Genomic DNA, 49,120 nt, shown 5'->3' on the forward strand with positions numbered 1-49,120 from the left:
GGCCCGCCGCATCACGGCGGTTCTTCCCTATTTCGGTTATGCCCGCCAGGACCGGAAGGCCGGCGGCCGCACGCCGATCTCGGCCAAGCTCGTCGCCAACCTCATCACCCGCGCCGGCGCCGACCGGGTGATGACGATGGATCTCCATGCCGGGCAGATCCAGGGGTTCTTCGACATCCCCACCGACAACCTTTTCGCCGTGCCGCTGCTCGCCCGCGACATCAAGGAGCATCTCGACACCGAGCACGTCATGGTGGTCTCGCCCGACGTCGGCGGCGTGGTGCGCGCCCGTTCGCTGGCCAAGCGTCTCGACGCCCCGCTTGCCATCGTCGACAAGCGCCGCGAGAAGCCGGGCGAGTCCGAGGTGATGAACATCATCGGCGAGGTCGAGGGCCGGCACTGCATCCTCATCGACGACATCATCGATTCCGGCGGCACGCTCTGCAACGCGGCCGATGCGCTGATGGCGGCGGGCGCCAAGGGCGTGCGCGCCTACATCACCCACGGCGTCCTCTCGGGCGGCGCCGTCGCCCGCATCGCCGCCTCGTCGATCGAGGAACTGGTGATCACCGATTCGATCGAGCCGACCAAAGCGATCCGCGACGCCCGCAACATCCGCGTCGTCACCACCGCGACGCTGCTCGGCGAGGCTATCGCCCGCACCACGACCGAACAGTCGGTCTCCTCCCTCTTCGACTGAACGCCTGTCTGCTTGCGCGCGCTTGAGGTCTGCACCCCGAGCGGCAAGGACATCGGACCGAGCCTCGGCTGATCGCCCATACGAGCCCGGGCCGTTCCGTGGAGGTCTTGTTCCGGTATCGGCTGACCGCCTCCAGCGGGTTGCGATCGGGCGACCCCCGCGCTATAGGCACCACGTCCGCGCGGACACCCTTGGAGGCAGCGCGGACGAAAAGCGGCTCATCCCAGCCGCTTTTCGTCGTTCCGGTCCTTTGCGGGATACCGACGCGACAACCTCTGATGAAACCAAAGGACTTCAAACCATGAGCGAGAGCTACACGGTCAAGGCTGAAGCGCGCGAGAAGGTCGGCAAGGGGGCCGCCAGACATCTTCGCCGCAGCAACATGGTGCCCGCCGTCATCTACGGTGACAAGCAGGCGCCCCTGTCGATCGCGGTCCCCTACAAGGAGACCTTCCTGAAGCTGCACGCCGGCGGCTTCCTGACGACAGTGATCAACATCGACCTCAACGGTCAGCAGATCCAGGTCCTCCCCAAGGACTACCAGCTCGACGTGATCAAGGACACTCTGGTTCACATCGACTACCTGCGCGTTTCCGCGCGGACGGTCGTGACCGTGCGCATCCCCGTCCACTTCGAGAACGAAGACGCGGCGCCGGGCATCAAGGCCCATGACGGCGTGCTCAACGTCGTTCACCACGACATCGAGGTCGAGTGCCCCGCGCAGTCGATCCCCGAGGGCTTCACGGTGGACCTCACCGGGCTCGAGATCGGCGACGCGGTCCACGCGTCCGCGCTCAAGCTGCCGAACGGCGTGTCGTTGACGACCGACGAGGATTTCGTCGTCGCCACGATCGTGCCGCCGATGGCCGAGGAAGTCGACGAGCTCGACGCCGAGACGCCGGTGACCGAAGTCATCGAGCAGACCGACGCGACCGCCGAGGACGAGCCGAAGACCGGCAACTGATGCGGCCTCGGGCGGGGTGCCAGATCCCCGCCCGACCCTCGCATGCCACACGCGTTCGCCTGAGGAGGCCGGGCACATGCTGCTGATCGCAGGATTGGGCAATCCCGGCCCGCAATATGCCGGTAACCGGCACAATATCGGCTTCATGGCCGTGGACGAGATCGCGCGCGATCCCGCCTTCGGGCCGTGGTCGAAGAAGTTTCAGGGCGAGATCTCCGAAGGGCAGGTCGCTGGCCGCAAGGTCTTCCTGCTGAAGCCCCTCACCTTCATGAACGACAGCGGGCGCTCGGTCGCCGCGGCCGCCGGCTTCTACAAGATCGAACCTGCCGACATCGTCGTCCTTCACGACGAACTCGACCTGCCGCCCGCCAAGGTCCGCGTGAAGACCGGAGGCGGCAACGGCGGCCACAACGGCCTGCGCTCGATCGACGCGCATCTGGGCAAGGACTACCGGCGGGTGCGGCTCGGCATAGGCCATCCCGGCTCGAAGGAACGGGTGAACCCGCATGTCCTCGGCGACTTCGCCAAGGCCGACCGTGACTGGCTGGCGCCGCTGCTCGAAGCGGTGGCGCGCAATGTCGACGCGCTGGCGAAGGGCGAGGACGCCGTGTTCATGAACCGCGTGGCGCTGGCCTTGAACTCGGAAGAGCCGAGCGGCGCCAAGGGCGGCGGCGCCAAGGTCGCGGCGCCCAAGCCCAAGGCCGAAAGCCACATCCGGCCGGCGCGATCGGCCTCGCCGCCGCCGATGCCCGACACCGGGCCGATGGCGGGCATGCTGCGCAAGCTGTTCGGCGCCAAGGACTGACATTCACAACCCGCCGGCCCTGGCACTCGGGGATCGGCGAGCGGGCGCGATGCGCCACACTCGATCAAGGACGACTAGGGCATGGGCTTTCGCTGCGGCATCGTGGGACTTCCGAACGTCGGCAAGTCCACCCTCTTCAACGCGCTGACGAAGACGGCCGCCGCGCAGGCCGCCAACTATCCGTTCTGCACGATCGAGCCGAACACCGGCGACGTCGGCGTTCCCGACAAGCGCATGCAGGCCATCGCCAAGATCGGCAAGTCGGCGCAGATCATTCCGACCCGCATCACCTTCGTCGACATTGCCGGCCTCGTGCGCGGCGCCTCGAAGGGCGAAGGGCTCGGCAACCAGTTCCTCGCCAACATCCGCGAAGTCGACGCGATCGTCCACGTGCTGCGCTGCTTCGAGGACGACGACATCACCCATGTCGAGAACCGCATCGATCCGGCCGCCGATGCCGAGACCGTCGAGACCGAGCTGATGCTCTCGGATCTCGACAGCCTCGAGCGCCGGATTCTGGCAACCCGCAAGAAGGCTGCTGGCAAGGACAAGGAAGCGCTGGCGCAGGTGCCGGTGATGGAAGCCGTGCTCGCCAAGCTTCAGGCCGGCGAGCCCGCACGCGTGCTGGTGGCCGGCTTCGATGCCGACGAGCGCCAGATCCTGCGCAACCTTAACCTCCTGACCTCCAAGCCCGTGCTTTACGTCTGCAACGTCGCCGAAGGCGACGCCGCGACGGGCAATACCTACTCGGCCGCCGTCGAAGAGATGGCCAGGCGCCAGGGCGCCCGCAGCGTCGTGATCTCCGCCGCGATCGAATCCGAGATCGCGCAGCTGCCCGAGGCCGAGGTCACCGAATATCTGGAGGCGATGGGCCTGCACGAGCCCGGCCTCGATCGCCTGATCAGCGAAGGCTACGGCCTTCTCGAACTCATCACCTACTTCACGGTCGGCCCGAAGGAGACCCGCGCCTGGACCGTCAAGCGGGGCTCGAAGGCGCCCGCGGCCGCCGGCGTCATCCACACCGACTTCGAGAAGGGCTTCATCCGCGCCCAGACCATCGCCTACGACGACTTCGTGTCGCTCGGCGGCGAAGTGGCAGCGAAGGAAGCCGGCAAGGCGCGCGACGAAGGCAAGGAATACGTCGTGCAGGACGGCGACATCCTGATGTTCAAGTTCAACGTCTGACGGCTCGAGGCGCGCGGGCGGGCTTTGGCGCGCCGCCCGCAAGCCTCTATGATGCGCGAACCGGACCGACCCGGCGGGAGACCTCCATGCGGACCTTCGAGGACTTTGCCGTCGGGACGACGCTGCCGCTCGGGCCTTATGCGGTCGAGCGAGACGCGGTCCTCGAATTTGCCGCCGAGTTCGACCCGCAGCCTTTCCATCTCGACGACGAGGCGGCCGACGCTTCGATGCTCGGCGGGCTGTCGGCCTCGGGCTGGCACACCTGCGCGATGATGATGCGGATGATGTGCGATGCCTTCGTCCTCGACTCGAGTTCGCAGGGCTCGCCCGGCGTCGAGTTCGTGAAATGGATGCGCCCGGTGCGCCCCGGCGATGTCCTTTCGGGCGAGGCCCGCGTGCTGGAGGCCCGGCCCTCGCGTTCTCGCCCGCATCTCGGCCTCTGCAAGATCCGCAACACGGTGCGCAACGAGCGCGACGAGACGGTGCTCGTCTGCGAGTACTCCGTCATGCTCCTGACCCGCGAAGGGTTCGTCCGATGAGGTACTGGGACGAGTTCGACATCGGCCATGTCGAGGATCTCGGCCACTACACGTTCACGCGCGAGAGCATCCTGCGCTTCGCCGGGCGGTTCGACCCACAGCCCTTCCATCTCGACGAGGAAGCGGCCGCGCGCAGCGTGCTCGGCGGCCTCTGCGCTTCCGGCTGGCAGACCGCCTCGATCTTCATGCGCCTCAACGTCCTTCATCAGCAGCGCGTCGCCGATGAGCGAGCGGCGGCGGGGCTGGTGCGCCCGGTCTTCGGCCCCTCCCCCGGCGTCGGCGAATTGCGCTGGCTGCTGCCCGTGCGGGCGGGCGAGACGCTGCACTACACGCAGACCGTCATCGGCAAGCGCATCTCGGCGTCGCGCCCGGATTGGGGGCTGATCTCGACGCGCGTCGAGGCCCGCAACGAGGCCGGCGCACTCGCCTTTTCGATGCTGGGAAAGGTCTTCGTTCAGGTCGAGGAACCGCCGAAGGCGGACTGACCTCAGGACGCCTTCAGGACGGCGTCGAGAGACGTGTCGGCGTCGGGCTCGACGGTCGTCTGCGCCGTCCACTGCGAGAGAATGGCGTTCGTCGCACGCACGCGGTTTCGCCCGGCCGCCTTGGCGGCGTAGAGCGCCGCGTCGGCCTGCACGATCAACTCGCCCCAATCCGCGTCGGGACACGATGCGACCGCCAGTCCGCAGCTGGCGGTGACCTGCAGCGGGGCCTCTGCCCCGTTGGGAATGCGGCAGCACTCGATCTCGCGGCGGATTTCCTCCGCCAGAGCCAGGACATCCGTCTGGCTCCAGTCCGCCACCGCCACGGCGAACTCCTCGCCGCCGTAGCGCGCCGCGACGACGCCGGGTGCCGAAGCCTGCGACAGGATCCGCGCCAGCGCCTGCAGGACGCGGTCGCCCATTCCGTGGCCGAAACTGTCGTTGATCGCCTTGAAGTAATCGATGTCGAACAGAAGGAAGGCCAGCGAAGCGGACGCTCCGCGATCGAGCTCCGCCAGCGCGACTTCGAGGCCGCGACGATTGAGGAGACCCGTCAGCTGGTCCGTCTCCGAGAGCACCCGCAGGCGCTCGGAGAGGATCTGCCGCTCGCGGTCGATGGCCTCGCGCTCGCGCTCCAGTTCCCACAGGGTCTGGAGCGCGCGGTAAAGCCCGCGAACCTGCGGCACGGTGCCGAAATAGGGCGTCTCGGCATGTGTCTTGCGCTCGCAGATGGCCACGATCTGCGAACGGAAGACGAGCAGCGGGCGCAGGACTTCGCGGTAGGCGATCCACCCGAGCCACGGCACCACCGCCAGCATGGTCAGCGTCAGGACAAGCGTGACGACGGTGTTGGTCAACGCCTCCTTCTGGCGCGCGCGCGCGCCATCCACCATCTCGGCGACGTAGAGGTCCCGCAGTTCGGCGATGGGTTGCGTCGTCTGCTCGTAGAGAGCGCTGATCCGGCGCGCGTTGAGGGATGGGTTCACGCGGATCGACTGACGCTCGACGATGCGTTGCAGGAAGGAGAAACCCTTGCCGAAATAGTCGCCGCGAATGGCGGCCAGCGCCTTGGCCAGACGCTCGTGCGTCGGCGCACTTTCCAGTTGCGACGCGCCGACATCCCACAGCGCGAGAATGCGCTGCTGGGTGCGCAGAACGGCGCTCTGCAGATCGATCGGAATGACGACCTTGGCCGCGATGGTCGGCATGACTTCGGAAGACAGGCGAACCGCCGCCTCGTGCATGGCGCCGAGCAGGCGTGCCATCGTCACCTGCCCACCGAGGTCGGTATCGGCGGCAATCACCGCTTTGGCCGCCACGTCGACGAACGGCTCGGCGGACTCGCTGAGCGAGATGAAACCACGAATGATCGACCCCTGCTCGCCGACGCGGCGCTCGTGCAGGGGCGTCGTCTTCATCAGGTCGACGCGCTGTCGCTCGGACCGCAGGCGAGCGCTGAGGAAGTTGAAGTTCGGCGGCTCGCGCCAGCCGAATTCGGTCAGGCTGGACTCCAGCCGCTTCAGCGCTTCGTCGGTGGTGCGACGCGCTTGCGTCATGCGGGCAAGTTCGTTGTCGTCGAAACCGGAGTCGGCGGCGAGCACCGCCTCGGTCGGCAGGCGTTCGGCCGTGACGGCCGACAGAGCGGTGAAGGCGATCTCGAAGCCCTTGAGCTGCTCGAGGCTCCGGTCGGCCGTGGAGCTCGACTCGAGCGCGACGCGCAGACCGAAGTAGCCGAGCAGGCCCGCACAGACGAGAAGAACGGCGGCGCCGGCCCGGAACAGGACAAGAGCGTTCGGTCTTCTCATGTCTCCCCGCTCCTCCCTTGTTCAACTGCAGATTACGCATGGGCAGATGAAGAAAGCGTTTGCTGCGGCGCCCCGCAACCAGAAATGGAAAAGGGGCCTTTCGGCCCCTTCTCAGCAATCGTCGAGCGGGTGTCGCCGCACTAGTGCGGCGTGTTCGCCCAGACGCGGTTCTTCACCAGATACAGCATGATGGCGAAGCCGATGAGGAAGATCATCACCACGAAACCGGTCGCCTTGCGCTCCACGAGGTGGGGCTCGGCGGCCCACATCAGGAAGGCCGACACGTCCCGCGAGTACTGCTCGACCGTCGTCGGCGCGCCGTCGTCGTAGCTGACGGCACCGGCGCTGAGCGGGTTCGGCATGGCCAGCGCAGGGCCGGCGATGAACGCAGGATTGTAATAGGTCCCCGGCTGGACGACGATGTGCTCCGGCACGTCCTGACCGTAACTTGTCAGCAGGGCATGGATATAGTCCGGCCCGCCTTCGGCATACTGCGTGGCGATGTCGAAGATGAAGGTCGGGAAGCCGCGCTCCACCGAACGGGCCTTCGCCAGAAGCGAAAGATCCGGCGGATGGGCACCGCCCAGCGCCGCGGCAGCCGCTTCCGGGTTCGGGTAGGGCGACGGCAGACGGTCGGACGGGATGCCCGGCCGCTGGAACATCTCGCCGGACGCGTTCGGGTTCGGGTCGGTGATCTGGTACTCGGCGGCGAGCGCGCGGACCTGCGCGTCCGAGTAGCCGAGAGCCTCGAGGTTCCGGAAGGACACGAGGTTCATCGAGTGACAGGTCGAGCAGACTTCCTTGTAGACCTTGAGGCCACGCTGAAGCTGGCCGAGATCCCAGTGACCGAACGGACCGGCGAAGGTCCAGTCGAGTTCGGCGGGACGCTTCAACGGGTAATGCGGGGTCGCATGCGCCTCGCCGGCCGAGCCGGAGGTCGAAGCCTCCGCGCCCTTGGCGGAGTCGGGCGCGGCGCCCGGTGCATCTCCGACGATCTGCCCTTCGGCCGCCGGGGCGGCCGGGTCCTGCGCGAGAGCGATCACCGGAGCGAGCACGACGCCCGCCGCCAGGAAAGCTGAAAGAAGCCGTTTCATTGCTAGGTCCTTCGAACGCTTCATCAGCCTTTGGTTTCCGGAGACGCGGCGGCACCGACCGGAACGCCGCGGGCACCGCCATGCTTGGCCAGGACGGCTTCGCTGATCGAGTTCGGCAGCTTGCGCGGGGTCTCGATGAGACCGAGCACCGGCAGGACGATGAGGAAATGAGCGAAGTAGTAGATCGTCCCGATCAGCGACAGGATCGGATAGATGCCTTCCGCCGGACGCGAGCCGAGCCAGCCGAGGATCACGGCGTTCACGGCGAAGACCCAGAAGAAGATCTTGTAGAGCGGCCGATACGTCGTCGACTTGACGCGGCTCGTATCGAGCCAGGGCAGGAAGAACAGGACGATGATCGAACCGAACATCACGAGCACGCCGCCGAGCTTGGAGTCGATCGGGCCGATGTTGAAGGTGATGGCGCGCAGCATCGCGTAGAACGGCAGGAAGTACCATTCCGGAACGATGTGCGCCGGGGTCTGCAGCGGGTTGGCCGGAATGTAGTTGTCGGGATGGCCGAGGTAGTTCGGGATGTAGAACAGGAAGTAGGCGAACACGGCCATGAAGACGACCATGGCGAAGCCGTCCTTGATCGTCGCATGCGGCGTGAAGGGCACGGTGTCCTTCGACGACTTGACCTCGACGCCCGTCGGGTTGGTCTGGCCGACCACGTGCAGCGCCCAGATGTGCAGGATCACGACGCCGGCGATCATGAAGGGCAGCAGGTAGTGCAGCGAGAAGAAGCGGTTGAGCGTGGCGTTGTCCACCGCGAAGCCGCCCAGCAGAAGCGTCTGAATGGCGGTGCCGACGCCCGGGAAGGCGGTGAAGAAGCCGGTGATGACGGTGGCGCCCCAGAAGGACATCTGGCCCCAGGGCAGCACGTAGCCCATGAAGGCCGTGGCCATCATCAGGAGGAAGATGATCACGCCGAGGATCCACAGCACTTCGCGGGGCGCCTTGTAGGAGCCGTAGTAGAGGCCGCGGAAGATGTGGAGGTAGACGGCGATGAAGAAGAACGAAGCGCCGTTGGCATGCATGTAGCGCAGCAGCCAGCCCCAGTTCACGTCGCGCACGATGTGCTCGACCGACTGGAAGGCGAGGCCGGAATTGGCCGCGTAATGCATCGCCAGCACGACGCCCGTGAGGATCTGCGAGGCGAGGAAGATCGCGAGAATGCCGCCGAACGTATAGGCGTAATTCAGGTTTCGCGGCACCGGGAAGGCGACGAAGCTGTCGTAGAGAAGCCGCGGAAGCGGCAGGCGCGCGTCGAGCCAGCGCATGACGCCGGCGGACGGCACGTAGGACGAATGACCGCTCATGGTGGGGTGCCTCTCCCTTAGCCGATGCGAATGGTGGTGGGGGTCGCGAATTCGAACAGCGGCACGGCCATGTTCTCGGGCGCGGGACCGCGTCGGATTCGGCCTGCCGTGTCGTAGGACGAGCCGTGGCACGGGCAGTACCAGCCGTCGTAGTCGCCGGACTGGCCGAGCGGAATGCAGCCGAGATGCGTGCAAACGCCGACCATCACCAGCCACTTCTCCTGGCCGGTCGCCGAGCGGTTGGCGTCGGTGGCCGGTGCGTCCGGCGGAAGGTTTGCGTTGCGGGCGATCGGATCCTTCAGTTCGCCGAGGTCGACGGCCTTGCCCTCTTCGATCTCCTTGGCGGTGCGCTGACGGATGAAGATCGGCTTGCCGCGCCACTTGGCGGTGATCGACTGCCCCTCGGCGATCTGGCTGATATCGACGTCGACCTGCGCCAGCGCCAAGGTCGCGGCATCCGGATTCATCTGGTCGATGAAGGGCCAGGCGAGAGAGGCGGCGCCGACGACACCCGCGGCGCCCGTGGCGATGTAGAGGAAGTCCCGGCGTGTGGGTTCGCTGCTGTGGTCGACGCTCACGGGAAATGACGCTCCTTCAGGGGTCGCGGACTGGGGAGGCCCACAAGCCAATTTCATGCAACGGCGGCCAGACGGGTCGCCGGAAAGGGGACGGCGCACACTGCCACGGAAAGCCACTTTCGGCGCGTTTTCTTACGCAGCCCCTTGGAACTTGTCCAGACTGGGGCAACGCTTCCGGGCACTATGTCGCTTATGAGGCAAGCGCGACACAACCTGGTCGCCGCCGGACTGCCGTGTCATCGTCACTCGGCAGCCGCCGAGGGCAGGAAGCCGCCAGACTGCCGGGCCCAGAGCGACGCATAGAGGCCGCCCCGTGCGGTGAGCTGGCGATGGGTTCCCTCCTCCACGATGCGCCCGTCGTCGATCACCACGAGCCGGTCGAGGCTGGCGATCGTCGACAGGCGGTGGGCGATGGCGATCACGGTCTTGCCCTCCATCATCGCCGCGAGATTCTCCTGGATCGCGGCCTCGACCTCGGTGTCGAGCGCCGAGGTCGCCTCGTCGAGGACGAGGATCGGGGCGTTCTTCAGGAACACCCGGGCGATCGCGATTCGCTGCCGCTGGCCGCCCGAGAGCTTCACGCCGCGCTCGCCGACATGCGCCTCGAACCCGGTGCGCCCGGCGGGATCACGCACGGTCTGGATGAAGTCGTAGGCGTTGGCGCGGCGCGCCGCGGCCACGATCTCCTCTTCGCTGGCGTCGGGACGCCCGTAGGCGATGTTGTCGCGAATCGAACGATGGAAGAGCGAGGTGTCCTGCGTGACGACGCCGATGGCGCCGCGCAGCGAGCCCTGCGTGACGCCCGCGATGTTCTGCCCGTCCACCAGGATCGCCCCGCCCTCGACGTCGTAGAGCCGGAGGAGGAGATTCACGAGCGTCGTCTTGCCGACGCCCGACCGCCCGACGAGGCCGATCTTCTCGCCCGGCGCGATCGCGAGCTGGAAGTTCTGCACCACGCCCCCGCCCCGCCCGTAATGGAACGTCACGTCGCGAAATTCGACGGCGCCGCGACCAGGGCGCAGGTCCGGCGCATCGGGCCGGTCGAGGAGCTTGGGCGCGACGGTGACGGTTGCGACGGCGTCCTGGATCGTCCCGTAGTTGCGCACGAGGCCGTTGATGTTGAACATCATCCAGCCGCTCATCTGGTTGAGCCGCAAGACGAGGCCGAGCGCGACCGCGACCGCGCCGGTGGACAGTCGCCCGTCCTGCCAGCCGGCGATGGCGAGCGCGCCGATGCCGGCCATCATCAGGCCGTTGAGCACCGCGACGGCGGTGCGCACCGTGGTCAACGCGCGGGTCATGCGCCTGACAGCCTCGACGAAGCGGCGGAAGCCGTCCTCGACGAAGACGTCCTGCCGGCGATGCGAATCGAAGAGCTTCACCGACAGGATGTTGGTGAAGCTGTCGACGACGCGGCCCGAGACCACGGAGCGCGCGTCGGCAGTGGCGCGGCCATACTTTCGGATGCGCGGCAGGAGATCCCGCACGATCCAGGCATAGCCGAGCGACCAGACCCCGAGGACGAGCGCCATCCAAGGATCGAGCGCGCCGAGAATCGTGGCAGCCAGCACCACGAAGGTGACGAAGCTCCAGAAGGTCTGCAGCGTCGTGACGATGAAGTCGCCGGTGGCCTCGCCCACCTGCTGCACCTTCTGCGCGATGCGGCCGGCAAAGTCGTTCTGGAAGAACGTGTAACTCTGGTCCATCAGCCGCCGGTAGGCCTGCCAGCGGATGCGGTTGTAGAAGGACGGGATGACGATCTGCTCTTCGAGGATCGACGCCGCGAAGAGAACGAGCGTGCGCACGACGAGCGTCAGCGCGGCCAGAGCGACTAGCATCGCGCCGTGCTCGGCCCAGAGCGTCGCGGGGGTCGAGGTGCTCAGCGCATCGACGATCCAGCCGACGCCGGTGTAGAGCGCCGCCTCGACCGCGCCGGTCAGCCCGCCGGTGACGAGAAGGCCGATCAGCGGCCAGCGCGCCTGCCGGGCGAAGTGCCAGATGAAGCGGTTGGTCTCGGCCGGCAGCGGTGGCAACTCGCCGACGCGCCGGGGCCGTCCGTCGGTGGTCGACTCCTCGCCGAACGGATCGATCACACCTTCGAAGCGCGCGAGGAAACGCTCCATCATTCGGCGGCTCGAAGGTCGTCGGTGCGCGTCGCCGGGGTCTTGGTATCCACCTCGCTCTCCATGGCGGCGGTCTCGTCGCCGGCATCGAGGAAGCCCCCGGCCTGCCGACGCCAGAGCGAGGCATAGAGCCCTTCGCGGGCGATCAGCTCGGCGTGGCTGCCCTCCTCGATGATCCGGCCGCGGTCGATCACGATCAGCCGGTCGAGCGCGGCGATCGTCGAGAGGCGATGGGCCACGGCGATCACCGTCTTGCCCTCCATCAATCGGTAGAGGTTCTCAGCAATCGCCGCCTCGACCTCCGAATCCAGCGCCGAGGTCGCCTCGTCGAGGAGGAGGATCGGCGCGTCCTTCAACATGACGCGGGCGATGGCGATGCGCTGGCGCTGGCCGCCCGAGAGCTTGACGCCGCGCTCGCCGACCTCGGCGTCGAGCCCGCGCCGTCCGGCGCTGTCCGCGAGGCCCGCGATGAAGCCGGCCGCTTCGGCGCGCTCCACCGCGTGGTCGAGATCGGCCGGGGTGGCGTCGGGGCGTCCGTAGAGGATGTTCTCGCCGATCGTGCGGTGGAGGAGCGAGGTGTCCTGCGTGACGACGCCGATCGCGCCGCGCAGCGAGTTCTGCGTCACCCCGGCGATGTCCTGGCCGTCGATCAGAATGCGACCGCTCTCGACATCGTAGAAGCGCAGCAGCAGGTTGAGCAGCGTCGACTTGCCGGCCCCCGAACGGCCGACGAGACCGATCTTCTCGCCGGGGCGGATGCGCAGCGTGAACTCCTCCACCACCGGCCCGGCGGCCCGGTGCGGCGCCGCGCGCCCATAGGAAAAGCCCACCCTGTCAAAGACGACCTCACCCGCTGGCACCGCCAGCGGGCGCGCGTCCGGGGCGTCGGTCAGCGCCACCGGCAGGGTGAACGTGGCGATGCCGTCGCGGATCGTGCCGATGTTCTCGAACAGCTCGGAGACCTCCCACATGATCCACTGGCTCATGCCGTTGAGGCGCAGCACCAGACCGATCGCCACGGCGATGGCGCCGACGGACAGCAGTTCGTTCGTCCACAGGCCGATGCCGATGGCGCCGACCGAGAAGAGCAGCGCCGAATTGAGCGCGTAGAGCGAAGAGAAGAACAGGTTGATCAGCCGCGCCTGCCCACGCACCGTGACGAGGAACTCCTCCATGCTGTGCCGGGCGTGCACGGCCTCGCGCTCGGTATGGGCGAAGAGCTTCACCGTGCCGATGTTGGAATAGGCGTCGACGATGCGCCCGTTCATCATCGCCCGCGCATCGGCCTGGTCCGAGGCGACCCGCATCAGCTTCGGAATGAAGTGCCGGAGCATGAGGATGTAGATCGCGAGCCAGGCGACGAAGGGCAGCACCAGCCGCCAGTCGGCCGCAGCGATCATCACAAGGATGCCGGTGAAGTAGACGGCGACGTAGAGCATCACGCCGATCGTCTTCATCACGGTCTCGCGGATCGCGAGCGCCGTCTGCATCAGCTTCGTCGAGATCCGCCCGGCGAACTCGTCCTGGAAGAAGCCGAGCGACTGGCCAAGGAGCCAGTTGTGGACGCTCCAGCGGAAGCGCATCGGAAAGTTGCCGAAGATCGCCTGGAAGGAAATGAGCGAGGAGGCGAAGGTCAGCGCCGGCAGGGCCAGCAGCACGACGCCGGCGATGCCCGCCAGCCGCCAGCCCTCGTCGCGAAGGAAGGTCTCGCGCGAGGTCGTCGAGAGCCAGTCGACGATGCTGCCGAGGAAGCCGAAGAGCGAGACTTCAGCCACCGAGATGAGCGTCGTGCCGATGGCATAGAGGAGAAGCAACGGCCAGATCGGCTTGGCGTAGTACCAGACGAAGCCGAACAGCGTGCGCGGCGGGTGCTTGGGGTCGGCGTCCGGAAACGCGTCGACGAGCCGCTCGAAGTAAGAAAACATCGGTCCATCCGGTCGGTCAGTGCGATCGCCGCCTCAGAAGGCAGCGAGTGCCGTCCCGAAGGCGGCCATGCGATTGCGTTTCATATAGGCGGGGCGCCCGCGCTTTCACGCGGTGCCGATGCCGCGGAGAACCCAACGCGAGCCCGGGAAGGGTTTTCGCCGCGTGCGGCGCGCGATAGGCAGGGTGCCATGATGCTCCCCTCGATCGCCCTCTATCAACCCGACATTGCCGGCAACACCGGCACGATCCTGCGACTCGGCGCCTGCCTCGGCCTATCCGTCGAGATCATCGAGCCCGCCGGCTTCGACCTGTCGGACCGCAATCTCAAGCGTGCCGGCATGGACTATCTCGAACTCGCGACGCTCACGCGACATGTCGATTTCGCCGCCTTCGACGCGGCCCGCCGCGCGAGCGGTCGCCGCCTCGTGCTGCTGACGACGAAGGCCGAGACTGGCTATTGCGACCTCGCCTACCAACCCGGCGACATCCTCCTGTTCGGCCGCGAGAGCGCGGGCGTGCCGCCGGCCGTCCATGACCTCGCCGACGAGACCGCGACGATCCCGATGCGCCCCGGCGCGCGTTCGCTCAACCTCGCCGTCAGCGTCGCGATGGTGGCCGGCGAAGTGATGCGGCAACGGGCCTGGCCCCCTGCATCAGCCAACGCCCATCCAAGATCGGGGTCGGCGCCGTTCAGTCGGCCGAGGGCAGACGGCGCATCGTGAACTCGACCTCGTCGTCCGGCAGCAGGCGCCAGCTTTCGACCTGCGTCCAGTAGGCGGCCTTGGGATAGCGGGCGAACCATTCGCGCGCCATCAAGCGCGCCTCGGGGCGCGGCAGCTTGAAGGTCTCGCGCACGAAACTGTCGGCGGGCGTCGCGGGCTTGGTGCGCCGGGCCCGAAGGTGACGCCGGAGCCCATCAAGCGGGGGTCTGGTGTTCGATGGCATCGAAGGCGTCGCTCGAGATCCGGGTGGCGGTCAGGTTGATCAGCTCAAGATAGCGCCGCACCGGTGAACTTTCGAGTCGATCCGGCGCAGCTCCGGTCGCGTCTTTAAGAATCGTCGTGAATCGCTGCGCTCTCGAAGCCGTGACCGCTTTCGAAACTGCGACGTTGCTGGTACGCGGGAAAGGAAGGACCGCTGAACGCACCGGCGACGGGGCGAGAAAGACTTGAAGATGGAACGTCCCGAACTGCCACAGGGCTTGCCGGAGAACATCGACGAGAAGAAAGAGCTTGCGCGCGTCTGGTTCGAGGCCCTGCGCGACCGGCTCTGCCAGAGCTTCGAGCAGATCGAGGACGAGTTCGGCGACGAGGACGGCATGGCCGCCGGCCGCTTCGAGCGCACGCCCTGGAGCCGTGAAAACGAGGGCGGCGGCGGCGTCATGTCGATGATGCATGGCCGCGTCTTCGAGAAGGTGGGCGTCCACACCTCCACCGTCCACGGCGAACTCAGCGAGGACTTCGCCAAGCAGATCCCCGGCGCCGGCGCCGACCGCTCCTTCTGGGCCTCCGGCATCTCGCTCATCGCCCACATGCGCAACCCGCACGTGCCGGCCGTTCACATGAACACGCGAATGGTCGTGACCACCGGCCAGTGGTTCGGCGGCGGCGCCGACCTGACGCCGACCCTCGACCGCCGGCGCACGGCGGAGGATCCGGACACGCAGGCCTTCCACCGGGCGCTGAAATTCGTCTGCGACCGCCACGGCGCGGTGGCCGACTTCGCCAAGTACAAGGAATGGTGCGACGAGTACTTCTTCCTGCCCCATCGCAACGAGGCGCGGGGCGTCGGCGGCATCTTCTACGACTGGCTGCACTCGCCCGAGGAGAAGGGCGGCTGGGACGCCGACTTCGCCTTCACCAAGGATGTCGGCAAGGCCTTCCTCGTGGTCTATCCGCACCTCGTTCGCCAGAACGCCGCGACCCACTGGACGCAGGAGGACCGCGAGGAGCAGCTGGTGCGGCGCGGGCGCTATGTCGAGTACAACCTGCTCTACGATCGCGGGACGCTTTTCGGCCTGAAGACGGGCGGCAACGTCAACTCGATTCTGTCTTCCATGCCGCCCGTGGTGAAGTGGCCATGACCGATCCTCTGCCCATCGAATAATCAGGCGGTAGGACATTTCTCCCAGCCGCCGGAAACGCAATATTCATCCCTCCGCGGCGACGGCGCCGATGCTACGGTCCCTCGACCGCGACGCGTCAGGCGTCACGGTCGGCATCGCGCGGATGGACGGCGATCGGCAGATTGTTTGGTGGACTGACGAATCCGTCGTGCGTCCTTCTTGAAACCTTCCACGAACGGGAAATTTCCTGTGGTGGGAGAAGGTAACTCGGGAGGTCTCGCATGTACGAACTCAACTGTTCCGGTGTCATTCCCGGCTGTCAGCGGGTCATTCGCGCGGAGTCCACGGCGGAAGTGATCCGCCGCGCGGTTTCGCAGGCCAAGCAGCTCGGCGTCGAAACCATCACGCCGCGGATGATGGATGCATTCCGCGACCAGGTGCAGGAAACCGCGCACTAGACGAAAAGCCGCCTTCGGGCCGGCAGGACAAGGCGGGCCGCACAGCCCGCCTTTTTTTAATGCGTAAGATCGCGGGTCAGATCATCGCCAGCAGCGCGTCGCGACCGAGCGTGAAGCCGCTTTCCGCCCAAGCGCGCTTCAGCACCGTCAGCTTGGCGCCGAGGTCGGGACCGGCCGCCACGCCGCGCTCGCCGAGATCATGCCCTGAGACCGGGAAGGCCGGCGGCTCGAAGGCCAGCGCCTGCGCCAGGCGCCGCGCCGCGATCGCGATCACCGGCAGCAGGTCGGGATCGCCGGCTGCCTTGGGCTTGAGCGCGGCCATCGCGATGCGCAGCCGGTCGGCGATGGCGATACGGTCGCCGAAATAGAGCCGAACCGCAAAGCCACCGTCGCTCTCGTCAAGCTTGGGCGCGTCAGCCCTGGCCCAGGCCACCAGCCGGCCCCGGTCGGCATTGGACAGCCGGAGCCGCTTGGCGAGTTCGTCCATGCGCGCGGCATCGGGCGGCACGATGGCCTCGAGGCGCAGGATCGGATCGGGCGCGATGCCATGGGCGCGCTCGGCCTCCATCAGCCCATGGACGGCGTCGATCCCCCATTTCTCGCTTTCGGGCAGCACGAGGCTGAGGACGCCGGTCTGGCGCATCCAGAGGAGGCTGCGCGAGGGATCGGGTGTTGCCAGAAGCTTGCGCAACTCGGCCCAGACCCGCTCGGGCGAGAGCTTGCCCATGCCGCCCTTCAAGCGCGTCGCGGCCCGCAGGCCCTCCCCGTCCGGCCGCCCGCCGCCGTACCAGGCGAAGAAGCGGAAGAAGCGCAGGATGCGCAGGTAATCCTCCTCGATACGGCCGGCGGCATCGCCGATGAAACGCAGCACGCCGTTTTCGATGTCCTCGATGCCGCCGACGAGATCGTGGACGGTGCCTTCGGCATCGCAGGTCAGCGCATTCATCGTGAAGTCGCGCCGCTCGGCATCGGCCTGCCAGTCGCGCCCGAAGGCGACCACGGCATGGCGCCCATCCGTGTCGACGTCGCGCCGCAGCGTCGTGACCTCGAAGGGCCGCCCGTCGCGCACCGCCGTCACGGTGCCGTGCTCAATCCCGGTGGGAATGGCCCGGAAGCCCGCCGCCTCGACACGGCGCACGGTCTCTGCCGGAAGGGTCGTGGTGGCGATGTCGACATCGGTGATCGGCCGGCCCATCAGCGTATTGCGTATGGCGCCGCCGACGACGCGCGCCTCCTCGCCCTCGCCGGACAGCGCGGCGAGAAGATCCTGCAGGGCGGGGTCGCGGAGCCAGTCCGCCTCGATGCGTGTCATGTCGCGTAGAGCCTTTCGTAGAGCGTGCGCAGGATCCCCGCGGTGACGCCCCAGATGTAACGTTCGCCGAACGGCATCGTGTAGAAGTGCCGGATATGGCCCTGCCAGACGCGGCTGTCACGGGTGTGGTTGGTGCCGTCCATGAGGAAGGCCAGCGGCACCTCGAAGATATCGGCGACCTCCGCCGGGTCGGGCCGCAGGCTGAAGCCGGGCGAGACGATGCCGAGCACCGGCGTGATGCGGAACCCCGTCGTGGTGCGATAGCGCGGCAGCCGGCCGACGAGCTCGACATGGGCGCTGTCCAGCCCGATCTCCTCACGCGCCTCGCGCAGCGCCGCCACCTCGATCGACGCATCGCCGGGATCGACCGACCCGCCGGGAAACGCGATCTGGCCGGAATGCTGGCGAAGGCTCGCTGCGCGGGTGGTCAGGATGACGCTGGCCCCCGCCGGCCGGTCCACCACCGGCACGAGAACCGCCGCCTCGCGCACCGACGGCCCCTCGGTCAACTGCTCTATGTCGGGGTTCAGCACATGGTCGCCGCTCTCGGCCTCGAGTGCGCCGAGCCCTCGCGCGGCCAGCCGCCGGCGCAGGTCCTCGACGTCGATCGAACCGGCGGCGTCACGCATCGCCGGCCTCGCCCTCGGCCTGCGGGGGAACCGGGAAGATCGACCCGGCCGAACGCAGCACGAGGCCGGCTTCGCTCTCTTCCAGAAGCCCGGCGAGATCGATCGCCAGCGCGCGGGTCAGCCGCGCCTCCAACCCGCCGCGCACGAGGACGTAGGGGCGAAAGCCATTCCCGCCGCCGGCAAAACGCAGCGGATGCGCGGCATCGATGGTCACGAGATCGCCGACATTGGTGCGAAGGCGCAGGGTCTGGTTCGCGCCCTCGCCCTCCACCGCCATCTCCACGCCGAGAAACGGCACGTCGGCGACGCGGATCGCCATCTTCTCGGCCGGCGTCACCAGCACGAAGCTGCCGTCCGCCTCGCGCCGCAGGATCGTGGAGAACAGGCGCACCAGCGCCTCGCGCTCGATTTGTGCGCCCTCGTGGTGCCAGCGCCCTTCCTCGTCGATGGCGATGTCGAGCGTGCCGCAATGGGCGGGGTTCCAGAGTTCCACCGGGGGCGCATCGCGACCGGCGCGTTCGGCGCGCGAGGCCAGCGCCTCCAGGGTGACGCTCCCCGTCGCGGTGTCCGGCGCTTGCGGCATGATGTCCTCCATCCTTCGACGCGGTCTCGGCATGACGAGGTCCGGCGGCTCGGGAGCCGGGGGCCGCCATGCTGCAGGTGCGGTCTTATTTTGGCCGGCCTTGCTCGTCACGAAATAGTTGCGCGCCCCGTGCTTGCCAGACGATGGCCCGGCCGATTCAATGAGCGCACCGGACGACTTTCCTCTAGTCGCCACCGCGATCCCAACAGGAAGGCCGCAGGATGACGCTTCTCGCACCCACCGAGCCGACATTCGACGCCGCGGCGATGGTGGCGCAGGCCGAGACCGCGCTGGCCGACATCGCCGCCGCCCGCGCCTCGGTCGGGCGCGTGATCTTCGGCCAGGAGAGCGTCGTCGAGCAGGTGCTCGTGGCGATCCTCGCCGGCGGCCATGCATTGCTCGTCGGCGTGCCCGGTCTGGCCAAGACCAAGCTCGTGGAAACGCTCGGCGTGGTGCTCGGGCTCGATGCCCGCCGTGTCCAGTTCACGCCGGACCTTATGCCCTCCGACATCGTCGGCACCGAGGTGATGGACCAGAATGCCGACGGGCGGCGCTCCTTCCGCTTCGTGCGCGGGCCGGTCTTCGCGCAGCTCCTGATGGCCGACGAGATCAACCGGGCCTCGCCGCGCACCCAGTCCGCGCTGCTCCAGTCGATGCAGGAGTATCACGTGACGGTGGCCGGCGAGCGGCACGACCTGCCGGCACCCTTCCATGTCCTCGCCACGCAGAACCCGCTGGAGCAGGAGGGCACCTACCCGCTGCCCGAGGCGCAGCTCGATCGGTTCCTGTGTCAGGTCGACGTGCCCTACCCGACGATCGATGCCGAGCGGCGCATCCTCATGGCGACGACCGGCGTCTCGGAAGAGCGCGCTGCGGCAGTGATGACCGCCGAGCGCCTACGCGAGATCCAGATGCTGGTGCGCCGCATGCCGGTGCCCGAAACGGTGGTCGAGGCGATCCTGTCGCTCGTGCGCTCGGCCCGCCCCGGCCACGGCTCGAAGGAGGCCGACGCACATGTGGCCTGGGGTCCCGGCCCGCGCGCCAGCCAGGCGCTGATGACCTGCGTGCGCGCCCGCGCGCTCTACGAGGGGCGCCTGGCGCCCTCGATCGACGACGTTCGCGCCCTGGCCGAGCCGATCCTGCAGCACCGCATGGCGCTGAATTTCGCCGCACGCGCCGATGGTACGGGCGTGCGCGACGTCATCGCCACGCTGTCGCGCGCGATCGGCTGAGCCGGATGGGACAAGTCGGACGCATCGTCGAGGCGACCACCGGCCACGAAGCTCTGCTGCGCGCCCGCCAACGCGCGGCGCTCCTGCCCGACCTCCTCGTCGAGGCCCGGCGCGTCGTCGCGACCGTCACGACCGGTTGGCACGGCCGGCGGCGGCGCGGCGCGGGCGAGAACTTCTGGCAGTTCCGCCCCTTCGTCGACGGAGAGCCGGTGTCGCGCATCGACTGGCGGCGCTCGGCGCGCGACGACAGCGTGTACTTGCGCGATCGCGAATGGGAAGCGGCGCAAACCGTCTGGCTTTGGGCCGACCCCTCGCCCTCCATGCTGTTCCAGTCGGCCGACAAGCTCGTTTCGAAGGAGAGCCGCGCGCTCGTCCTCGTGCTGGCGCTGGCCGAACTCCTGTCGCGCTCGGGCGAGCGCATCGGCTATCCCGGCGTCCTCGACCCGATCTCGGCCCGCAACACCGCCGAGCGCATCGCCGCAGCCCTGATGAGCAATCGGCCCGGCGCCGGCTTTCCCGATGTCGACCGGTTCCGCCGCTTCTCCGAAGTCGTGCTCGTCGGCGACTTCCTCGACCCGATGGACGAGATCCTGGAGCGCATCGACGCGGCCGCCCAGCGCGGCGTTCGCGGGCATGTCGTCCAGATCGCCGACCCCGCCGAAGTCGCCTTCCCCTATCACGGCCGCACCGAGTTCCGCGATCCCGAGACCGGGGCGAAGATCACCGCCGGACGCGCCGAGACGATCCGCGAGGACTACCGCACTCTATTCGACGCGCGCCGCGCCACCCTCGCCGACCATTGCCGCCATGTCGGCTGGAGCCACGTCTTCCACGTCACGGACCGGCGCGCCTCCGAGCCGCTGATCGCCGTGCACGGCCGGCTCAGCGGCATGCCGCAGGCCGCGGGAGCCCGGGCCTGATGGGCGGTCTCGCGCTGTCCTTCGGTGCGCCGCTGGTTCTGGCGGGCCTCGCGGTCCTGCCGGCGATCTGGTGGCTTCTGCGCCTGACGCCGCCCCGGCCGCAGACCGAGACCTTCCCGCCGCTGCGCATCCTGCAGCAGGTCGTCAGGCGCGAGGAGACGCCGGCCAAGAGCCCATGGTGGCTGACGCTGCTGCGCCTGCTGCTGGCCGCGCTCGTGATCCTCGCCCTGGCCACCCCGATCCTCAACCCGCGCCAGGGCGCGCTCTCTGGCGACGGCCCGGTCGTGGTGATGCTCGACAATGGCTGGGCCAGCGCGCGCGACTGGGATGCGCGCCGTTCCGCCGCCGAGGGGCTGATCCGCGAGGCCGGCGAGGCCGGCCGCCCGGTGTCGCTGCTCCTCACGGCCGACGACGCCGCGAACGATCCGGCGCCCGTCGAGGCGGCCACCGCTCTCGAACATCTGGCCGCGGCGGAGCCACACCCGATTCCCACCAACCGCCTCGCGGCCGCGACACGCCTCGCCGGTGTTCTGGCCAACCAGCCGGGCGCCAGCGTCGCCTTCCTGTCGGACGGCCTCGAGTCGGCGGGAACGGCGGAGGCCGCGACGGCCCTTCGCGCGCTGCAGCCGGCACAGGCGATCCTCTACGCGCCCCCCGTCGCCGGGCTCATCGGCCTGACCGGTGCCGACAACGCGACCGACGCGCTCATCGTGCGGGGGGTTCGTCCCGAGGGCGAGACCGCCGCGTCCAGCGTCGCGCTGCGCGCCCTCGATGCGCAGGACCGCGAGATCGGCCGCGCGCCGCTCGCCTTCGCCGCCGGAGCCTCGGCGGGCGAGGCGCGCTTCGCCGTGCCCGTGGAGCTGCGCAACGATATCGCCCGCATCGAGCGCGACGGCGCGGCGGATGCCGCCGCCGTGCGGCTCGTCGACGACAGCTTCCAGCGCCGCAAGGTCGGCCTCGTCTCGGGCGAGGCCGCCGACATCGCGCAGCCGCTGCTCTCGCCGCTCTACTACATCACCCGCGCGCTCGAACCGTTCGCCGATCTCGTGCGCGCCGCAAGCGCCGATCTCGCCACCGCGATCCCCGCGCTGGTGGTGCAGCGCCCCTCCGTCATCGTGCTGGCCGATATCGGCGTCATGCCGCCGGCTGCGACCGAGGCGCTTACCGGCTTCGTCGAAAACGGCGGCACGCTGCTGCGCTTCGCCGGCCCGCGCCTGGCCGCTTCCACCGCCGAGGATATGCTCGTGCCGGTGCGCCTTCGCGGCGGCGAACGCCAGCTCGGCGGTGCGCTCTCCTGGTCAGAGCCGCAGACGCTGGCGCCGGTCGCCCCCACCAGTCCGTTCGCCGGCATCGACATTCCCGCCGACGTCACCGTCGCCCGCCAGATCCTCGCCGAGCCCTCGGCCGAGCTTTCGGAGCGCACCTGGGCAAGCCTTCGCGACGGCACCCCGATCGTCACCGCCGCGACGCGGGGCGCCGGCTCGATCATCCTCTTTCACACCACGGCCGAGGCCACGTGGTCGAACCTGCCGATCTCCGGCGCCTTCGTCGACATGCTGCGCCGCGTGGTGACGCTGTCGCGCGGCTCGATCGGCTCGGCTGACGCCACCGGCCCGGAGATCCTGCCGCCCTACCGGATCATGGACGGCGCGGGGCGCCTTGCGCAGCCAGGCGCGGCGGTGAAGCCGCTGACGGTCGCGGTGGGATCGACGCCCGTGGTCAGTTCCGAGAACCCGCCCGGCCTCTACGGCACCGCCGAAGGATACCGCGCCTTGAACCTCCTTGCCGCCGACGCCGCGCTTCGCCCGCTCGGGCCCTTCGACATCGGCGTCGCGCCACTCGCGCGCTCCTACGGCACGCAGGATGCAACCGACCTCACGCCCTGGCTCTTCGCCGGCGCGATCATTCTCTTCGCGCTCGATGCGCTCGCCCTCCTCTGGCTCAACGGAGTCTTCGGCCGCGCGGCGCGGAGCCTGCGCCGCGCGAGCCCGGCATCGGCGCTTTCCGTGGCGCTTCTCGCCGCCGCCTTGGCATCGGGGCTGCCGGCCGGCCGTGCCGAGGCGCAAACGCCACCGTCAGCGGCCTCTTCGCCCTCTGCGGCGACAGCCGGTCTCGAAGGCATTGATGCCACGAAGGCGATCGCGGCCACCGAGACGACGCATCTGGCCTATGTCGAGACTGGCGATGCGGCAACAGACGCCATCTCCCGGCAGGGCCTCGCCGGCCTGTCGCAGTTCATCGCGTCGAAGACCGCGCTCGAACCCGGCGACCCCATGGCGGTCGACATCGCGTCGGACGAGCTGTCCTTCTTCCCCATCCTCTACTGGCCGGTCCACGCCTCGGCACCGATGCCGACGGCGGCGGCGATCAGCCGGGTCGACGCCTACATGAAGCAGGGCGGCACCGTGCTCTTCGACGTCGAGGGCGATGCGATCGGCGGCGACATCACGAACGGCACCGTCTCGCCCGGCCAGCGGCGGCTGCGCGACATCCTCGCCGATCTCGACATTCCCCCGCTGGAGCCCGTGCCGGCCGACCATGTGCTGACCAAGGCCTTCTACATCATGGACGGCTTTCCCGGCCGCCACACTGGATCCGACCTCTGGGTGGAATCGCTGGTGCGCTCGACCGATGCCGAGGCCCGGCCGGCGAGCGCGGGCGACGGCGTGTCCTCTATCATGATCAGCTCGAACGACTTCGCCTCGGCCTGGGCGGTGGACGAGAGCGGGCTCTTCGTCTTCCCGACCGATTCCGCCGACCCGTCGCAGCGCGAATACGCCTACCGCGCGGGCGTCAACATCGTGATGTACGTGCTGACCGGCAACTACAAGGCCGATCAGGTCCACGTTCCCGCGCTTCTCGAACGACTGGGGCAGTGACGCCGTGACCTGGTCCCTCGAGCTCTCGCCCTTCTTCACCTGGACAGTGATCGCGATCCTCGCGGTGCCCGCCGTTCTCTTGGCCGCGGCCCTCCTCTTCGCCCGGCTGCGCGGCTCCATCGTGCGGGTGCTGGCGATCGCCGCGCTGCTGCTCGCCATCCTCAATCCCGTCGTGCTGCGCGAGGAGCGCGATCCGCTCAAGAGCGTCGTCGCCCTCGTCGTCGACCGCTCGCAAAGCCAGACGATCGGCGAGCGCACCGCGCAGACCGACGCGGCGGTGGAGGCACTGCAGGCCAGTCTCGCCCGCTTCCCGGATTTCGAGGTCCGCACCGTCGAGGCGCGCTCGGGCGGCGACGGCGACGCCACGACGGCGCTGTTCGGCGCGATGGGACAGACGCTGCAGGATGTCGCGCCGGCCCGCGTCGGCGGCGCCATCATGGTGACGGACGGCCAGATCCACGACATTCCCGCCAACGCCGCCGCGCTCGGTTTCGACGCGCCGGTCCACGGTCTCGTCACCGGACGGCCGGACGAGTTCGACCGGCGACTGGAGGTCGTCACTTCGCCGCGCTTCGGTCTCGTCGACCAGCCCCAGACCCTCACCTACCGCGTGATCGAGGAAGGCCCCAAGGCCTCGCGCAACCCGGTCGACGTGCAGATCTTCCTCAACGGCGACCTCGTCGAACGCCAGAGCGCCTTGCCCGGCAGCGATGTCAGCGTCGAGCTGACCTTGCCCCGCGCCGGCAAGAACATCGTCGAGCTGTCGGCGGCACGCGACCCCACCGAGATCACCCCGGTCAACAACCGGGCGATCGCGGTGATCGACGGCATTCGCGAGAACCTGCGCGTGCTTCTCGTCTCGGGCGAGCCGCATGCCGGCGAGCGCACGTGGCGCAATCTCCTGAAATCCGACGCGGCGGTGGATCTCGTCCACTTCACCATCCTGCGCCCGCCGGAAAAGCAGGACGGCACGCCAATCAACGAGTTGTCGCTGATCGCTTTCCCGACACGTGAACTCTTCGTCGAGAAGATCGACGATTTCGACCTCATCATCTTCGACCGCTACCAGCGTCGCGGCGTGCTGCCGACGCTCTATTACGACTACATCGCGCAATACGTTCAGAACGGCGGTGCGATGCTCATCGCCTCCGGTCCCGAATATGCCGGGCCGGACTCGGTCGCCAACTCGCCGCTCAGCGCGATCCTGCCGGCCCTGCCGACGGGCCAAGTGGACGAGCGTGCCTTCCGCCCCGTTCTCTCCGATCTCGGCCGCAAGCACCCTGTGACGCGCGGCCTGCCCGGCTCAGAGGCGAGCCCGCCGAACTGGAGCCCCTGGTTCCGCACGATCGATGTCGGCCCGACGCAGGGCGAAACCGTGATGAACGGGCCTGACGGCAAGCCACTTCTCGTTCTCAATCGCGCCGGCGAAGGCCGCGTCGCGCTGCTCTTGTCGGATCAGGGCTGGCTCTGGTCGCGCGGCTTCGAGGGCGGTGGACCGCATGTCGCCCTCTTCCGCCGTCTCGCGCACTGGCTGATGAAGGAGCCGGAGCTGGAAGAAGAGGCGCTCGACGCCGAGGGCACCGGGTCCGAGCTGGTCATCACCCGCCACACGATCGGCGACGATCCCGGCCCGGCGACTCTGGTGACGCCCTCGGGTCAGGCCAGCCAGGTGACGATGGTGGATCAGGGCGCCGGCGAATGGCGGAGCACCGTCGAGACCACCGAACTCGGTCTCTATCAGGTGGCCAATGGCGACCTTCGCGCGCTTGCCAATATCGGACCAGTGAACCCGCGCGAATATCGCGAGGCGATCTCGACGCAGGACAAGCTCGGCCCTCTGGCCGAGGCGACCGGCGGCAGCGTGCGGCGGCTGGCCGAGGCGACTGGCGGCATCGAGGTGCCCCGCATCGTCCCGGTTTCGGGCCGGGCCGATGCGGAAGGGCGCGACTGGATCGGGCTCAAGACCACGGACGAGACCGTGCTGCGCGGCGTCGAGCGCACGCCACTCTTCGCGGGCTTCCTCGGCCTCGCCGTTCTGCTCTTCGCACTCTCCGCGACCTGGTATCGCGAAGGCCGCTGAAGCGAACGGGCGGATCGGCGGGAACGATCGGCCGCGCGGTGCGCTATCACGGTGGCGCCCGGAGGAGCGCCATCAACCTGACGCGGGAGGCGGAACGGAGACGGACCTGACATGCCTCGCATCTGCCTCGCCCTTCAGGGCGGCGGCGCCCACGGCGCCTTCACTTGGGGCGTTCTCGATCGCCTTCTCGAGGAACCCGATTTCGAGATCGCCGCGGTCAGCGGCACGAGTGCCGGAGCCCTGAATGCTGCCAGTCTCGCGGCTGGCCATGCCGCTGGCGGCAACGATGCAGCCCGAGCCGCCTTGACCCGCCTCTGGCGCACGGTTTCGGAACGCTCGCCGCTCGGGGCGGCAACGAACGCCCTCCCCTTCTTTCCGCTCCCGCGCGCCCTGATCCACAAGGCGCTGGAGCGACTTCAGCTCTTCGGCCAGCTCGTCTCGCCCTATAGCCCCGGTCTGCCGCGGGCGAACGCGCTGCGCAGCGTCGTCGAGAGCTCGATCGACCTGCCGCTTCTCCAAAGTCAGACGACGTTGCCGACCTTCGTTTCAGCCACCGACGTCGAAGCCGGTGCGGCGCGCGTCTTCACCGGTGCGGAACTGACGGCGGACGCGCTTCTCGCCTCGGCCTGTCTGCCCGATCTCTTCCGCGCGGTGGAAATCGACGGCCGCTCCTACTGGGACGGCGGCTATCTCGGCAATCCCGTGCTGACGCCGTTCTTCGCCGAGGATCGCGGAACGAGCGACATCCTGATCGTGCAGGTGACTCCCTTCGTGCGCGATGGCGTCCCCGAAGAGCCCGTCGAAATCATGGGCCGCGTCAACGAGATCACCTTCAACGCCTCGCTTCGGCGCGACCTTCGCATGCTCACGGAAATCGCCCGGCTGGCGCGGGCCGAGGATCTCGAGAACCCGGTCCTTCGCCGGATCGCATCGCTGCGCCTGCACATGATCACGGCCGGCGACGCGCTGACGCGGCGCGGGTCGATCAGCAAGCTCGACACGCGCTGGTCGGAATTGACGGACCTGCGCGACATGGGCCGCACCGCTACCGATGCCTGGCTGGCCGAGCACCGAAAGGATCTCGGCCAGCGCAGCAGCCTGAAGGGCGACTACGGCCTGTTGTCGTAACAGCGGATCAGCGCGGGCCCACCGCACCACAGACGCCCGCGAAGGCACCCGGCACGAGTTCGAGACCGAGGATCCGGCTCTCGTCCACCGGGGCGGGCATGCGCACGGACCCGACCGGCAGCGGCCGGTAGCCGAGCGGCATGTAGTAGGCGCGGTCGCCGACGAGGAAGATCGCACGCTCGCCAGCCGTCGCCGCGACTTCCGCCGCAAGGCCGAGGAGGGTGCGGCCGATGCCGCGCTTCTTGAAAGCCGGACGCACGGCGAGCGGACCGAGCATCAGCGCCGGCGTTCCGCCAATCGCGATCCGGGTCTGGCGCACCGAGCCGACGACCTCGCCGCGCAGGATCGCGACGACGGACAGAGCGGGATCGTGCGGTGCGGTCTCGCGAACGCGCTCGGCGGCCCGCACGAAACGGCCGGGGCCGAAGGCTTCCGCCGAGATCGCTTCGATCGCGGGTCCATGATCGGGGGTTTCCGCGTCGAAACGCAGGTCGAGGTCTTGGAGAAGCGAGAGCATGGGAGAGGTCCTGACGGCACGGGTCGCGTCGATCCGCACGCCCGGCCCGTCTCGGGTCAGGCGGCGAAGATGGGATGCGGGGCGGCATGGGCCGCCGTCTCGCGTCGTCGTCGCAGCAGGATCATGGGGTCTCCGGACCGGTTCGTGCGCGGCTCTCGTCGATCCGGCGGGTGCTCTTAGCATCGCACGACGGCGGCGTCCATGGCGGGCATTGCCGGAAGACGCCCAGATCGCCGTGACGCTCCGTTGCCGCATGACGGGGGAACGCGGCGCCGCCGATGAGCTTATGGTCGCGACGACACGCGAAGCGGGAGCGGACGATGGGCCTTCTGGTCGACGGGACATGGCAGGACAAGTGGTACGACACGAAGTCGACCGGCGGATCCTTCAAGCGAACCACCACGAGCTTCCGCAGCTGGGTGACGGCCGACGGATCTCCCGGCCCGGACGGGCAGGACGGGGTGCCGGCCGAGGGCGGGCGCTATCATCTCTACGTCTCGCTCGCCTGCCCGTGGGCCCACAGGGCGCTGATCCTGCGCAAGCTCAAGGCGCTCGACGATGTGATCTCGATCTCGGTCGTCGACTGGTTCATGGGTGAGAACGGTTGGGAGTTTTCCGACCGGCAGGGCACGGTTCCCGATACGATCAACGGCGCCTCGAAGCTCTACGAGGTCTATCTGCGAGCCGATCCGCACTACACCGGCCGCGTCACCGTGCCGGTGCTGTGGGACAAGAAGGAGGGGACGATCGTCAACAACGAGTCGTCCGAGATCCTGCGGATGCTCAACTCGTCCTTCGATGCCTTCACGGACGTGACCGACGATTTCTGCCCGGCCGAACTGAGGGATGAAATCGATGCCGTGAACGCGCTCGTCTACGAGAGCGTCAACAACGGCGTCTACAAGTGCGGTTTCGCCACCACGCAGGAGGCCTACGAAGAGCCGTTCCATGTCCTGTTCGCGACGCTGGACCGGTTGGAAGATCGACTGTCTCGCCAGCGCTACCTGACGGGTTCGCGCATCACCGAAGCTGACTGGCGCCTGTTCACCACGCTGATCCGCTTCGATCCCGTCTATGTCGGCCACTTCAAGTGCAACCGCCGGCGGATCGCCGACTATCCCAACCTCTACGGCTACATGCTGGAGCTCTACCAGTGGCCCGGCGTCGCCGAGACCACCGATTTCCACCACATCAAGCACCACTATTACGAGAGCCACGGCACGATCAATCCGACAGGGATCGTGCCGCTCGGCCCCGAGCAGGATCTCGCCCGGCCGCATGGGCGCGACCATCTCGCGAAGGCTTGATCGCTACCAGTCGGGCGTCACGGTAACCCGCCCGGCCATCTCATCGAGCCGGCGGCGGGTCGCCGGGGTGACGCTTTCGGGCAGGGCGTCGAGCGCGAAGAAGCCGCTCTCGGCGATCTCGCGGTCGGGCTCGCGCGGCGCGGTCTGCCGGGCGCCGTCGCAGCGATAGACGACGATGTGGTCGCGCCCCTGCCGGCGATTGTAGAAGACGCCGTGCAAGGCCAGCGGCGCTTCGAGCAGGAGATTGCCCTCCTCGCGCGCCTCGCGATGCGCGGCATCCTCGACGGTCTCGCCGGGGTCGACGCCGCCGCCCGGCATGTACCAGCCCGGCAGGTAGGTGTGGCGCACGAGGAAGAGCCTCCCCGCCTCGTCGAAGGCGGCGACGCGCACGCCGAGCGTCATCGAGCGTTGCGCGAAGGCGGCGAGGCGCAGAGGCCCGCCGATCAGCCGGGCGGCAATGCGGTTCATGCCCGGGCCTTCCCATCGACCGACAGGAACCGGTAGGCCATCGCCCTTCCCAAGGTCGGCGGCGCGGCTAGTTCAGTCCCCATGTTTCGCCTCGCACATCTCTCCGACATCCATCTGGGTCCCCTTCCCGAGCTTTCCTATCGCGAGCTCGCCTCCAAGCGGATCACCGGCTACATCAACTGGCAGCGCAACCGGAAGCGCGCCATGTTCGGCGACACGCTCCTGCGCCTCGTGGCCGACATGAAGGCGCAGCGCCCCGATCATGTCGCGGTCACCGGCGACCTCGTCAACCTCGCGACGCGCACCGAGATCGCGGGCGCGCGGATCTGGCTGGACGATCTCGGCGACGCCAAATGGGTGTCGGTCGTTCCCGGCAATCACGACGCCTACGTGCCGGGCGCGCTTGCCCGCGCCTTCCGCGAATGGCATCCCTATCTCGTCGGCGACAATGCCCGCAGCGGGCCGGGTCGCCATTTCCCCTATATGCGGGTGCGCGGGCCCGTCGCCATCGTCGGCACGTCGAGCGCCGAGGCCACCGTCCCCTTCTTCGCCACCGGCACGTTCAAACGCGGACAGGCGCTCGCCACCGCGCGCCTGCTGTCCGAGGCGAAAGCCAAGGGTCTCTTCCGCGTCGTGATGATCCATCATCCTCCCATCGCCGGCGCCGCCGCCTGGTCGAAACGGCTGATCGGCAAGCAGTTCTTCTCGAAGGTGATCCACGATGTCGGCGCCGACCTCGTTCTGCACGGCCACACGCATCTTGATACGCTCTACTGGCTGAACGGGCCGGACGGCACGAAGGTGCCGGTGGTGGGCGTGCCGTCGGCCAGCCAGAATGCCGGGGGTGACAAGCCGGCCTCGCGCTACAACATCTTCGAAATCGAGGGCGGTCCCGGCGCTTGGTCGCTGACGCAGCGCGAGCGGGGCCTGCGGGCCGATGGATCGGGGATCGACTGGATCCGCGAGCGCCAGCTTCTTTCGAACGGCCGGGCGGTGGACGCGCGCCCGCGCGAGGACGCAGAGACGGCAGACCCGTTTCGGGCAGAGGTTGCTGGCGACGCCTGAGGCGACGCGTATCGACGGGACGAGCAAGGCCCCGTCGTGAGTGAGCGGTATCGGCAGTTGGTCCCCGCGCAATTCCGGTCTTGCCCCGGCGAGGTGCACGGTCGTAAGCCCGCGGGATCGTTCCCGTCGATGCCGAAAGCCGCCCGATGCGCATGCCGCCCCTTGCCGCCGTTTCCGCCGGCGTCCTGTCGTCGTTCGTCGCCTTCACCAGTTCCTTCACCGTCATCCTGCAGGGGCTGACGGGCGCCGGGGCGAGCCAGGCGCAGGCGGCTTCGGGCCTGATGGCGCTGACTGTGGTGATGGGCACCTGCGGCATCATTCTGTCGCTGCACACGCGCATGCCCATCCCCGTCGCGTGGTCGACGCCGGGCGCGGCGCTGCTGGCGGCGAGCGGTGCGCCGCAGGGCGGGTTTTCCGTCGCCGTCGGCGCCTTTCTCGTGGCCGGCCTGCTCGTGGTCGCCAGCGGCCTGTTTCGCCCGCTCGGACGGCTGATCTCGGCGATCCCCACCTCGCTCGCCAATGCCATGCTGGCCGGCATCCTCCTGGCGCTCTGCCTCGCGCCGGTGCGCGCCGTGGTCGAAAGCCCCGCGGCGGGTCTGGCCATCGCGGGAACCTGGCTCCTCGTCGGCCGCTGGAAACGCCTCTACGCCGTGCCGGCTGCGGCCGTGGTGACGGTCGCGATCATTCTCTGGCGCGGCAGCGGCGTCGATCTTATGGCAGGACCGATCGTTCCGACCCCGGTCTTCGTCTGGCCCGAGTTCACGCTCGCCGCCATCGTCGGCACCTCGCTACCGCTCTTCGTCGTGACGATGGCCTCGCAGAACATCCCAGGACTGGCGGTGCTGAAGGTCAACGGCTTCGTGCCGCCGCCGCGACCGCTCTTCACACTCACCGGCCTCGCGACCCTTGTCACGGCGCCCTTCGGCGGCCACTCGGTCAATCTCGCGGCGATGACGGCGGCGATCTGCGCGGGCGACGAGGCAGGGCCGGATCGCTCGAAGCGCTGGTGGGCCGGCGTCGTCGCCGGCGCGGTCTATATCGCCTTCGGGCTCGGGGCGGGCATCGTCACCGCCTTTGCCGGCGAAGCGCCGCTGCTCGTGCAGGCGATGGCGGGACTGGCGCTGGTCGGCGCATTCTCGGCCTCGCTGACCGGCGCGATGGCCGATGCCGGCGACCGGGAAGCGGCGACGATCTGCTTTCTCGTGACCGCATCCGGCACGAGCATCTTCGGCATCAGCGCGCCGTTCTGGGGGCTGATCGCAGGCGCAGCCGTGCTGGCGCTCGATCGGCGTCGGCGAACGGGATCGCGCAGAACGGTGCCGGTGCAGGAAAACGCCTGACGCGCCTGTCGCCTCAGACGACGGGCGTGCCGCGCAGGGCCGCGAGGAACATCAGGAAGCCGACGCCGACGACGATGCCGATCATCAGCCAGGACAGGGCGATGACGAAATCGGTCGAGCGCGGCCGCGCGGGCATGCGCAGCGGATCGTCGTTTGTAGGCGGCGACGCGTGGGCGATCGGCAGCGCGAGACGCTCGCTTGCCCGGTAGCCGTGGCCGTCATGGACGGCCAGCGCCTTGTCGCGCTCGACGATGCGTTCGGCGACGTAGTCGGTGACGCGGTCGACGATCGCGCGGCTTTCGGTGGATTCGGCGAGCGTGACCCGGCCGAGCCGCGTCTCGCGCACGAAGCGGTAGGTGCGCCGGTCGCGTGCCATCATCACCTGCGCAGTGCCGTCGATCCAGAACCGCGGCTGCGGACCGCCAGACAGCATGAAGTCGAAGAGATCGTCGCCCGGCGGAATGGCGTCGATGATCGGCTGGAGCTCGTCGGCGAAAATCTCGAGGCGCGCCCGGTCGGCCTCGCGGATGTCGACGACGATGTCGGTGCGCTGCGCTGCGGCGATCTTGGCCGCGCGCACGGCGTCCGCCAGCCGCTTCGTTCCGTTCGGCACCGCTAGCGCGGTTCTCGCCTCGGCCATCTCGTCACCTCGACCTCGATCCCGTCGCTCCGACCCTCATGGTCGTCGCGCGGACCGTCCTTCGATCCCTAGCCTCGCGAGCTTTCGCGAAACCGGACCGGAGCATTCGCCCCGGTCCGGATGCTAGGCGAGTCTATAGCGAGCTCGCGACGAATCGAGCTTAATTCGTCGCGAATTGATTGATGGCGGCGACGATCGCCCGGAGCGACGCCGTGGTGGCGTTCTGGTCGATGCCCGCGCCGAACAGCCGCCCGCCGGCATGCTCCAGTTCCATGTAGGCGATCGCCGAAGCGTTGGAGCCGCGCTGCAGCGAGTGTTCCGAATAGTCGGCAACACTCATCTCGGTGCCGAGATGGCGCGTCAGCGCGTCCATGAACCCGTCGATCGCTCCGGTGCCGCGTCCGGTGATGTGCACCTCGACGCCGTTGTCGAGGATCGTCGCCTCGACCACGCGGTTGGTCTTCTGCCCTTCGGTCCGCGTGGTGTGATCGACATAGACGAAGCGGGCGCCGGGCTGCTCGACATAGCGCTCGATGAATCGGTCGTAGATCCGCTTCACCGGCAATTCCTTGCCCTCTTCGTCGGTGATCCGCTGGATGTCCTCGCGGAACTCGACCTGCAGGCTGCGCGGCAGGTTCAGGCCGTAGTCGGCCTGCAGCACATAGGCGATGCCCCCCTTCCCCGACTGCGAGTTGATCCGGATGATTGCCTCGTAGGACCGCCCGACATCCTTCGGATCGATCGGCAGGTAGGGCACCTCCCAAAGGGGCGAATTGGCGATCTTCGAGGCCTTGAGGCCCTTGTTGATCGCGTCCTGGTGCGAGCCCGAAAAGGCGGTGTAGACGAGCTCGCCGACATAGGGATGCCGCTCGCCGATCGCGAGCTGGTTGCAATGCTCGAAGACGTCCTTGATGCGGTTGATGTCGGAGACGTCGAGTTCGGGGTCCACCCCTTGCGTGAACATGTTGAGCGCCAGCGTCACCAGATCGACGTTGCCGGTGCGCTCGCCATTGCCGAACAAGGTGCCCTCGACGCGGTCGGCGCCGGCCATGAGGCCGAGTTCGGTCGCCGCGATGGCCGTGCCACGGTCGTTATGCGGATGCAGCGAGACGATGAGCGTCTCGCGATTGTCGAGGTTGCGGCTCATCCACTCAATCTGGTCGGCATGAATGTTCGGCGTCGACATCTCGACGGTTGCCGGCAGATTGAGGATCAATCGGTTCTCGACGCTCGGCTGCACCACCTCGGCGATGGCGTTGCAGATCTCCAGCGAGAATTCGAGCTCGGTGCCGGTGAAGCTTTCCGGCGAATATTCGAAGCGGAAGCCGCCGCCGGCCTTCGCCGCCATGTCGGTGATCATCTTGGCGGCGTCCACCGCGATCTGCCGGATGCCGGCGCGGTCCTTGCCGAAGACGACGCGGCGCTGCAACTCGCTCGTCGAGTTGTAGAAGTGCACGATCGGCCGGTGCGCGCCCTCCAGGCTCTCGAAGGTGCGGGTGATGAGTTCGGGCCGGCACTGGACGAGCACCTGCAGCGACATGTCTTTGGTGACGCCGCCCTCCTCGATGCACCAGCGCACGAAGTCGAAGTCGGTCTGCGAGGCCGACGGGAAACCGATCTCGATCTCCTTGAACTTCATCGCCTTGAGCAGCGCGAACATGCGGGCCTTGCGCTCCTGCCCCATCGGGTCGACGAGCGCCTGATTGCCGTCGCGCAGGTCCACCGAACACCAGATCGGCGCGGTCTCGATGCGGCGGGACGGCCACTGGCGATCAGGCAAGTCGACGGCCGGATAGGGCTGATACTTGGTGGAGGCCGTGGCCATGACGGGGGCCTTGGCGGCCGTCATCGGGGCGGATGAGGACATGGGACTACCTTGCTCGTTCGGCAAAGACGGCGGCGCGGGCGCTGCGCGCGGGTCAGACCGCGTCTTTCAGGATTTGCGGAGGGATGTAAAGCCGAAGAGACTGGAAGGCGTCATGCGCCGGCTCGACCGCCGGGCGCCCCTTCGATCAATGGGCCCGACGATCGCCGATAAGCGCGAGAAGCAGCCCGAGATGAAGACGCGAAGAACCCGCGGCCGGGAAGGCCGTGTTCGAGGCCGGACGGCCGAACTGGGTTGCGAATGCGTTCATGGCGGCATGATTGCCCTCGAACGGGCGCGAAGGCAAGCGCCTCGGCCGATGCTCGCCGCCAAAACGCGAAAAAGCCCGGTTCTCGCGAACCGGGCTTTTTATCGAATGCCTTGACCGGGCGGACGAAGCGTCTTGACTTAGAAGGCGCTCGAACCGGGGACGAAGGCGCCGCGTGCGACCGGGGTCGCGACGTTGCCCTGGTTGAACACGCCGCGTGCGACGTTGTTCAGGTCACGGGTCTCTTCGGCGTGCGTCGTTGTGCGCGAGCCCGGGATGATGCCGTCCTCCGAACCGGTCACGACCGGATAACCGTAGGTGCGGGTCGTGTTGGTCTCGGCAAGCGGCGCACGGCCATTGGCGGTGCCGACGATCACCGTGTTGGCCTCGTAGTCCGCACGGGCTTCGGTAAAGTGATCCGAACCCGGGACGATGCCGGCGGCGGAGGCGGCACCGGTCAGGGCGGCGAGGGAGACGAAGGCGGCGGAGGCGAGAGCGATGATCTTCATTTTGTTGTTCCTTGAAGCGGTTTTCTTTCGCAGCGCCTTGGGGATCAGGAAGGAGTTGATCCGCGCTCGGCGTTGCTCGATGAACCCGATGTAAGCATCGCCTTCGCAGTTGCGAGATCCATTCGTTGAACAGTCCGTCAGCGATGAAATCGGAACTTTTCCAATTGCTTACAGTCACGTGATCAGAGCCTGCACAAGCGTCACGATTCCGTCACGCACAAAAAAGGGGCGTCCGCTGCACAAGCGAACGCCCCTCTTCATCCATCGCTTCAAGTCCGGCTCAGATCACTGGCACGCCGATCTGCTTGGCCTCCGCTTCCGGCTCGACATGGATCAGCACCCTCGCCCCTTCGAAGGCGTCCTGCAGAGCCTCCTCCAGCCGGTCGCAGATCACGTGCGCCTCCCCCACCGTCATCACGCTGGTGACCACCATGTGGAACTCGATGAAGATGGCCCGACCGGCGATCCGGGTCTTGACGTCGTGGACCTCGAGCGCGCCCGAACCGGACGCCGAGATGATCTCGCGGACCTTGGCCTCCTCGCCGGGCTCCAGCGCCCGGTCCATCAGGCCTGAAAGCGAATTGGCGACGACCTTCCAGCCTTCGCGCAGGATGTTGAGCGCCACGAGCGCGGCGAGCGCCGGGTCGAGAAAGGCCCAGCCCGTGGCCGTCGCGACGGCGAGGCCGCCGAGCACGCCGACCGACGTGACGACGTCGGCCATGATGTGGCGTCCGTCGGCGTCGAGTGCGGGCGAGCGATGCTCCCGCCCCTTGCGGATGAGGACCAGAGCCCAGCCGAGATTGATGGCGGTGGCGACCGAGTTGATGGCGATGCCGAGCATCGGCGCCTCGATCGCGCGCGGCTGCAGATAGGCACCCCAGGCCTCGCGCAAGATAAGCAGCGAGGCGAGGACGATCAGCACGCCCTCCACCACGGCCGAGAAATACTCGGCCTTGGTGTGCCCGAACGGATGATCGCTGTCGGCCGGCTTGTAGCTGAGGCTCACCGCCCAGAGGGCAATGAGGCCCGCGACCACGTTGACGATCGATTCCAGAGCATCGGAGAACAACGCCACCGAACCGGTGACGGCATAGGCCAGATACTTGATCGCCAGCACGAGGATGGCGACGCCGATCGTCATCATCGCCGTGCGCTTGACGACGCGCCCCGGCTCGTCGGCCATGGCGAAGCCTGCGGCAGCTGTCATCGATCAGGCAGCCTTGACGCGCGAGCGACGCGGCAGATGCGTGACGATGTTCTCGATCATCCGCATCCCGGCGTCACCGCCGAGGCTCATGATGCTCTCGGGATGGAACTGTACCGCCGCCACCGGCTCCGACTTGTGCTCGAAGGCCATGACGATGCCGTCGTCGGTCTCGGCCGTGACGATGAAATCCTTCGACAGGCGCACCGGATCGGCGAAGATCGAATGGTAGCGCCCCACCGTCACCTCGCTCGGTAGACCCGCAAAGATGATGCCGCTTTTGTCGACGCGCACCCGCGAGGGCTTGCCGTGAACGGGAACGTGCAGCGTGCGCAGCGTCCCGCCGTAGCTTTCCGCCAGCGCCTGGAGGCCGAGGCAGACGCCGAAGATCGGCGCGCCGCGCTTGCGGGCAAGCGCGATCGTGCCGCGACAGTCGAAGTCGTCGGGCTTGCCGGGCCCGGGCGAGAGCACCACGAGGTCGGGCGAGACCCGGTCGAAGATCTCCTCCGGCACGGGCGTGCGCACCGTCACCACCTCGGCGCCGGTCTGGCGGAAGTAGTTGGCCAGCGTGTGGACGAAGCTGTCCTCGTGATCGACGAGGAGGATCTTGACGCCGACGCCCACCTTGGCGCGCTCGGCGGCGCCCGGCGCCGCATTCGAGGCACCGGCCTCACGGATCGCCGAGATCATCGCGGACGCCTTCAGCTCGGTCTCGGCCTCCTCCTCTTCGGGGTTGGAATCGTAGAGCAGCGTCGCCCCGGCGCGCACCTCGGCAATGCCGTCCTTCAGGCGGATCGTGCGCAGCGTCAGGCCGGTGTTCATGTCGCCATTGAAGTGCATCATGCCCACCGCGCCGCCATACCAGGCGCGGGCGCTTTTCTCGTTCTCCTCGATGAACCGCATGGCCCAGAGCTTGGGCGCACCCGTAACGGTCACCGCCCAGGCGTGGGACAGGAACGCGTCCATCGCATCCATGCCCTCGCGCAGCCGGCCCTCGATGTGATCGACCGTATGGATCAGGCGCGAATACATCTCGATCTGCCGCCGACCGATGACGCGAACCGAGCCGGGCTCGCAGACGCGGCTCTTGTCGTTGCGATCGACATCCGAGCACATGGTGAGCTCGGACTCGTCCTTCTTCGAGTTCAAGAGCTTGAGGATCTGCTCGGAATCCGAGATCGCATCCTCGCCGCGGCGGATCGTGCCGGAGATCGGGCAGGTCTCGACCCGCCGGCCGGAGACGCGGATGAACATCTCCGGCGAGGCGCCGACGAGGAACTCGTTGCCGCCGAGATTGATGAAGAACGAGTAGGGCGAGGGATTGATGCCCTTCAGCCGGCGCGAGATCTCGGAGGGCTTGTGCTCGGCCCGTTCGTAGAAGGTCTGCCCCGGCACGACCTCGAAGAGGTCGCCGCGCATGAACTTCTCCTTGGCGCGACGCACGAGAGCGGCATACTCGCCGGGCTTGTGGTCGCCGCGCGGCGGGATCCGGTCGGCCGGCGCGAAGGGCGCGTCCGCGCCGCCGCCGGCACGCCCGATGGTCGAGTGGCCGTCCTTCGCGAACTCGTAGGCCTCGACATAGGCCTTGGCCGCGTAGTGATCCACCATCAGGATCTCGTCGGGGAGATAGAGCACGAGATCGCGCTGCGTGCCGTCGCGCGGCTGCGTCTCCTTCACCGGATCGAACTGGAACGCCAGATCGTAGCCGAAGGCGCCGTAGAGGCCGAGATCGCTGTCCTCATCGGATTTGAACAGCGCCACGATCGCGCGCAGGACCGAGAAGACGGTCGGCATGCGCGAGCGCTCCTCCTCGGTGAAGGCCCGCGACGGCAGCGCCACCGTCAGGTCGATGCGGGCCTCCGTGACCTCGCAGTCCGCGATGTCCTCATGGCCGTCCAGCGTGGCGGCGACGAAGCCGAGCAGAACCTTGCCGCGCTCGTTCAGCGCCTCGACCCAGACCTTGCGGCCCGAGGAGGTGACGGACAGCGGCGGATCGACGATCGCGGTGTCCCAGCGCGTGTAGCGGCCGGGATACTCGTAGTTCGACGAAAAGACCGCGCCGCGGCGAGTGTCGAGGCGGTCGACATAGGGCTCGATCGCGCCGGCATAGGCGACGTCGCGTCGGCGCCGGGTGATCTCGACCCCGCCTTCGGTGACGTAGTGGAACGCGCCGTCGGCGCCGGTTTCGAGGGTCATGGCAGTCACTTTCCTCAGAAGGCACCGGCCCTCGCGGCCGCATAACGCAAAAAAGGCCGCCGGATGATCCGGTGCGGCCTTTGTTCGTCGAACGCATGCAAGGGTTCGCAAAGCCGCTTTAGGAGCGGGTCTGCCACCAATTCATGATGCAGCGTGCGTTCGTCATGCGCCAAGGGTTAGCTCAAGGCCGGCCGATCCGCAATCGGGAAAACGGCGCAAACCCTTATATGCCAGTGCTTCGCAAGTGCGCAGGGTGCCTTCAGCCGCCCCTTTCCTGCATCTCCCGCATTAGGTCGTCGTCGATCTGCTGCGCCCGCAGCAGGGCCGGCCGCGCGGCCAGCCGGTCGTGATAGGCGACGAAGGCCGGGCGGCGCTCGATCGAGCCGAAGCGCAGGCCGAACCCGATGGCCGCGCCGACATAGACGTCGGCGGCGGTGAACCGGTCTCCGGCGATGTAGGGATGGCGCGAGACGGCGTAGTCGAGGGTCGCCATCGTCTGCTCATAGGAGCCGTAGCCGACCATGCGGCTCTGGTCTTCCGCCACCGACACGCCGATGGCGCGGTTGGTGATCGCTGCTTCCAGCGGGCCCGCCCCGAAGAACAGCCATCGATAGTAGTCGGCGCGATCGCGCCCGCGCTCGGGCGCCAGCCCCGCCTCCGGGAACGCATCGGCGAGATAGCAGCAGATCGCCGCCGCCTCGGTCACGACGGCGTCGCCGTGCCGGATCGCCGGCACCTTCCCCATCGGATTGATCGCCCGGTAGTCCCCCGCCTTCATCGTGGTGCCGTATTCCAGCAACTCGGTCCGGTAGGGCGCGCCCACCTCCTCCAGCATCCACCGCACGATGCGACCGCGCGACATGGGGTTGGTATAGAAAACCAGATCTTCGCTCATGCCCGTTTCCTCCCGTTCGTCCGGGCAGGATCGCGGGGTCGAGGCGCGAGAACAAGGGCAACGCGCGGGCCGAACGGGAAAAAGGGCCGCGCCCGATGCGGCACGGCCCTTGGATCGGTACGGCGGGCGTTCAGAAGTTCAGAAGTTCGGCAGGCCGTGCGTGCGGGCGTCGTTCGTGGCGGGGTCGTAGATCACCCCATCGGAGGCGGCCAGCACGGCCGACAGGCCGGGCGACTTGTTCTCCTTCTCGCTCATCACGCGGCTGGTCTGTGCGGGATGAACGGGATGACGAACGGCGACGTCGTACCGGGTCGCGGTCGCCGCGAACGCCCCGGTCGAGAGCGCACCAAGGATGAAGAGGGTTGCGGCAGCGGTGAAGGAACGGGTCATGTCCATAACTCCTCGGTCGGCGCGGCTCCAAGCTCGTCGCGATCGATCGGCGGAATTGCCGACGCGTCCGTCTTGCTGCGCCCGACGGGAATGCTGCGCCCGATCTCGCGTCTTCGACAGTTAAAAGCCTGTCATGACGCGGTTTTAATCCAGGACCCGGGCCCGGTGCCGTTCCCCCTGCCAAACCGTTGCGAAGGTTGCGATCGCGATGCGCTGACGTGCGGCTAGAACAGGCCCTCGACCAGCCCCTCCTCGTTCAGGCGGATCGCCTCGGCCGCGGGGTGACGCGGCAGGCCGGGCATGGTGAGGATGTCGCCGCAGATCGCCACGACATAGCCCGCCCCCGCCGCCAGCCGCACCTGCCGCACGTGCACGACATGGTCGCTCGGCGCCCCCAGGCGGCCGGGGTCGGTGGAGAAGGAATATTGCGTCTTGGCCATGCAGACCGGCAGCGCGCCGTAGCCGTCGCGCTCGAAGCTCTCGAGTTCGCGCAGCACCGCCGGCTCGGCGGTGACGGCGGCGCCGTGATAGATGTCCTTCACCACCGTCTCGATCTTGCCGAGAAGGCTCATCGCGTCGGGATAGATCGGCCTGAACCGCGCCGTGCCGCCGTCGGCGAGCGCCGCGACCCGGTGGGCGAGGTCGAGAATGCCCGCCGACCCCTGCGCCCAATGCCGGCAGAGCACCGCCTCGACACCGGCGGCCTCGGCCGCCAAGCGCACGGCGTCGATCTCGTCGTCCGTATCGGTGCCGAAATGGTTGATCGCGACGATCACCGGCACGCCGAAGCTCTGGCAATTGCCGATATGGCGCTGGAGGTTGACCGCGCCGCGCCGCACGGCCGCGACGTCCTCGCGCCCGAGATCGGCCTTGGCGACGCCGCCGTTCATCTTCAGCGCGCGCACCGTCGCGACGATCACGGTGGCATCCGGCGTCAGGCCCGCCTGCCGGCACTTGATGTCGAAGAACTTCTCGGCGCCGAGATCGGCCCCGAAGCCGGCCTCGGTCACGACGTAGTCGGCCAGCCGCAGCGCCGCGCGCGTCGCCACCACCGAGTTGCAGCCATGGGCGATGTTGGCGAAGGGCCCGCCATGAACGAAGGCCGGATTGTTCTCCAGCGTCTGCACGAGGTTGGGCAGCATCGCGTCTTTCAGGAGCACCGCCATCGCGCCGTCGGCCTTCAGATCGCGCGCATAGACGCGGCTCTTGTCGGGCCGGTAGCCGACGACGATGCGCCCGAGGCGGGCCTCCAGGTCTTCCAGATCGGCCGCGAGGCAGACGATCGCCATGATCTCGGAGGCGACCGTGATGTCGAAGCCGCTCTCGCGCGGCAGGCCGTTGGCAGGGCCACCGAGCGACTGGACGATGTCGCGCAGCGCCCGGTCGTTCATGTCGACCACGCGGCGCCAGACGATGCGGCGGGGGTCGAGCCCCAGCGCGTTGCCCCAGTGCATGTGGTTGTCGATCATCGCGGCGAGGAGATTGTGCGCCGTGGTGATGGCGTGGAAGTCGCCGGTGAAGTGGAGGTTGATGTCCTCCATCGGAACGACCTGCGCCCGTCCGCCGCCGGCAGCTCCCCCCTTCTGGCCGAAGCAGGGGCCGAGCGAGGGCTCTCGCAGGCAGATCGCCGCCCGCCTGCCGATGGCGTTCAACCCATCTCCGAGGCCCACCGTCGTCGTGGTCTTGCCCTCGCCCGCCGGTGTCGGATTGATCGCGGTGACGAGGATGAGCTTGCCCACGGGCCGCCCCTCCAGCGCGCGCAGGAACTCCGCGTCGATCTTGGCCTTGTCGCGGCCATAGGGGATCACCGCCTCGGCGGGAATGGCGAGCCGCGCGGCGATGTCGGCGATCGGCAGCTTGCGGGCGCGGCGCGCGATCGCGATGTCGGAGGTCGGCTCGCTCATGTCTCGGGGTCCCTCGTCCGGTTCGGTTCGCCGGGATCAGGGAGGTGCCCCATCCCGGCGCCGAAGGAAACACCCCGGCGCCGCATATTCACAGCCGGCCTCGCGGCGAAGGTCAGTCGAACAGCGCCAGATCGATCGAGTCGGCCATCGCGCGGTAGCCGGCATCGTTGGGATGGAGGTGGTCGCCCTCGTCGAACTCGGCCTTCATCCGCGCGGGGTTGGCGGGATCGCGCAGCACCGCGTCGAAGTCGATCACCGCGTCGTAGGCGCCACCCGTCCGGATCCAGACATTGACCGCCTGCCGCTTGGTCTCGCCCTCCGGCGTGAAGTAGCCAGGGAAGATCGTGCCCTCGAAGGGTGTCAGCGTCGCGCCGTAGACCTTGATTCCCTTCGCCTTGGCACGGGCGATGATCTGCCGGTGCCCGGCGATGATCTGGTCGGCGCTGACGGCCTGCTCGGTGAGGCCCGCCGAGGTCGGATGGCCGATATCGTTGATCCCCTCCATCACCACCAGCCAGCGAAGGCCGGGCTGGGCCAGCGCGTCGCGGTCGAGCCGGGCGAGCGCGCTCGGACCGAACATCTCTTCCGGACGGTCATGCAGCACGCGGTTGCCGCTGATGCCGGCGTTGACGATGCCGACGTCGCGCCCCGCGCCCCGCTGCGACAGGCGCTCGGCGAGGCGATCGGGCCAGCGGCGGTTGGCATCCACCGTCGAATGGTAGCCGTCGGTGATGGAATCGCCGAAGGTGACGAGCGTCGGCGCGGCGCGACCCGGCGAGGAGACCTCGACGCCGCTGAGGTAGAAGCGCTGCAGCGCGGTCTTCGGCGTTGTGAACTCGGCGTCCGAGACGTGGTTGCCCTCCACCATGTAGGCGGTCTGCACGGCGTCGAGGTGGATCACCGACGGTCCGGTCCAGCGCGCCACGTGCATCGTCACCGCCAGGGTCGCGAGCGGCTCCACGGCGAGATCGACCGGGTCGGACAGCATCGGGGCGCCCGGCGGCACGCTGACGGTGCTCTGGCCCGCAAAGGTCAGCGGCAACGCCGAGCCGGCGTCGATCGAGCCGGCGGCATTGCCCGGCCGCGCCAGACTGGCGGCGCCGATCACCAGCGGCGCGCGGCCGGTCTCGTTCGAGAAGCGGATGCGGACCTGCGACCCGCCGGCCGAAAGGCGCACGAATTGGCGCACCGTCGTGTTGCTAAGCTCCGGCCCGACATCGAAGACTGGACTGGCGCCCCAGGACGCCGTCCAGCTCGGCGCGGCCTGCTGCGCCCACGATCCCTGCGGCGCCATGAGCGCGGCGACGACGACAAGGCCCCTGAGCCCGATGCGACTGATCATCTGCGGTCCCTCCCCGAAACGGCCCGTCCGCTCTTCGGCGGTTCGGGCAGATGGGAGACTAACCACGGCACAACCCGCCCGACAATCGGCGATCGTCAGGCGGGCGAAGGATCGATCCCCGCTATTCGCCGCTGCCGGCGATCAGGCTGGCATTCCCGCCGGCCGCCGCGGTGTTGGTGGAGATCACCTGCTCGCGCACGAAGCGGGCGAGATAGTTCGGCCCACCCGCCTTCGGCCCGGTGCCCGAAAGCCCGGAGCCGCCGAAGGGCTGCGAGCCCACCACGGCGCCGATCATGTTGCGGTTGACGTAGACGTTGCCGACCGTCAGCCGCTCCTTCACGAAGTCGATGGTCTCGTCGATGCGCGAGTGGACGCCGAGCGTCAGGCCGAAGCCGGTGGCCTCGATGGCGTCGCAGACCTTGCCGAGTTCGCCCGCCTTCCAGCGCACGACATGCAGCACGGGACCAAAGATCTCGCGCGTCATCGCCTCGGCGCGGTCGAGTTCGACGATGGCCGGCGCGAACCAGTGGCCATCCTTCGGCAGGTCCGGCCCGGTATCGCCGACGAAACGGACCTTCTGCGTGCGCTTCATGTCCGCCAGATGCCCATCCAGCATCGCCAGCTGCGCGGCGTCGATCACCGGGCCGACATCGGTCTCGAGGTCGGCGGGGTCGCCGACATGCAGCTCGCGCGCCGAGCCCTCGATCATCTTCAGCATCCGGTCGGCGACGTCGGCCTGCACGAAGAGCAGCCGCAGCGCCGAGCAGCGCTGACCGGCCGAGCGGAAGGCCGAGCGCACGACGTCGTCGGCCACCTGCTCGGGCAGCGCGGTGGCATCGACGATCATCGCATTGAGACCGCCGGTCTCGGCGATGAGCGGCGCGATCGGGGCGTTGCGAGCGGCGAGCGCGCGGTTGATGGCGAAGGCGGTGTCGGTGGAGCCGGTGAAGGCGACGAGCGCGGTGGCGGGATCGGCCACCAGCGCCGCGCCGCATTCGCCGCCGCCGGGCGCGAAATGAAGGATGTCGGCGGCAAATCCCGCCTCGTGCAGGAGATCCACCGCCAGCTTGGCAACGAGCGGCGTCTGCTCGGCGGGCTTGGCGATCACGACGTTGCCGCCGGCCAGCGCCGCCGCGACCTGGCCGAGGAAGATCGCCAGCGGGAAGTTCCAGGGCGAGATGCAGACCGCGACGCCGCGCGAGCGATAGACGAGGCGGTTCTCCTCCCCTGTCGGCCCCGGCAGCGGTACGGGGTGAATGAGCGTCCGCTCGGCCTCCGCCGCGTAGAAGCGGCAGAAGTCCACGGCCTCGCGCAGCTCCGCGATGCCGTCGTCGAGCGTCTTGCCGGCTTCGCGGGTGAGAAGCGCCAGAATTGGTCCCTGCCGCTCCTCCATCAGGTCGGCGGCCCGGCGAAGCTGCGCTGCGCGGGTCGCGGCGGGCACGGCTTCGGCCTTGCGCGTGCCGGCCTTGGCGCGCTCCACCAGCGCGCTTGCGCCCGCCGCAGTGAGGAAGCGGCTGTGGCCCACCACCGCGCCGTCCACCGGCGAGCGGATCTCGGCCGGCGCTGCGGCGTCGAGGCCGCCCGCCGGATCGGCCGTCAGGCCGCCGAGCTTGGCCCCGTCGCGGCCGCGCAGCAGCGAAGCCAGCGCGCGGCGATCGCCGAACTCGGTGCCCTTGGAGTTCACCCGCGCCCCGAAGAGCGCGGCCGGCGCGGCGACGCCGACATGGGTCGTGCGACCGCCCTTCAGGAGATCGCGCGGATGCACGAGAAGTTCGTCCACCGGCACCTTGGCATCGCCGACCTTGGCGACGAAGGAGGAGTTGGCGCCGTTCTCGAGAAGCCGCCGCACGAGATAGGCGAGAAGGTCGCTGTAGCCGCCGACCGGTGCATAGATGCGGCAGGCCACCGCGCCCTTCGTATCGTCGCGCAACGCCTCGTAGAGCGACTCGCCCATGCCGTGAAGGCGCTGGAACTCGAAGCCGCCGGGATTGTCGCCGGCCATCTCGAGGATGGTCGCGACCGTCAGCGCGTTGTGCGTGGCGAACTGGGGATAGAGGCGCTCGCGGCGGCGCAGAAGCTCGTTGGCGGCATCGAGATAGGAGAGGTCTGTGGCCGGCTTCACGGTGTGAACGGGAAAGCCCGCGAGGCCCTTTTCCTGCGCCTGCTTGATCTCGGTGTCCCAGTAGGCGCCCTTCACGAGGCGCACCATCATGCGGATGCCCGCCTCTTGCGCGAGCGCGTCGAGATGGCGGATCACCGGCACCACACGCTTGCCATAGGCCTGGATCGCCAGACCGAAGCCGGTCCAGCCGCGAAAATCCTGCGACCGCACCACCGCGTCGATCACATCGAGCGACAGTTCAAGCCGCTCGGCCTCCTCGGCGTCGATCGTGAAGTTCAGGTCGTAGGCGCGGGCCTTCTGCGCGAGGTCGGCCACGAGCGGCACGAGTTCGCGCAGCACCGTCTCGCGGTGCGTCGGATGATAACGCGGATGCAGCGCCGAGAGCTTGACCGAGATGCCGGGCCGGTCGGGCAGCGCCTTGTTGCCGGCCTTGCGGCCGATCGCCTCGATGGCGTCGGCGTAGGACTTGAAGTAGCGCGCGGCGTCGTCCTTGGTGCGGGCGCCTTCGCCCAGCATGTCGTAGGAGTGGCGATAGCCCTTCTTCTCGAGGCCCCGCGCCCGCTCCAGCGCGTCCTCGATCGTCTCGCCGAGCACGAACTGGCGGCCGAGAAAGCGCATCGCCTGGCGGGTCGCCGTTCGCACGGCCGGCGCGCCGAGGCGCTTGACCAGCGACGACACGACGCCGGAGGGCTTTTCGCCGGGCTGGATGATGCGCGCCGACAGGCCGAGCGCCCAAGCCGAGGCCGCCATCAGCTTCTGGTCGACGATCGGCTCGCGGTTGGCCCAGTCGCCGGCGCCGATCTTGTCCTCGATCAGCCGGTCCTGCGTCTCGGTGTCGGGCACACGCAGCAGCGCCTCGGCCAGCACCATCAGCGCCAGGCCCTCACGCGTCGAGAGGCCGAACTCGCGCATGAAGTCTTCCACCGCGCCGACGCCGCCCGAGCGTGAGCGGATCGTCTCGACATAGGACCGCGCCCGGCGCTTCACCTTCGCGTCGTCGGGGCCGAAACTCGCCTCCCGCTCGAGAAGCTCGGCGACGGCCTGTGCGTCGCTCGGGGCATAGGGCGCGGAAAACGGCGAAACGGACATCGGCGAACGATCCTTCAAGGGGCGAACGGGGTAGGCGATGCATAGCAGCCCTCGCCGGTGCGGATCCCATCGTTTAAGCGGGTGGGAACGACGCTTTCCGCCATCCAGCCGAGATCCGCCGATGGAAACCACCACGCTCGACGCCAAAGACCGCAAGATCCTCCAGGCCCTGCAGACGGAGGCCCGCCTCAGCGTGATAGAACTCGCAGAGCGTGTCCACCTGTCGCCCACGGCCACGGCCGCCCGGGTGAAGCGCCTGTCGCGCGAGGGCTTCATCCTCGGCTATCACGCGCGTCTGTCGCCAGAGAAGCTCGACCGGGGGCTGATCGTCTTCGTCGAGGTCAAGCTCGACCGCACGAGCGAGGACGTCTTCACCGCCTTCGCCGCCGCCGCCAAGGCCAATGCCGACATCATGGAGTGCCACATGGTGGCCGGCGGCTTCGACTATCTGGTGAAGGCCCGGGTGAAGGACATGAACGCCTATCGCGCCTTCCTCGCCAAGGCGCTGCTCGACCTGCCGGGCATCCGCGAGACCCACACCTACGCGGTGATGGAGGAGATCAAGAACACCACCGCCCTGCCCGTCTGACCGGCCACGGCGCACGGGAGCCGAGGCGGCGCTTGCGAAGGGAATGGGGCTGCCGCATAAGCCCGACCATGACCCCGCAGATCCACATCCGGCGCCTCGCCGTCACGCATGGCCGCCGCTCCGAAGCGGCGCTCGACCGGGCCGATCGCGGAGAGGATCATCACGCCGTGCGCATCGCGACGCAGACCGCGGTGGCGCTCAGCGACATCGACCTCGACCTCTATCCCGGCGAGATCCTCGTGGTGCTCGGCGGCTCGGGCTCGGGCAAGTCCAGCCTTCTCGCCGCCATCCACGGCACGGTGGCGATCGCGCGCGGCAGCCTTGCGGCCGAGACCGCCTACGGGCCGGTGGAGATGCGGTCGGCGACCAAGCGCCATCGCCAGCGCTGGGCCGACGAGACGGTGGCGATCGTTCCGCGCCCGATCGAGATGGCGCCGAAGGCGGCGATCGCCGACGTCGTCGCGGCGGCCCTGGCGAGGGCGGGCACGCCGAAGCGCGACCGGGGGCCGCGAACCGTTCTGGAACTCGCCAATGCGGGCCTGCGCGACTGGGCGGACGTGCGCATCGGCGACCTGCCGCCGGGGGTGCGCCCGCGGATCCAGCTTCTCGTGGCCTCGATCGGCCCCCAGCCGATCCTGCTGCTCGACGATCCCTTCGACACGCCCGACGCCTGGCGCGATCCCGCGCTCGTCGACGCGCTGCGGCGGATGCGTGAGCGTACGGGAAAGACCGTGGTGCTGACCAGCCGCGACCCCGCCGAGGCGCTGCGCGTCGGCGACCGGATCGCCGTTCTCGACAATGGCCGGCTGGCGCAGGCCGGACCGCCGCGCGAACTGCTGCTGGAGCCCGCGACGCCGCATGTCGCGGCCTATCTCAGCGAGCTCAGCCCCGTGTCCTTTCTCCAGGCCGAGGACGTGATGGGCCCGATCTCGCCCGACGACGTCGCCGCGTCCTTCGCCGGCCTCGTCCAGGTCGGCACGCCGCTGGCGCGCGTCCTGCCGGCCCTGGCGCGCGGCGACGTGGTGGTCGCCGACCGGGGACGCCTGCTCGGGCGCATCGGCACCCGCGAACTGCAGGCAGTGCTCGCGCCGCGCGGTTGAGCCGGCAGCTCGGCGGCGGACCGCCATTGGTTCAGGACAACCTGTCTTCGCCCCTCCGGGGAGAAGTACCCGGCAGGGCGAAAAGGGTCATGCTGTATCTGTCGTAAAGGCTCAGCGCGGAACCGGGGCAGTGACGCATCACTCGCCGGCCGGACGCCAAGCCCTCTCATCCCCTGCCGGACCTTCTCCCCTATGGGGCGAAGGAGGCGAGTTCGACCGAGGCTGCGTTACGCAGGCCCTCGGCGATCGCCGCCCTCAGGCCGCGGCGCGCTGGAGATGCGGGAGACGTCCCTCTTCCACCGCGAAACAGGCCACCATCGTCTCGCCGTGACGCGTCAGCTCGGGGCGCTCGCTGCGGCAGCGGTCGTTGGCGAAGGGGCAGCGCGGGTTGAAGGAGCAGCCCGGCGGCGGGTTGAAGGGCGACGGCAGTTCGCCGGTCAGGCGGATGCGTTCGACCTTGTCCTCGGGGCGCGTCGCCGGCGTCGCCGAGAGGAGCGCCCGCGTATAGGGATGCAGCGGCTCGGCATAGACGGCCGAGACCGGAGCAACCTCCACGGGACGGCCGAGATACATGACCATCACCCGGTTGGCGACGTGGCGCACCACCGACAGGTCGTGGCTGATGAACACGTAGGTGAGGCCGAGCCGCTCCTGCAGATCGGCAAGGAGATTGAGGATCTGGGCCTGGATCGACACGTCGAGCGCCGAGACCGGCTCGTCGAGCACGAGGATCTTCGGCTCCAGCATGATGGCGCGGGCAATGGCGATGCGCTGGCGCTGTCCGCCCGAGAACATGTGCGGGTAGCGGTCGTAGTGCTCGGGCCGCAGCCCGACCTCGGCCAGACCCGCCTCGGCCTTCACGCGACGCTCCGCGGCCGAGAGCTTGGTGTTGATCTTCAGCGGCTCTTCGAGGATCGCACCGACCTTCTGCCGCGGGTTGAGCGCGCCGTAGGGGTTCTGGAACACGATCTGCACGGTGGAGCGCAGCTTGGCGACCGCCGCCCGGTCGCCCTTCTCGATGCGCACGCCGTCGATCGTCAGCTGACCCTCGGTCGGGATCTCGATCAGCGTCAGCATGCGCGCGAGGGTCGACTTGCCGCAGCCGGACTCGCCGACGATCGCCAGGGTCTCGCCCTCCGCCACCTCGAAGCTCGCATCCTTCACAGCCTTCAGCGAACCCGCCTTGCGGAAGAGCCCGCCGCCGACCTCGTAGACCTGTGTCAGGTCCTTGGCGGTGATGATCGCACCCATCAGGCGGCCTCGCGGGTTTGCGTCAGGTTTTCGGGATAGTGGCACAGCGCCTCGCCGAGCGCCGGGCCTTGGCGCGGCGGCACGACGGTGCGGCAGCGATCGTCGGCCTTGGGGCAGCGTGGATTGAAGAGACAGCCGTCGGGGCGGTTGCCCTGCCCGGGCACGATGCCGGGGATCGTCGGCAGGCGCTTGGAGGTCGAGCGCTCGGGAATCGCCGAGAGAAGCGCAGCGGTATAGGGGTGATGCGGGGC

At 68.5% G+C, this 49,120-nt stretch carries 43 protein-coding genes; 19 read left to right on the forward strand and 24 right to left on the reverse strand.

Features of this window, described 5'->3' with window-relative positions; genetic code table 11:
- The 6 genes from AUL33_RS03535 to AUL33_RS03560 form a co-directional block, all read left to right on the forward strand.
- A partial coding sequence (locus tag AUL33_RS03535) for a ribose-phosphate pyrophosphokinase (RefSeq protein WP_062203758.1) occupies window positions 1–700 on the forward strand: 700 nt, incomplete at its 5' end.
- A gap of 301 nt (window positions 701–1,001) precedes the next feature.
- Window positions 1,002–1,664 (forward strand): 50S ribosomal protein L25/general stress protein Ctc, encoded by a 663-nt coding sequence (locus AUL33_RS03540; RefSeq protein WP_062203760.1) that lies wholly within the window; start codon window positions 1,002–1,004, stop codon window positions 1,662–1,664.
- A 76-nt stretch (window positions 1,665–1,740) separates the two neighbouring features.
- Window positions 1,741–2,469 (forward strand): aminoacyl-tRNA hydrolase, encoded by a 729-nt coding sequence (gene pth, locus AUL33_RS03545; RefSeq protein WP_062203763.1) that lies wholly within the window; start codon window positions 1,741–1,743, stop codon window positions 2,467–2,469.
- 81 nt (window positions 2,470–2,550) lie between these two features.
- Window positions 2,551–3,654, forward strand: coding sequence for a redox-regulated ATPase YchF (gene ychF, locus AUL33_RS03550; RefSeq protein WP_062203768.1), 1,104 nt, complete (start codon window positions 2,551–2,553; stop codon window positions 3,652–3,654).
- Window positions 3,655–3,740: 86 nt separating this feature from the next.
- Complete coding sequence (locus AUL33_RS03555) at window positions 3,741–4,193, forward strand: MaoC family dehydratase (protein WP_062203771.1); 453 nt, start codon at window positions 3,741–3,743, stop codon at window positions 4,191–4,193.
- A complete protein-coding gene (locus tag AUL33_RS03560; RefSeq protein WP_062203774.1) occupies window positions 4,190–4,678 on the forward strand; it encodes a MaoC family dehydratase in 489 nt (162 codons plus the stop codon). Before AUL33_RS03555 ends, AUL33_RS03560 begins: the two co-directional genes overlap by 4 nt.
- Before the next feature lie 2 nt (window positions 4,679–4,680).
- On the opposite strand, the gene AUL33_RS03565 is transcribed toward AUL33_RS03560, so the two are convergent.
- From AUL33_RS03565 to AUL33_RS03590, 6 genes are all read right to left on the reverse strand, one after another.
- Complete coding sequence (locus AUL33_RS03565; protein WP_062203777.1) at window positions 4,681–6,480, reverse strand: diguanylate cyclase; 1,800 nt, start codon at window positions 6,478–6,480, stop codon at window positions 4,681–4,683.
- Between the two features lie 140 nt (window positions 6,481–6,620).
- Complete coding sequence (locus tag AUL33_RS03570) at window positions 6,621–7,574, reverse strand: cytochrome c1 (protein WP_062203781.1); 954 nt, start codon at window positions 7,572–7,574, stop codon at window positions 6,621–6,623.
- Between the two features lie 23 nt (window positions 7,575–7,597).
- Window positions 7,598–8,896 carry a cytochrome b N-terminal domain-containing protein gene (locus tag AUL33_RS03575; RefSeq protein WP_062203784.1) on the reverse strand — a complete coding sequence of 433 codons (1,299 nt, stop codon included), beginning with the start codon at window positions 8,894–8,896 and terminating at the stop codon, window positions 7,598–7,600.
- Window positions 8,897–8,913: 17 nt separating this feature from the next.
- Entirely contained in the window at window positions 8,914–9,531 is a 618-nt protein-coding gene (gene petA / locus AUL33_RS03580) for a ubiquinol-cytochrome c reductase iron-sulfur subunit (protein ID WP_156419268.1), read from the reverse strand.
- Between the two features lie 185 nt (window positions 9,532–9,716).
- Entirely contained in the window at window positions 9,717–11,600 is a 1,884-nt protein-coding gene (locus AUL33_RS03585) for an ABC transporter ATP-binding protein (protein WP_062203790.1), read from the reverse strand.
- The gene (locus AUL33_RS03590; protein WP_062203792.1) at window positions 11,597–13,522 is read right to left on the reverse strand and encodes an ABC transporter ATP-binding protein; all 1,926 of its coding nucleotides are present in this window, start codon (window positions 13,520–13,522) and stop codon (window positions 11,597–11,599) included. The genes AUL33_RS03585 and AUL33_RS03590 overlap by 4 nt, the downstream gene beginning before the upstream one ends.
- Window positions 13,523–13,714: 192 nt before the next feature.
- On the opposite strand from AUL33_RS03590, the gene AUL33_RS03595 reads away from it, so the two are divergent.
- Window positions 13,715–14,245 carry a tRNA (cytidine(34)-2'-O)-methyltransferase gene (locus tag AUL33_RS03595; RefSeq protein WP_082652288.1) on the forward strand — a complete coding sequence of 177 codons (531 nt, stop codon included), beginning with the start codon at window positions 13,715–13,717 and terminating at the stop codon, window positions 14,243–14,245.
- On the opposite strand, the gene AUL33_RS03600 is transcribed toward AUL33_RS03595, so the two are convergent.
- Window positions 14,214–14,468, reverse strand: coding sequence for a hypothetical protein (locus AUL33_RS03600; RefSeq protein ID WP_062203794.1), 255 nt, complete (start codon window positions 14,466–14,468; stop codon window positions 14,214–14,216). The two genes, AUL33_RS03595 and AUL33_RS03600, sit on opposite strands and share 32 nt — an antisense overlap.
- A gap of 229 nt (window positions 14,469–14,697) precedes the next feature.
- Between AUL33_RS03600 and hemF the strand changes: the two genes are divergently transcribed.
- Both hemF and AUL33_RS21485 read left to right on the forward strand, forming a co-directional pair.
- Entirely contained in the window at window positions 14,698–15,606 is a 909-nt protein-coding gene (gene hemF, locus AUL33_RS03605; protein WP_062203867.1) for an oxygen-dependent coproporphyrinogen oxidase, read from the forward strand.
- 263 nt (window positions 15,607–15,869) lie between these two features.
- Window positions 15,870–16,046: a DUF1059 domain-containing protein gene (locus tag AUL33_RS21485; protein WP_082652286.1), complete on the forward strand. Its 177-nt coding sequence runs from the start codon at window positions 15,870–15,872 to the stop codon at window positions 16,044–16,046.
- Between the two features lie 76 nt (window positions 16,047–16,122).
- Here the strand turns inward: AUL33_RS21485 and AUL33_RS03610 are convergent, their stop codons facing one another.
- Genes AUL33_RS03610 through AUL33_RS03620 form a run of 3 tightly spaced genes read right to left on the reverse strand, consistent with a single transcriptional unit; the run spans window position 16,123 to window position 18,570 of the window.
- Window positions 16,123–17,358: a CCA tRNA nucleotidyltransferase gene (locus AUL33_RS03610; RefSeq protein WP_062203797.1), complete on the reverse strand. Its 1,236-nt coding sequence runs from the start codon at window positions 17,356–17,358 to the stop codon at window positions 16,123–16,125.
- Window positions 17,355–17,987 (reverse strand): CoA pyrophosphatase, encoded by a 633-nt coding sequence (locus tag AUL33_RS03615; RefSeq protein WP_062203800.1) that lies wholly within the window; start codon window positions 17,985–17,987, stop codon window positions 17,355–17,357. Before AUL33_RS03615 ends, AUL33_RS03610 begins: the two co-directional genes overlap by 4 nt.
- Complete coding sequence (locus AUL33_RS03620) at window positions 17,980–18,570, reverse strand: DUF1285 domain-containing protein (protein WP_062203870.1); 591 nt, start codon at window positions 18,568–18,570, stop codon at window positions 17,980–17,982. The genes AUL33_RS03615 and AUL33_RS03620 overlap by 8 nt, the downstream gene beginning before the upstream one ends.
- 221 nt (window positions 18,571–18,791) lie before the next feature.
- Here AUL33_RS03620 and AUL33_RS03625 point away from each other — a divergent pair, with 221 nt between their 5' ends.
- From AUL33_RS03625 to AUL33_RS03645, 5 genes are all read left to right on the forward strand, one after another.
- On the forward strand, window positions 18,792–19,802 hold the full coding sequence (locus AUL33_RS03625) for a MoxR family ATPase (protein WP_062203803.1): 1,011 nt from the start codon (window positions 18,792–18,794) through the stop codon (window positions 19,800–19,802).
- A gap of 5 nt (window positions 19,803–19,807) precedes the next feature.
- On the forward strand, window positions 19,808–20,722 hold the full coding sequence (locus tag AUL33_RS03630; protein WP_062203805.1) for a DUF58 domain-containing protein: 915 nt from the start codon (window positions 19,808–19,810) through the stop codon (window positions 20,720–20,722).
- Complete coding sequence (locus AUL33_RS03635; RefSeq protein ID WP_062203807.1) at window positions 20,722–23,601, forward strand: DUF4159 domain-containing protein; 2,880 nt, start codon at window positions 20,722–20,724, stop codon at window positions 23,599–23,601. The genes AUL33_RS03630 and AUL33_RS03635 overlap by 1 nt, the downstream gene beginning before the upstream one ends.
- A gap of 4 nt (window positions 23,602–23,605) precedes the next feature.
- Window positions 23,606–25,681: a hypothetical protein gene (locus tag AUL33_RS03640; protein ID WP_062203810.1), complete on the forward strand. Its 2,076-nt coding sequence runs from the start codon at window positions 23,606–23,608 to the stop codon at window positions 25,679–25,681.
- Window positions 25,682–25,792: 111 nt separating this feature from the next.
- Window positions 25,793–26,809 (forward strand): patatin-like phospholipase family protein, encoded by a 1,017-nt coding sequence (locus AUL33_RS03645; protein ID WP_062203812.1) that lies wholly within the window; start codon window positions 25,793–25,795, stop codon window positions 26,807–26,809.
- A 7-nt stretch (window positions 26,810–26,816) separates the two neighbouring features.
- Here AUL33_RS03645 and AUL33_RS03650 read toward each other — a convergent pair whose 3' ends face one another.
- Window positions 26,817–27,326 (reverse strand): GNAT family N-acetyltransferase, encoded by a 510-nt coding sequence (locus AUL33_RS03650; protein WP_062203814.1) that lies wholly within the window; start codon window positions 27,324–27,326, stop codon window positions 26,817–26,819.
- Window positions 27,327–27,646: 320 nt separating this feature from the next.
- On the opposite strand from AUL33_RS03650, the gene AUL33_RS03655 reads away from it, so the two are divergent.
- Entirely contained in the window at window positions 27,647–28,633 is a 987-nt protein-coding gene (locus AUL33_RS03655) for a glutathione S-transferase family protein (RefSeq protein WP_062203819.1), read from the forward strand.
- Between the two features lie 3 nt (window positions 28,634–28,636).
- Here AUL33_RS03655 and AUL33_RS03660 read toward each other — a convergent pair whose 3' ends face one another.
- Window positions 28,637–29,101, reverse strand: a complete 465-nt coding sequence (locus AUL33_RS03660; protein ID WP_062203822.1) for an NUDIX domain-containing protein — start codon at window positions 29,099–29,101, stop codon at window positions 28,637–28,639.
- Between the two features lie 81 nt (window positions 29,102–29,182).
- Here AUL33_RS03660 and AUL33_RS03665 point away from each other — a divergent pair, with 81 nt between their 5' ends.
- On the forward strand, window positions 29,183–30,166 hold the full coding sequence (locus tag AUL33_RS03665) for a metallophosphoesterase (RefSeq protein WP_062203825.1): 984 nt from the start codon (window positions 29,183–29,185) through the stop codon (window positions 30,164–30,166).
- A 146-nt stretch (window positions 30,167–30,312) separates the two neighbouring features.
- A complete protein-coding gene (locus tag AUL33_RS03670) occupies window positions 30,313–31,506 on the forward strand; it encodes a benzoate/H(+) symporter BenE family transporter (protein WP_062203827.1) in 1,194 nt (397 codons plus the stop codon).
- Between the two features lie 13 nt (window positions 31,507–31,519).
- Here the strand turns inward: AUL33_RS03670 and AUL33_RS03675 are convergent, their stop codons facing one another.
- The 10 genes from AUL33_RS03675 to putA all read right to left on the reverse strand — a co-directional run bounded on the left by AUL33_RS03675 (window position 31,520) and on the right by putA (window position 45,929).
- A complete protein-coding gene (locus AUL33_RS03675; RefSeq protein ID WP_062203830.1) occupies window positions 31,520–32,146 on the reverse strand; it encodes a hypothetical protein in 627 nt (208 codons plus the stop codon).
- 160 nt (window positions 32,147–32,306) lie between these two features.
- Complete coding sequence (gene leuA / locus AUL33_RS03680; RefSeq protein ID WP_062203833.1) at window positions 32,307–34,013, reverse strand: 2-isopropylmalate synthase; 1,707 nt, start codon at window positions 34,011–34,013, stop codon at window positions 32,307–32,309.
- A gap of 405 nt (window positions 34,014–34,418) precedes the next feature.
- On the reverse strand, window positions 34,419–34,787 hold the full coding sequence (locus AUL33_RS03685) for a hypothetical protein (RefSeq protein WP_062203836.1): 369 nt from the start codon (window positions 34,785–34,787) through the stop codon (window positions 34,419–34,421).
- Window positions 34,788–35,067: 280 nt separating this feature from the next.
- On the reverse strand, window positions 35,068–35,994 hold the full coding sequence (locus AUL33_RS03690; RefSeq protein WP_082652287.1) for a cation diffusion facilitator family transporter: 927 nt from the start codon (window positions 35,992–35,994) through the stop codon (window positions 35,068–35,070).
- Window positions 35,995–35,997: 3 nt separating this feature from the next.
- Window positions 35,998–38,187, reverse strand: coding sequence for an anthranilate synthase (locus tag AUL33_RS03695; RefSeq protein WP_062203842.1), 2,190 nt, complete (start codon window positions 38,185–38,187; stop codon window positions 35,998–36,000).
- A 259-nt stretch (window positions 38,188–38,446) separates the two neighbouring features.
- Window positions 38,447–39,082, reverse strand: a complete 636-nt coding sequence (locus AUL33_RS03700; RefSeq protein ID WP_062203846.1) for a glutathione S-transferase family protein — start codon at window positions 39,080–39,082, stop codon at window positions 38,447–38,449.
- Between the two features lie 138 nt (window positions 39,083–39,220).
- Complete coding sequence (locus AUL33_RS03705) at window positions 39,221–39,472, reverse strand: hypothetical protein (RefSeq protein ID WP_156419269.1); 252 nt, start codon at window positions 39,470–39,472, stop codon at window positions 39,221–39,223.
- 224 nt (window positions 39,473–39,696) lie between these two features.
- On the reverse strand, window positions 39,697–41,376 hold the full coding sequence (locus AUL33_RS03710; protein WP_062203853.1) for a formate--tetrahydrofolate ligase: 1,680 nt from the start codon (window positions 41,374–41,376) through the stop codon (window positions 39,697–39,699).
- A 112-nt stretch (window positions 41,377–41,488) separates the two neighbouring features.
- Entirely contained in the window at window positions 41,489–42,718 is a 1,230-nt protein-coding gene (locus AUL33_RS03715; RefSeq protein ID WP_062203855.1) for an SGNH/GDSL hydrolase family protein, read from the reverse strand.
- A gap of 121 nt (window positions 42,719–42,839) precedes the next feature.
- Window positions 42,840–45,929, reverse strand: a complete 3,090-nt coding sequence (gene putA / locus AUL33_RS03720; RefSeq protein ID WP_062203859.1) for a bifunctional proline dehydrogenase/L-glutamate gamma-semialdehyde dehydrogenase PutA — start codon at window positions 45,927–45,929, stop codon at window positions 42,840–42,842.
- Window positions 45,930–46,050: 121 nt separating this feature from the next.
- Between putA and AUL33_RS03725 the strand changes: the two genes are divergently transcribed.
- Both AUL33_RS03725 and AUL33_RS03730 read left to right on the forward strand, forming a co-directional pair.
- On the forward strand, window positions 46,051–46,518 hold the full coding sequence (locus tag AUL33_RS03725) for an Lrp/AsnC ligand binding domain-containing protein (RefSeq protein ID WP_062203862.1): 468 nt from the start codon (window positions 46,051–46,053) through the stop codon (window positions 46,516–46,518).
- 68 nt (window positions 46,519–46,586) lie between these two features.
- Window positions 46,587–47,618: an ATP-binding cassette domain-containing protein gene (locus tag AUL33_RS03730; RefSeq protein WP_062203864.1), complete on the forward strand. Its 1,032-nt coding sequence runs from the start codon at window positions 46,587–46,589 to the stop codon at window positions 47,616–47,618.
- Between the two features lie 255 nt (window positions 47,619–47,873).
- On the opposite strand, the gene AUL33_RS03735 is transcribed toward AUL33_RS03730, so the two are convergent.
- Both AUL33_RS03735 and AUL33_RS03740 read right to left on the reverse strand, forming a co-directional pair.
- Window positions 47,874–48,872: a dipeptide ABC transporter ATP-binding protein gene (locus tag AUL33_RS03735; RefSeq protein ID WP_062203873.1), complete on the reverse strand. Its 999-nt coding sequence runs from the start codon at window positions 48,870–48,872 to the stop codon at window positions 47,874–47,876.
- Window positions 48,869–49,120 (reverse strand): oligopeptide/dipeptide ABC transporter ATP-binding protein (locus tag AUL33_RS03740; RefSeq protein WP_374754402.1); only part of this gene is annotated, 252 nt, incomplete at its 5' end. The genes AUL33_RS03735 and AUL33_RS03740, both read right to left, overlap by 4 nt.

The sequence above is a fragment of the Aureimonas sp. AU12 genome (assembly GCF_001463705.1).
Lineage (GTDB): Bacteria > Pseudomonadota > Alphaproteobacteria > Rhizobiales > Rhizobiaceae > Aureimonas.

Excerpts from the sequence above, each read along its gene's own strand:
- pth (WP_062203763.1), top strand. The coding sequence starts at position 1,741 with ATGCTGCTGATCGCAGGATTGGGCAATCCCGGCCCGCAATATGCCGGT.
- AUL33_RS03655 (WP_062203819.1), top strand. The coding sequence starts at position 27,647 with ATGGGCCTTCTGGTCGACGGGACATGGCAGGACAAGTGGTACGACACG.
- AUL33_RS03595 (WP_082652288.1), top strand. The coding sequence starts at position 13,715 with ATGCTCCCCTCGATCGCCCTCTATCAACCCGACATTGCCGGCAACACC.
- AUL33_RS03660 (WP_062203822.1), bottom strand. The coding sequence starts at position 29,101 with ATGAACCGCATTGCCGCCCGGCTGATCGGCGGGCCTCTGCGCCTCGCC.
- AUL33_RS03665 (WP_062203825.1), top strand. The coding sequence starts at position 29,183 with ATGTTTCGCCTCGCACATCTCTCCGACATCCATCTGGGTCCCCTTCCC.
- AUL33_RS03610 (WP_062203797.1), bottom strand. The coding sequence starts at position 17,358 with ATGACACGCATCGAGGCGGACTGGCTCCGCGACCCCGCCCTGCAGGAT.
- AUL33_RS03725 (WP_062203862.1), top strand. The coding sequence starts at position 46,051 with ATGGAAACCACCACGCTCGACGCCAAAGACCGCAAGATCCTCCAGGCC.
- AUL33_RS03705 (WP_156419269.1), bottom strand. The coding sequence starts at position 39,472 with ATGACCCGTTCCTTCACCGCTGCCGCAACCCTCTTCATCCTTGGTGCG.
- AUL33_RS03690 (WP_082652287.1), bottom strand. The coding sequence starts at position 35,994 with ATGACAGCTGCCGCAGGCTTCGCCATGGCCGACGAGCCGGGGCGCGTC.
- AUL33_RS03670 (WP_062203827.1), top strand. The coding sequence starts at position 30,313 with ATGCGCATGCCGCCCCTTGCCGCCGTTTCCGCCGGCGTCCTGTCGTCG.
- AUL33_RS03700 (WP_062203846.1), bottom strand. The coding sequence starts at position 39,082 with ATGAGCGAAGATCTGGTTTTCTATACCAACCCCATGTCGCGCGGTCGC.
- AUL33_RS03635 (WP_062203807.1), top strand. The coding sequence starts at position 20,722 with ATGGGCGGTCTCGCGCTGTCCTTCGGTGCGCCGCTGGTTCTGGCGGGC.
- AUL33_RS03675 (WP_062203830.1), bottom strand. The coding sequence starts at position 32,146 with ATGGCCGAGGCGAGAACCGCGCTAGCGGTGCCGAACGGAACGAAGCGG.
- AUL33_RS03570 (WP_062203781.1), bottom strand. The coding sequence starts at position 7,574 with ATGAAACGGCTTCTTTCAGCTTTCCTGGCGGCGGGCGTCGTGCTCGCT.
- AUL33_RS03560 (WP_062203774.1), top strand. The coding sequence starts at position 4,190 with ATGAGGTACTGGGACGAGTTCGACATCGGCCATGTCGAGGATCTCGGC.
- AUL33_RS03645 (WP_062203812.1), top strand. The coding sequence starts at position 25,793 with ATGCCTCGCATCTGCCTCGCCCTTCAGGGCGGCGGCGCCCACGGCGCC.
- leuA (WP_062203833.1), bottom strand. The coding sequence starts at position 34,013 with ATGTCCTCATCCGCCCCGATGACGGCCGCCAAGGCCCCCGTCATGGCC.
- AUL33_RS03685 (WP_062203836.1), bottom strand. The coding sequence starts at position 34,787 with ATGAAGATCATCGCTCTCGCCTCCGCCGCCTTCGTCTCCCTCGCCGCC.
- AUL33_RS03730 (WP_062203864.1), top strand. The coding sequence starts at position 46,587 with ATGACCCCGCAGATCCACATCCGGCGCCTCGCCGTCACGCATGGCCGC.
- AUL33_RS03575 (WP_062203784.1), bottom strand. The coding sequence starts at position 8,896 with ATGAGCGGTCATTCGTCCTACGTGCCGTCCGCCGGCGTCATGCGCTGG.
- AUL33_RS03710 (WP_062203853.1), bottom strand. The coding sequence starts at position 41,376 with ATGAGCGAGCCGACCTCCGACATCGCGATCGCGCGCCGCGCCCGCAAG.
- AUL33_RS03650 (WP_062203814.1), bottom strand. The coding sequence starts at position 27,326 with ATGCTCTCGCTTCTCCAAGACCTCGACCTGCGTTTCGACGCGGAAACC.
- AUL33_RS03625 (WP_062203803.1), top strand. The coding sequence starts at position 18,792 with ATGACGCTTCTCGCACCCACCGAGCCGACATTCGACGCCGCGGCGATG.
- AUL33_RS03695 (WP_062203842.1), bottom strand. The coding sequence starts at position 38,187 with ATGACCCTCGAAACCGGCGCCGACGGCGCGTTCCACTACGTCACCGAA.
- AUL33_RS03620 (WP_062203870.1), bottom strand. The coding sequence starts at position 18,570 with ATGCCGCAAGCGCCGGACACCGCGACGGGGAGCGTCACCCTGGAGGCG.
- ychF (WP_062203768.1), top strand. The coding sequence starts at position 2,551 with ATGGGCTTTCGCTGCGGCATCGTGGGACTTCCGAACGTCGGCAAGTCC.
- AUL33_RS03715 (WP_062203855.1), bottom strand. The coding sequence starts at position 42,718 with ATGATCAGTCGCATCGGGCTCAGGGGCCTTGTCGTCGTCGCCGCGCTC.
- petA (WP_156419268.1), bottom strand. The coding sequence starts at position 9,531 with ATGAAATTGGCTTGTGGGCCTCCCCAGTCCGCGACCCCTGAAGGAGCG.
- AUL33_RS21485 (WP_082652286.1), top strand. The coding sequence starts at position 15,870 with ATGTACGAACTCAACTGTTCCGGTGTCATTCCCGGCTGTCAGCGGGTC.
- AUL33_RS03555 (WP_062203771.1), top strand. The coding sequence starts at position 3,741 with ATGCGGACCTTCGAGGACTTTGCCGTCGGGACGACGCTGCCGCTCGGG.
- AUL33_RS03600 (WP_062203794.1), bottom strand. The coding sequence starts at position 14,468 with ATGCCATCGAACACCAGACCCCCGCTTGATGGGCTCCGGCGTCACCTT.
- AUL33_RS03590 (WP_062203792.1), bottom strand. The coding sequence starts at position 13,522 with ATGTTTTCTTACTTCGAGCGGCTCGTCGACGCGTTTCCGGACGCCGAC.
- AUL33_RS03540 (WP_062203760.1), top strand. The coding sequence starts at position 1,002 with ATGAGCGAGAGCTACACGGTCAAGGCTGAAGCGCGCGAGAAGGTCGGC.
- AUL33_RS03565 (WP_062203777.1), bottom strand. The coding sequence starts at position 6,480 with ATGAGAAGACCGAACGCTCTTGTCCTGTTCCGGGCCGGCGCCGCCGTT.
- hemF (WP_062203867.1), top strand. The coding sequence starts at position 14,698 with ATGGAACGTCCCGAACTGCCACAGGGCTTGCCGGAGAACATCGACGAG.
- AUL33_RS03630 (WP_062203805.1), top strand. The coding sequence starts at position 19,808 with ATGGGACAAGTCGGACGCATCGTCGAGGCGACCACCGGCCACGAAGCT.
- AUL33_RS03585 (WP_062203790.1), bottom strand. The coding sequence starts at position 11,600 with ATGATGGAGCGTTTCCTCGCGCGCTTCGAAGGTGTGATCGATCCGTTC.
- putA (WP_062203859.1), bottom strand. The coding sequence starts at position 45,929 with ATGTCCGTTTCGCCGTTTTCCGCGCCCTATGCCCCGAGCGACGCACAG.
- AUL33_RS03615 (WP_062203800.1), bottom strand. The coding sequence starts at position 17,987 with ATGCGTGACGCCGCCGGTTCGATCGACGTCGAGGACCTGCGCCGGCGG.